The sequence below is a fragment of the Plastoroseomonas arctica genome, from assembly GCF_018128965.1.
Taxonomy (GTDB): domain Bacteria; phylum Pseudomonadota; class Alphaproteobacteria; order Acetobacterales; family Acetobacteraceae; genus Plastoroseomonas; species Plastoroseomonas arctica.
Genome location: NZ_JAAEDH010000018.1, coordinates 54,508 through 102,960 on the forward strand (window position 1 = coordinate 54,508; position 48,453 = coordinate 102,960).

Annotated in this window: 45 protein-coding genes and 2 tRNA genes (1 of these 47 only partly in view); 26 read left to right on the plus strand and 21 right to left on the minus strand. The window is 68.7% G+C overall.

The features are described from left to right. The 5 genes from GXW79_RS15310 to GXW79_RS15330 form a co-directional block, all read left to right on the plus strand. A protein-coding gene (locus GXW79_RS15310; RefSeq protein ID WP_211875294.1) for a class I SAM-dependent methyltransferase crosses the window boundary here: on the plus strand, positions 1–519 show its 3' portion. 516 nt of this gene lie to the left of the window's left edge; 519 of the gene's 1,035 nt are visible here — the last part of the coding sequence; the start codon falls outside the window, past its left edge; the stop codon is at positions 517–519. A 145-nt stretch (positions 520–664) separates the two neighbouring features. Beyond that, positions 665–1,219 (plus strand): TRAP transporter small permease, encoded by a 555-nt coding sequence (locus GXW79_RS15315; RefSeq protein WP_211875296.1) that lies wholly within the window; start codon positions 665–667, stop codon positions 1,217–1,219. Position 1,220: 1 nt separating this feature from the next. Then, positions 1,221–2,507 carry a TRAP transporter large permease gene (locus GXW79_RS15320; protein WP_211875297.1) on the plus strand — a complete coding sequence of 429 codons (1,287 nt, stop codon included), beginning with the start codon at positions 1,221–1,223 and terminating at the stop codon, positions 2,505–2,507. A gap of 3 nt (positions 2,508–2,510) precedes the next feature. After that, entirely contained in the window at positions 2,511–3,488 is a 978-nt protein-coding gene (locus GXW79_RS15325) for a TRAP transporter substrate-binding protein (RefSeq protein ID WP_211875299.1), read from the plus strand. Next, positions 3,488–4,375, plus strand: a complete 888-nt coding sequence (locus GXW79_RS15330; RefSeq protein WP_211875301.1) for a TauD/TfdA dioxygenase family protein — start codon at positions 3,488–3,490, stop codon at positions 4,373–4,375. The genes GXW79_RS15325 and GXW79_RS15330 overlap by 1 nt, the downstream gene beginning before the upstream one ends. Positions 4,376–4,380: 5 nt before the next feature. On the opposite strand, the gene GXW79_RS15335 is transcribed toward GXW79_RS15330, so the two are convergent. The 4 genes from GXW79_RS15335 to GXW79_RS15350 are packed head-to-tail and all read right to left on the minus strand — an operon-like array spanning position 4,381 to position 9,548. Then, positions 4,381–5,622, minus strand: a complete 1,242-nt coding sequence (locus GXW79_RS15335) for a class I SAM-dependent RNA methyltransferase (RefSeq protein ID WP_211875303.1) — start codon at positions 5,620–5,622, stop codon at positions 4,381–4,383. Positions 5,623–5,674: 52 nt separating this feature from the next. Next, positions 5,675–6,472, minus strand: a complete 798-nt coding sequence (locus GXW79_RS15340) for a class I SAM-dependent methyltransferase (protein ID WP_211875305.1) — start codon at positions 6,470–6,472, stop codon at positions 5,675–5,677. Positions 6,473–6,476: 4 nt separating this feature from the next. Further along, complete coding sequence (locus tag GXW79_RS15345) at positions 6,477–7,697, minus strand: acyl-CoA dehydrogenase (RefSeq protein ID WP_211875307.1); 1,221 nt, start codon at positions 7,695–7,697, stop codon at positions 6,477–6,479. 12 nt (positions 7,698–7,709) lie between these two features. Next, a complete protein-coding gene (locus tag GXW79_RS15350) occupies positions 7,710–9,548 on the minus strand; it encodes a DEAD/DEAH box helicase (RefSeq protein WP_211875348.1) in 1,839 nt (612 codons plus the stop codon). Between the two features lie 324 nt (positions 9,549–9,872). Here GXW79_RS15350 and GXW79_RS15355 point away from each other — a divergent pair, with 324 nt between their 5' ends. Genes GXW79_RS15355 through GXW79_RS15365 form a run of 3 tightly spaced genes read left to right on the plus strand, consistent with a single transcriptional unit; the run spans position 9,873 to position 12,026 of the window. Continuing rightward, the gene (locus GXW79_RS15355) at positions 9,873–10,601 is read left to right on the plus strand and encodes an alpha/beta fold hydrolase (protein ID WP_211875309.1); all 729 of its coding nucleotides are present in this window, start codon (positions 9,873–9,875) and stop codon (positions 10,599–10,601) included. A 47-nt stretch (positions 10,602–10,648) separates the two neighbouring features. Next, positions 10,649–11,107, plus strand: coding sequence for a PH domain-containing protein (locus tag GXW79_RS15360; RefSeq protein ID WP_211875311.1), 459 nt, complete (start codon positions 10,649–10,651; stop codon positions 11,105–11,107). 34 nt (positions 11,108–11,141) lie between these two features. Next, positions 11,142–12,026 (plus strand): DUF817 domain-containing protein, encoded by an 885-nt coding sequence (locus tag GXW79_RS15365; RefSeq protein WP_211875312.1) that lies wholly within the window; start codon positions 11,142–11,144, stop codon positions 12,024–12,026. Here GXW79_RS15365 and GXW79_RS15370 read toward each other — a convergent pair. The 4 genes from GXW79_RS15370 to fzlA form a co-directional block, all read right to left on the minus strand. Beyond that, entirely contained in the window at positions 11,998–12,510 is a 513-nt protein-coding gene (locus GXW79_RS15370; RefSeq protein WP_211875313.1) for a CinA family protein, read from the minus strand. The genes GXW79_RS15365 and GXW79_RS15370 overlap by 29 nt on opposite strands. A 98-nt stretch (positions 12,511–12,608) precedes the next feature. Continuing rightward, complete coding sequence (locus GXW79_RS15375; RefSeq protein WP_211875314.1) at positions 12,609–12,884, minus strand: acylphosphatase; 276 nt, start codon at positions 12,882–12,884, stop codon at positions 12,609–12,611. Then, entirely contained in the window at positions 12,884–13,594 is a 711-nt protein-coding gene (locus GXW79_RS15380) for an ATP12 family chaperone protein (protein WP_211875315.1), read from the minus strand. The genes GXW79_RS15375 and GXW79_RS15380 overlap by 1 nt, the downstream gene beginning before the upstream one ends. 7 nt (positions 13,595–13,601) lie before the next feature. Further along, positions 13,602–14,270: an FtsZ-binding protein FzlA gene (fzlA, locus tag GXW79_RS15385; protein WP_367614926.1), complete on the minus strand. Its 669-nt coding sequence runs from the start codon at positions 14,268–14,270 to the stop codon at positions 13,602–13,604. Positions 14,271–14,371: 101 nt separating this feature from the next. On the opposite strand from fzlA, the gene GXW79_RS15390 reads away from it, so the two are divergent. Beyond that, entirely contained in the window at positions 14,372–15,049 is a 678-nt protein-coding gene (locus GXW79_RS15390) for a hypothetical protein (protein ID WP_211875317.1), read from the plus strand. Between the two features lie 24 nt (positions 15,050–15,073). Here the strand turns inward: GXW79_RS15390 and gltB are convergent, their stop codons facing one another. From gltB to GXW79_RS15405, 3 genes are all read right to left on the minus strand, one after another. After that, a complete protein-coding gene (gltB, locus tag GXW79_RS15395; RefSeq protein WP_211875318.1) occupies positions 15,074–19,600 on the minus strand; it encodes a glutamate synthase large subunit in 4,527 nt (1,508 codons plus the stop codon). 5 nt (positions 19,601–19,605) lie between these two features. Further along, on the minus strand, positions 19,606–21,045 hold the full coding sequence (locus GXW79_RS15400; protein ID WP_211875319.1) for an NAD(P)-dependent oxidoreductase: 1,440 nt from the start codon (positions 21,043–21,045) through the stop codon (positions 19,606–19,608). A gap of 227 nt (positions 21,046–21,272) precedes the next feature. Then, the gene (locus GXW79_RS15405) at positions 21,273–22,217 is read right to left on the minus strand and encodes a complex I NDUFA9 subunit family protein (RefSeq protein WP_211875320.1); all 945 of its coding nucleotides are present in this window, start codon (positions 22,215–22,217) and stop codon (positions 21,273–21,275) included. Positions 22,218–22,326: 109 nt separating this feature from the next. Here GXW79_RS15405 and GXW79_RS15410 point away from each other — a divergent pair. The 8 genes from GXW79_RS15410 to hpf all read left to right on the plus strand — a co-directional run bounded on the left by GXW79_RS15410 (position 22,327) and on the right by hpf (position 28,834). Continuing rightward, positions 22,327–22,413 (plus strand) — tRNA-Leu (locus GXW79_RS15410). 18 nt (positions 22,414–22,431) lie between these two features. Then, a complete protein-coding gene (locus GXW79_RS15415; RefSeq protein WP_211875321.1) occupies positions 22,432–23,088 on the plus strand; it encodes a ribonuclease D in 657 nt (218 codons plus the stop codon). Between the two features lie 208 nt (positions 23,089–23,296). Then, positions 23,297–24,265 carry a KpsF/GutQ family sugar-phosphate isomerase gene (locus tag GXW79_RS15420; RefSeq protein ID WP_211875322.1) on the plus strand — a complete coding sequence of 323 codons (969 nt, stop codon included), beginning with the start codon at positions 23,297–23,299 and terminating at the stop codon, positions 24,263–24,265. Continuing rightward, positions 24,262–24,954: an LPS export ABC transporter periplasmic protein LptC gene (gene lptC / locus GXW79_RS15425; RefSeq protein WP_367614927.1), complete on the plus strand. Its 693-nt coding sequence runs from the start codon at positions 24,262–24,264 to the stop codon at positions 24,952–24,954. Before GXW79_RS15420 ends, lptC begins: the two co-directional genes overlap by 4 nt. After that, positions 24,951–25,931: an LptA/OstA family protein gene (locus GXW79_RS15430; protein ID WP_211875323.1), complete on the plus strand. Its 981-nt coding sequence runs from the start codon at positions 24,951–24,953 to the stop codon at positions 25,929–25,931. Before lptC ends, GXW79_RS15430 begins: the two co-directional genes overlap by 4 nt. Continuing rightward, on the plus strand, positions 25,928–26,692 hold the full coding sequence (lptB, locus tag GXW79_RS15435) for an LPS export ABC transporter ATP-binding protein (RefSeq protein WP_211875324.1): 765 nt from the start codon (positions 25,928–25,930) through the stop codon (positions 26,690–26,692). Before GXW79_RS15430 ends, lptB begins: the two co-directional genes overlap by 4 nt. 19 nt (positions 26,693–26,711) lie before the next feature. After that, positions 26,712–28,187, plus strand: coding sequence for an RNA polymerase factor sigma-54 (gene rpoN / locus GXW79_RS15440; protein ID WP_211875325.1), 1,476 nt, complete (start codon positions 26,712–26,714; stop codon positions 28,185–28,187). Between the two features lie 50 nt (positions 28,188–28,237). Beyond that, positions 28,238–28,834 carry a ribosome hibernation-promoting factor, HPF/YfiA family gene (gene hpf, locus GXW79_RS15445; RefSeq protein ID WP_211875326.1) on the plus strand — a complete coding sequence of 199 codons (597 nt, stop codon included), beginning with the start codon at positions 28,238–28,240 and terminating at the stop codon, positions 28,832–28,834. Between the two features lie 86 nt (positions 28,835–28,920). Here hpf and GXW79_RS15450 read toward each other — a convergent pair whose 3' ends face one another. The 7 genes from GXW79_RS15450 to GXW79_RS15480 all read right to left on the minus strand — a co-directional run bounded on the left by GXW79_RS15450 (position 28,921) and on the right by GXW79_RS15480 (position 36,217). Continuing rightward, positions 28,921–29,835, minus strand: coding sequence for a hypothetical protein (locus tag GXW79_RS15450; RefSeq protein WP_211875327.1), 915 nt, complete (start codon positions 29,833–29,835; stop codon positions 28,921–28,923). A 97-nt stretch (positions 29,836–29,932) separates the two neighbouring features. Then, positions 29,933–30,718, minus strand: a complete 786-nt coding sequence (locus GXW79_RS15455; protein ID WP_211875328.1) for a methyltransferase domain-containing protein — start codon at positions 30,716–30,718, stop codon at positions 29,933–29,935. A gap of 6 nt (positions 30,719–30,724) precedes the next feature. Further along, a complete protein-coding gene (locus GXW79_RS15460; protein ID WP_211875329.1) occupies positions 30,725–32,341 on the minus strand; it encodes a peptide chain release factor 3 in 1,617 nt (538 codons plus the stop codon). An 82-nt stretch (positions 32,342–32,423) separates the two neighbouring features. Next, positions 32,424–33,236 (minus strand): glycosyltransferase family 2 protein, encoded by an 813-nt coding sequence (locus GXW79_RS15465; RefSeq protein WP_211875330.1) that lies wholly within the window; start codon positions 33,234–33,236, stop codon positions 32,424–32,426. Positions 33,237–33,348: 112 nt separating this feature from the next. Beyond that, positions 33,349–33,861, minus strand: coding sequence for a VOC family protein (locus GXW79_RS15470; protein ID WP_211875331.1), 513 nt, complete (start codon positions 33,859–33,861; stop codon positions 33,349–33,351). A 198-nt stretch (positions 33,862–34,059) separates the two neighbouring features. After that, complete coding sequence (gene rpoH / locus GXW79_RS15475; protein ID WP_211875350.1) at positions 34,060–34,947, minus strand: RNA polymerase sigma factor RpoH; 888 nt, start codon at positions 34,945–34,947, stop codon at positions 34,060–34,062. 271 nt (positions 34,948–35,218) lie between these two features. Further along, the gene (locus tag GXW79_RS15480; RefSeq protein ID WP_246504036.1) at positions 35,219–36,217 is read right to left on the minus strand and encodes an RluA family pseudouridine synthase; all 999 of its coding nucleotides are present in this window, start codon (positions 36,215–36,217) and stop codon (positions 35,219–35,221) included. Between GXW79_RS15480 and GXW79_RS15485 the strand changes: the two genes are divergently transcribed. The 3 genes from GXW79_RS15485 (at position 36,204) to GXW79_RS15495 (ending at position 36,784) form a co-directional block, all read left to right on the plus strand. Further along, complete coding sequence (locus GXW79_RS15485; RefSeq protein ID WP_367614929.1) at positions 36,204–36,476, plus strand: DUF6476 family protein; 273 nt, start codon at positions 36,204–36,206, stop codon at positions 36,474–36,476. The genes GXW79_RS15480 and GXW79_RS15485 overlap by 14 nt on opposite strands. 3 nt (positions 36,477–36,479) lie before the next feature. Further along, positions 36,480–36,662 carry a DUF2256 domain-containing protein gene (locus GXW79_RS15490; RefSeq protein WP_211875333.1) on the plus strand — a complete coding sequence of 61 codons (183 nt, stop codon included), beginning with the start codon at positions 36,480–36,482 and terminating at the stop codon, positions 36,660–36,662. Between the two features lie 46 nt (positions 36,663–36,708). Beyond that, a tRNA-Phe gene (locus GXW79_RS15495) sits at positions 36,709–36,784 on the plus strand. A 46-nt stretch (positions 36,785–36,830) separates the two neighbouring features. On the opposite strand, the gene GXW79_RS15500 is transcribed toward GXW79_RS15495, so the two are convergent. Continuing rightward, positions 36,831–37,235, minus strand: a complete 405-nt coding sequence (locus tag GXW79_RS15500) for a host attachment family protein (RefSeq protein ID WP_211875334.1) — start codon at positions 37,233–37,235, stop codon at positions 36,831–36,833. A gap of 149 nt (positions 37,236–37,384) precedes the next feature. Between GXW79_RS15500 and GXW79_RS15505 the strand changes: the two genes are divergently transcribed. The 4 genes from GXW79_RS15505 to GXW79_RS15520 all read left to right on the plus strand — a co-directional run bounded on the left by GXW79_RS15505 (position 37,385) and on the right by GXW79_RS15520 (position 40,746). Next, positions 37,385–37,564, plus strand: a complete 180-nt coding sequence (locus GXW79_RS15505) for a CsbD family protein (RefSeq protein WP_211875335.1) — start codon at positions 37,385–37,387, stop codon at positions 37,562–37,564. A gap of 382 nt (positions 37,565–37,946) precedes the next feature. Further along, positions 37,947–38,948, plus strand: coding sequence for a TRAP transporter substrate-binding protein (locus tag GXW79_RS15510; protein ID WP_211875336.1), 1,002 nt, complete (start codon positions 37,947–37,949; stop codon positions 38,946–38,948). Beyond that, a complete protein-coding gene (locus tag GXW79_RS15515) occupies positions 38,949–39,464 on the plus strand; it encodes a TRAP transporter small permease (protein WP_211875337.1) in 516 nt (171 codons plus the stop codon). 1 nt (position 39,465) lies between these two features. Continuing rightward, positions 39,466–40,746: a TRAP transporter large permease gene (locus GXW79_RS15520; protein WP_211875338.1), complete on the plus strand. Its 1,281-nt coding sequence runs from the start codon at positions 39,466–39,468 to the stop codon at positions 40,744–40,746. An 18-nt stretch (positions 40,747–40,764) separates the two neighbouring features. Here GXW79_RS15520 and GXW79_RS15525 read toward each other — a convergent pair whose 3' ends face one another. Together GXW79_RS15525 and GXW79_RS15530 are read right to left on the minus strand one after the other, a co-directional pair. Further along, positions 40,765–41,784, minus strand: a complete 1,020-nt coding sequence (locus GXW79_RS15525; protein ID WP_211875339.1) for a glycosyltransferase family 2 protein — start codon at positions 41,782–41,784, stop codon at positions 40,765–40,767. A gap of 82 nt (positions 41,785–41,866) precedes the next feature. Beyond that, the gene (locus tag GXW79_RS15530) at positions 41,867–45,022 is read right to left on the minus strand and encodes an autotransporter family protein (protein ID WP_211875340.1); all 3,156 of its coding nucleotides are present in this window, start codon (positions 45,020–45,022) and stop codon (positions 41,867–41,869) included. Between the two features lie 580 nt (positions 45,023–45,602). Here GXW79_RS15530 and GXW79_RS15535 point away from each other — a divergent pair. Continuing rightward, complete coding sequence (locus tag GXW79_RS15535; protein WP_211875341.1) at positions 45,603–47,348, plus strand: ShlB/FhaC/HecB family hemolysin secretion/activation protein; 1,746 nt, start codon at positions 45,603–45,605, stop codon at positions 47,346–47,348. A 79-nt stretch (positions 47,349–47,427) separates the two neighbouring features. Next, positions 47,428–48,453 (plus strand): two-partner secretion domain-containing protein (locus GXW79_RS15540; protein WP_211875342.1); only part of this gene is annotated, 1,026 nt, incomplete at its 3' end.

Here is a 48,453-nt window from a genome sequence, read left to right on the forward strand (position 1 = left end):
CTGGCGCTGGAGCCCAACCCCTGGCTGCACTGGCTGTGCGGTCGGAACCTCGCCATCAACGGCAGCAGCCCACCGGCGACGCTGCAGCGCGCCGCGGCCGGCTTCCGCGCCGAGGCGGCGACGAAGCTGCGCGCCCGCATCACCGGGCCCTTCCATGGCCCCTTCGCAACCTGGTTCGAATATGGCGAAGGCGGCGCGACCGTGCAGGCGCCCTCGATGGCGCTGGACGAGCTGGAGCAGGGGCCTGTCGACCTCATCAAGATCAACACCGGCACTAATGCCGAGCTCATCTGGCTTGGTGCGCAGGCGCTGCTGGATCGCAGCCCGGACGTCCGCGTGCTGCTGCACTTCCAGGCCGATGCCTGCCATGATCCGCAGGGTTTCGTCGCCGCCATGGCGTCGCGCTTTCCGCTGCGCATCGTGGACACCGATAGCCGCGCGCGGCCGGTGACCGAGGAAGCCCTGCTCGGCGAATTGCGCGACTGCACCATCTTCCTCGCGCAGGGCGAGGCGCGCTAAGGGCGGCTCGGCTCGGGCTCTGCCGCCTACCCAGGCATGTTCCACACGAGAGTGCCGCGTGATTGAGCGGACGTGTCACGGAGCGCCACAAACGGACTCGTGAACGGCTTGTTGGCGCCCGAAGGCACGGCGCAGCATCATCGACATGTCCTCCGCATCGACATCGCAGCGAACGCCCTGGCCCCTGATGGGGCGGCTTGCGCGCGGCGCGCTCGCCGGGCTCCGCCGCGCCATCGACGTCACGTTGATCGGCCTGCTCGGGATCATGGTGGTGCTGATCTTCGCGCAGGTGGTCGCGCGCTACTTATTCAACAATTCCATCGCCGCGGCCGATGAGGCGGCGACCTTCGCGCAGATCTGGATGGTGCTGCTGGGCTCGGGCTACGCCATGCGCCAGCGGATGCATGTCAGCATCGAGCTGGTGATCGAACGCCTGCCGCTGTTTGCCGCGCGGCTGTTGCTGGTGCCCGTCGCGGGGCTGTGCCTGTGGTTCCTCTGGGTCGTGTTCGAGGGCGGGATGCTGCTGATGGAGGTGGGTGCCTGGCAGACCAGCCCCGGCCTCCAGGTGCCGATGAGCATCCCCTACGGCATGCTGCCGGTGGGGGCCGCCTATTTCGGGCTGGAGGCTGCGCTCGCCTTCGGCGCGGCCATCCTGGGGATCGAGCCGGTGGTCTCCGGCGGCGGCGTGCGCGTGGATTGAGATGGGCCTGACCTTCGGCTCCTTCACCCTGCTGCTGGTCGCCGGCGCGCCGATGGTCTTCGTGCTCGGCGTCGCTGCCGCGCTGACCTTGGCGATGGTGACCGAAGTGCCGATGGTTGTGGTGGCGCAGCGCCTCTACAACGGGCTCGACAGCTTCCCGCTGATGGCGATCCCGTTCTTCATCCTCTCCGGCCTCATCATGGAGCATGGCGGGCTGGCCAAGGCGATTGTGGGGCTGGCGGCGGCGCTGGTTGGCTGGGTGCGCGGGTCCCTGTTCATGGTGGCGACGCTGACCTCGACCTTCCTGTCGGGGATTTCGGGTTCGGGCAGCGCGGATACCGCCGCCGTCTCCTCCATCCTGCTGCCGGAGATGCGCAGGCGTGGCTACGACATCGACTATTCCGTGGCGGTGGTCGCGGCCGCCGGCGCGCTGGGGCCGATCATCCCGCCCTCGATCATCATGGTGGTCCTCGCCATGGTGTGCGACCTCTCGGTAGGCGCGATGTTTTTGGGCGGCATCATCCCCGGGCTGATCGCCTCGCTGGGGCTGATGGTGACGCACTACATCTACGCGAGCCGCGACAAGGCGCGTTATACGGACACCGAGCCCTTCTCCGTGCCGCGGCTGCGCGTGGCCTTCGTGAAGGCCATTCCCGCGCTGGTGCTCCCGGTCATCATCGTGGGCGGCATCGTCGGCGGCGTGGTCACGCCCACCGAGGCGGGGGTGCTGGCCGTGGCCGCCGGGCTCACCATCGACCTGCTGATCTACAAGGAGCTGAAGCTTTCCTCGCTGCCGCAGCTGATGCTGCGCACGGTGGGGATCTCGGCCGCGGTGATGATCATCGTCGGCACCTCCTCCATCTTCGCCTGGCTGGTCGCGATCCAGAACGTGCCGGCGATGATCACCGGCTGGTTCGACGCGGTGGGCGGCAACAAATACCTGTTCCTGCTGATGGTGAACCTGCTGATGCTGTTCGTCGGCATGTGCTTCGAGGAGATCTCGGCGCTGCTGATCCTGATGCCGGTGCTGATGCCGGTGGCGATCGGCCTCGGCATCGACCCGCTGCATTTCGGGCTGGTGATGTCGATCAACCTCTCGATCGGGTTGGTGGCACCGCCCTACGGGATATGCATGTTCGTGGCCTGCACGGTGGCCCGCCGCCCGGTGGGCGCGGTGGCGCGGGTGATCTGGATCCCGCTGATCCCGTTGGTCGCGGTGCTGATGCTGTGCACCTATGTGCCGGAGGTGGTCATGTGGCTGCCCCGGCTGGTTCTCGGAAGGGGGTAGTCGATGGGACATGTGACGAGGCGGATGCTCGGCGGCGGCCTGGCCGCGGCCTGGATCGCGCGGCCAGCGCTCGCGCAGACCATGGTGCTGCGCGCGGCGCACACCAACGCCATCGGCGAGGTCCAGGATGAGGGCCTGAAGTTCATGGACCGGCGCCTGCGGGAGATCACCTCCGGCCGGCTCGGGCTGCAGATCTACCCCAATGGGCAGTTGGGCAATGAGCTGCCGATGGTCGAGGGCGTGGCGCTGGGCACCATCGACCTGGCGGTGCCGTCTCACGCGGCGTTCGCGAATTTCGTGCGCGAGTACCAGCTGCTCGACATGCCCTTCCTGATCCGCGACTACGCGCATCTGGCCCGGGTCGCGGGCACGCCGGCGATCGGGCAATTGGCGACCGCGGCGCAGGCGCGGGGCTTCCGCGTGCTTGGCCTGTATTCCTCCGGCGTGCGGCACATCATGACGCGCGATCCGGTGAACACCATGGCGGACCTGCGCGGCAAGAAGATCCGCACCCAGCAGAACCCGGTGCATGTCGCCGCCTTCAACGCCTTTGGCGCCAACGCCACGCCGCTCGCCTATGGCGAGCTGTACAGCGCCATACAGGTTGGCGTCGTCGATGGCGCCGAGGCTGCCTACACCAATTTCGTCGCGCAGAAATTCTATGAGGTGGCGAAGTACTGGACCACCGTTGGCTGGCTCAGCCTAACGGCGCCGGTGGTGCTCAGCGAGCGCAAGTTCCAGTCCCTGGCCCCCGATCTCCGCGCCGCCCTGGTCCAGGCCGGCGAGGAGAGCGCGGTGTTCGAACGCCAGTTCGTCGTCGATGGCGAAGCCCAGCTTGCGCAACAGGTGCGCGGCTTCGGCGTGACCATCGTGGACCCGGACAAGGCGCCGTTCCAGGCCGCCGCGCGTCCGCTCTATGACCGCTTCCTGCAGACCGATGCGGACAAGGCGCGGCTGCGGATGGTGCAGGAGACCGCGTAATGGGCGCCGGCCTCATGCAATGGCGCGCGGCCGCCGCGCGCCGCGGCCTGACCCTGCGGGAGCTGGAGCCGTCGATCGGCATCGAGATCGGCGGCATCGACCTGATGGCGCCGGAGGATGCGGAGCTCACCGCCATCCTGCGTGGCGCCTGTGTCGAGCGGACGCTGCTGTTGATCCGCGGTCAGCAGCATCTGACGCCGGCAGGCTATGTGGATTTTGCACGCCGCTTCGGCGGCACGCTCGATCTCTCCAGCCGGCGCGACATGTGCCTGCGAGACCACCACGAGGTCTTTGTCGTCGGCAACGTGTTCGAGAATGGCAAGCCCGCTGGTGCCCCGAAGGTCGGGCTGAACTGGCACACGGATCACTACCACCTGGCGATCCCTGCGCTGTTCACCTTCCTCCACGCGATCCAGATCCCGCCCGCCGCCGGCGAGACGACCTACGCCAACGGCATCGCCGCCTGGGAAGCGCTGCCGTCCGAGATGCAGGCGCGCATCCGCGGCCTGCGCGTGTGCCACAGCCGCGCCAAGCTCTACCGCGCGCTGTTCCCCGACGCGACCGAGCAGCAATGCCTCGATGAGGCGGCGCGCTTCCCGGATGTGGTGCATCCGCTGGTCCGCACCCATCCGGAATCCGGGCGCCGCGGCCTCTACCTCGGTGGCGAATGGGGCTCGGAAATCGAAGGCGAGGACCCCGCGCTGTTCGGCGATTTGCTCGCGCACATGATCAAGCCCGACTTCACCCACAAGCACCGCTGGATGCCGGGCGACGTGCTGATGAGCGACAATCGCTGCTCGCTGCACCGCGCCTCGGAATGGGACCAGGGGCAGCACACGCGCCGACTGCACCGCATCATCCTGCTCGACGAGATGCGGCCCGAGTAGGCGGCCTACAGCGAGAAGACGGCCACCGCCTCGATCTGCGCGGACCAGAGGAACTGGTCAATGAGTTGCACCGAGACCAGGCGGTACCCGGCCTCGGCCAGCACCGCCGCGTCTCGGCCCAGCGCCACCGCATTGCAGGAGACGTAGATGATGCGTGGCACCTTCGCGCGCGCCAGGTGCGGGATCTGGTCGGGCGCGCCGGCAAACGGCGGGTCCAGCACCACGGCCGCAAGCCCGGCAAGGTCCGCCGCCAACAAGGGCTGCCGCGCGAGGTCGCGCCGCACCGCCTTCACCCGGGCGCCAACCGCGCGCACCCCGGCGTCCATGGCGGCGACGGCATCGGCCGCGCCTTCGTAACCCGTGACGATGCCGCGCGCCGAAAGCGGCAGGGAGAGCGTCCCGAGCCCGGCGAAGAGGTCCGCGATGCGCGCCTTGGCTGCCAGCTTGTCAGGCAGCCCCGCGAGTACCGCCGCGATGATCGCCGCCTCGCCCTCCGGGCTCGCCTGCAGGAAGGCGCCAGGCGGCGGGGCGACGGTGAGGCCGCCGACCTTGGTGCGCACCGGCGCGCGCTGCGCGGCCGTCTCCGGCGTGCCGTCCTTCAGCGCCCAGGCGATGCGCGGCAGGCCATGCGCCTCAGCGAAGGACGCGAGCGCCGCGCGGCCCTGCGCCTCGAGCGGGCCATCCGTGCGCAACAGCAGGTCCGGCCCGGTGTCGAGCAGGTTCAGCACCGCGGAACCCTCGCGCTTCAACGCCGGCAGCCGACGCAACGCCTCGCCCAGCGGCGCAAGCAGCGCGACCAAAGCGGGGTCCAGCACCGCGCAGGTGTCGATATCGACCAGGCTGCCCTCGACGCGCTTGTGGAAGCCCAGGCGAAGGGCAGGGCCCTCGCGGCGAATGGCGAGGTCGGCGCGCCGCCGACGTGCGGGGGGCGTCACGACGGGCGCGAGCATGGTGGGGTTCGCGAAGCCGGCGCGGGTGAGGGCGTCGGCCAGGCGCGCCTGCTTCCAGGCGATGGTCGGTGCCTCCGCCCAATGCTGCGTCGCGCAGCCGCCGCAGCCCTCGTCGAAATGCGGGCAGGGGGGGACGACGCGGTCGGGGCTCGGCACGACGATCACGTCGAATTCGGCGCGGTCGCGGCTGACGAGGGTGGCCGAGACGCGCTCGCCGGGAAGGGTGCGCGCGATGTAGAGCGGGCCCTCGGCGACGCCGTCGCCGGAGGCGCCCATGCGCAGGATGGTGGTTTCCATGAATAAGCGGCGGGGAAAGGAATTTCCCCGCACCCCTTTCTCTTATTTTTGGCTACTGGGGCGAGCCGGGAACGCGGCCGCGCACGGCGTTGGCGCGAGCCTGGCACTGGATGCGGCCGGAGGCGTCGATGGTCAGGGAGTCGCCGACCCGAGACTTGACCAGGTCGACATCACCGGGGGCCATCGCGGCCAGGGACGGATTCATGCCGCCCGAGCCGGTGCTGGATATCCAGAAATCCTCGAAATCATCGAAGCTGCGCCTGGCGATGATCTCGCGCGTCTCGACCTCTTCAAGGCCCGCTGCGGTCCACAGCGCATGCAAGGCCGGAAGGGTGCTCACGGCGGCGTTTGGGGGCAGGGCCGGGAAGCCGCCAAGAAGCCGCATCTCGCGCTGGATCGGATCGAAGGGGAAGCCGCCGCCCAGGATGTCCCAGGCATAGGCGGTGACCATACCGCCAGGGCGCGTGACGCGCACCATCTCGGCCACGCCCTTTGCCGGGTCGGGCACGAAGAAAATCACCAGCGCCATCACCGCGGCGTCGAAGCGGTGGTCGGGAAAGGGCAGCGCCATGGCGTCGCCCTGCTGGAAGACCGCGCCCTCCGCGCCCGCCCGCAGGCGGGCGAAGCTGATCTGGCCCTCGGAGGGATCGATCCCCTGCGCCTCGGACGGTGCGCATCGCTCCATCAGAAGCTCGGTGAAGGCCCCATTGCCGCAGCCGACATCGACCCAGGCGAGGCCCGCTTCGGGCGCGAGCCAATCGAGGAAGGTTTGCCCGGCGTCGCGGCTCCACACACCCATCGCGCGCTCGTAGACGGCGCCGTCATCGAAGCGGATGGTGGGTTGGCTCATGCCCTCAGCCGAAGGCGTTCAGGCCGGTCTGCGCGCGCCCCAGGATCAAGGCGTGCACGTCATGCGTGCCCTCATAGGTGTTGACCGTCTCAAGGTTCATGACGTGGCGGATGACGTGATACTCGTCGACGATGCCGTTGCCGCCATGCATGTCGCGCGCGACACGCGCGATGTCGAGCGACTTGCCGCAATTGTTGCGCTTGACGAGGCTGATCATCTCCGGCGCGACCTTGTGCTCGTCGAACAGCCGGCCCACGCGCAACACAGCCTGCAGGCCCAGCGTGATCTCGGTCTGCATGTCGGCGAGCTTCTTCTGCACCAGCTGGGTGGCCGCCAAGGGCTTGCCGAACATGATCCGGTTGAGCGTGTAGTCGCGCGCGGCGTGCCAGCAGAACTCGGCCGCACCAAGCGCGCCCCAGGCGATTCCGTAGCGCGCGCGGTTGAGGCAGGAGAAGGGGCCGGCCAGCGACTTCACGCCGGGCAGCCGGTTCTCCTCGGGGACGAAAACCTCATCCATCATGATCATCCCCGTCACCGACGCACGAAGGCTGAACTTGCCCTCGATCTTGGGGAAGGAGAGGCCCTTCATCCCGCGCTCTAGGATGAAGCCGCGCAGGACGCCCTCATCATCCTTGGCCCAGACCACGGCGAGATCGGCGATCGGCGAATTGGTGATCCAGGTCTTCGACCCGCTCACCAGGTAACCGCCATCGACCTTCTTCGCGCGCGTGCGCATCGAGGATGGGTCGGACCCCGCATCCGGTTCGGTCAGGCCGAAGCAGCCGACCCATTCGCCGGTGCGCAGCTTGGGAAGGAACTTGTCCTTCTGCGCGTCGGAGCCGAAGGCGTGGATCGGGAACATCACCAGCGAGGACTGCACCGAGAAGGCGGAGCGATAGCCGCTATCGACCCGCTCCACTTCGCGCGCCATCAACCCGTAGGCCACGTAGGACACGCCGGCGCAGCCATGGCTGTCCAGCGTGGCGCCCAAAAAGCCCATCTCGCCAAACTCGTTCATGATCTCGCGGTCGAACTTTTCATGGCGATTGGCCATGAGGATCCGCGGCATCAGCTTCTCCTGGCAGAACGCGTGCGCCGCGTCGCGGATCATGCGCTCGTCTTCGGTGAGCTGCTCATCGAGCAGAAGCGCATCGTCCCACTGGAAGGGCGACGTCGACGGCTTGTTGCCAGCGGCGCTCTGAGCGGGCGCGTTGATGACGTTCATGGGCGTTTCTCCTCAGGCGGCCTCGGCGGCGTCCGTCTCGGCTTCCGGCGCGACGTCGCGCTTGGGGCGGGGAATCGGGATGAGCATGAAGGCGGGAACGGCATCGCCAAAACCCTGGACCGAGGGGCCCAGATCCTCGCGGTCGCGTCGGCGGAATTCTTCGCGGCGGTGATCGTCGCGCCGCTCGGGGCGGGCGTAGTCGTCGCGCCGAGGGGCTTCCGCCTCGCGCAGCGTCTCGGCCTCGATGTCGCGACGCGGAGCCCGTTCCGCGGTCTCACGACGGGGCGCACGCTCGGCACCTTCGTCGCGGCGGGGCGCGCGCTCGGCGCCATCGCGTCGCGGTGCGCGATCGGGAGAGTCGCGGCGCGGTCCGCGCGACGCACGGTCGCCACGTGCCTCGCCCTCCCCACTTGGCGCTGCGGCACGCGGGGCCGCCGCGCGCGGCGCGCGCTCCTCGGATCCGGTGCGGCGGCCGCCCTTCGCGTCACCGCGGCCGCCACGGCCGCGCTTCGGCGCAGTGGCAGCCTCGACGAGCTCCTGCTCGGGGATCACGTCGAGACCGTCGATCGTGATGCGCGGGATCGGCCGGCCGGTCAGCTTCTCGATGGCGAGCACCGACTTCACGTCGTCGGTGGTGGCGATCGTGTAGGCGTGGCCCTCCCGCCCGGCGCGTCCGGTACGGCCGATGCGGTGGACGTAGTCTTCCGAATGGAAGGGCACGTCGAAATTGAACACATGGCTGAGCCCGCCGATATCGAGGCCGCGGGCCGCCACATCCGAGCACACCAGCAGCTGGATCTCATTCGCCTTGAAGGCGTTCAGCGTCGAGAAGCGCGCCGACTGCTCCATGTCGCCGTGCAGCGCGCCGGCCGAGAAGCCGTGCTTCTTGAGGCTCTTGTAGAGAATGTCGACCTCGACCTTCCGGTTGCAGAAGATCAGCGCGTTGCTGACCTGCTCGCGCTGGACCAGCTGGCGCAGCGCCTCGCGCTTCTGGTCGGGGCGCACATAGACCAGGCCTGCGGTGATCGTGGTCGCGACCGAGGCCGGGGCGGAGACGCTGATCTCCTTGGGGTTCTGGAGGAAGGCATCGGCGAGCCTGCGGATCTCGGGGGCCATGGTGGCGGAGAAGAACAGCGTCTGGCGCAGCTGCGGCAGCATCGAGACGATGCGCTCGACATCGGGGATGAAGCCCATGTCCAGCATGCGGTCGGCTTCGTCGATGACCAGCAGCTTGCAATCGGCGAGCAGGATGCGGCCGCGGTCAAACAGGTCGAGCAGGCGTCCTGGTGTGGCGATCAGCACGTCGACGCCCTTGTCGAGCACGCTGCGCTGGTCGTTCATGCTCTCGCCGCCGATGAGCAGCGCGTGCACCAGGTTGAGGTGGGCGCCGTACTTCACGAAATTCTCGGCGACCTGGAGGGCCAGTTCGCGCGTCGGCTCCAGGATCAGGCTGCGCGGCATGCGCGCCTTGGCCCGGCTGCCGGTGAGGATGTCGAGCATCGGCAGCACGAAGGAGGCCGTCTTGCCGGTGCCGGTCTGCGCGCAGCCGAGCACGTCGCGGCCCATCAGCACGATGGGGATCGCCTGTTCCTGGATCGGCGTCGGGTTGATGTAGCCGCTGTCGGTGACGGCCTGGATGATTTCGGGCGAGAGGCCGAGATCGGCGAAGGTGGCGCGGGCGGGCTCGACCTCGTCGGGCCAAGCATCGTCGGGCACGTCGTCCTCACCGTGATACTCGCCGGGGCCGTCGGTGTCCTCGGCCTCCCCTGCGGCGCGGTCCTCGCTCTGCTGCTCGGCATCCGCGGCGTCGTGCGGCGCGGCGTCATCAGAGCCCGGTGCGCTGGCGTCCATAGCCGGTGCGACCGGATCAGCGGATTCGCTCGCCGGGGCGGCGATATCGGGCTCGGCGACGGCGTCGGGCTCCCCGGGGCGCGCATCCGGCGCGGCGGCTGGGGTGGGCTCTACGGCGATGGTATCGGCCGCGGCTGCGGTCGCTTCGGGACGCTCGGTCAAGTTCGGTCTATTCCCACAAAACCCGCCCGAAGATTTCGGGCCATCACAAGGCTGTACGGCGACACGGGCATGGCAGGTCGCCGAGCCCCTTCGCGGGTGACGCTCACATGCGCTCTCCCGCCGGGAATTGCAAGAATGAGACGGACAGGGCAGGAACCCGTGATGGACATGCGCCCGACGCTGCTGCTGCTCCCCGGCCTGCTCTGCGACGAGCGGCTCTGGCGCGACCAGGTCGCGGGCCTTGCCGACGAGGCCGACATCGCGATCGCCGAGCTGACGCAGGACGACAGCATCGGCGGCATGGCGGCCCGCGCGATCGCCATGCTCGACGCCCGCGGTACCCAGGATTTCGCGGTCTGCGGCCTCTCCATGGGTGGCTATGTCGCGATCGAGGTTTGGCGCCAGGCGACGGCGCGCGTCACCCGGCTCGCTCTCCTCGACACCTCCGCCCGCGCCGACACGGAGGCGCAGACACGCCGTCGGCGCGGGTTGATGGCGCTGACGCGGACCGGGCAGTTCAAGGGCGTGACGCCGCGGCTGCTGCCCTCCCTGATCCATCCCGACCGGCTGGGCACGCCGCTTGCCGACGAGGTGCGCGCCATGGCCGAACGCATCGGGCGGGAGGCCTTCCTGCGCCAGCAGCAGGCGATCATGACCCGCGTCGACAGCCGGGGCGACCTCGCGCGCGTCGCGGTTCCGACCCTGGTGGGTGTGGGCGCGGAGGACATCCTGACGCCACCGGAACTCGCCGAGGAGATGGCTGCCCTTATCCCGGGTGCGACGCTCCGCCGCTTCACTGGGTCGGGCCACCTGCCGACGATGGAAGTGCCGGAGTTGGTGAACGCTGCGCTGCGGGATTGGCTCGCCCCGACCGGGCACGGGTTTCCGTAACCGCCGCTCATGGTTTAAACCGGGCTGGCAATGGTGGAGCATGCGGCATGAGCGGTGCGAATCTGGGCAATCCCATCCCCGGCGGGACCGGCCCTGCCGGCGCGCCGGGCGCGGGCCAGGCCGAAACCATGGTGCTGGAGGTGCGCGAAAGCCGGCGCTCCTTCGGCCTGCTCTGGCTCATTCTGGGCTTCCTGATGCTGGGCATTCCCTTCATCGGACGGCAGCGCGTTGCCATCAGCAACCAGCGCGTCCGGCTGGAGCAGGGCTTCTGGACCCGCGTGCGCGACGATATCGAGATCTTCCGCATCCGCGACGTGGTGGTGAAGCAGAACCTCTGGCACCGGCTGATGGGGGTTGGCGACATCGTCATCCGCAGCACCGAGGGCCGCACCGAGGAAACGCACGTGCTGCGCGGCCTGCCCGATCCGGACAAGGTCAGCGACACGCTGCGCTCGATCTGGAACTCCACCTCGCGTCCGCGCGGGCCGGCCACCTCGCTCGATTGAGGCACAGCCCGCGACACCGGGCGGGGCGGGGCTGATGCTGAACGTCCAGCCCTGGCCGCTCATCGCCCGTTTCGCGGCACGCGAGGCGGCATTCGCGACCCGCTTCACCGCCGGCAGCCGGGCGCGCCTCGTCCTTTATGAGTTCATCCGGTTCGGGGTGAAGCAGGGATGGGCCTGCCTGTTCGGCGCCCTGATGCTGGCGGCGATCCTCGGGACGCACCTGTTTTGGCCGCGGGGGGCGCCGCTTGCGCGCTATGACGCGCTGCTGCTGGCGGGCCTGGCCATCCAGGCTGGTCTTCTCGCCTTTCGTCTGGAAACACCGGGCGAGGCGAAAATCGTGCTCGTCTTCCATGCGGTCGGCACCGCAATGGAGGTGTTCAAGACCGCCATGGGCTCCTGGAGCTATCCCGAACCCAGCCTGCTGCGCCTCGGCGGCGTCCCGCTGTTCACCGGCTTCATGTACGCCGCCGTCGGCAGCTACATCGCGCGTGCATGGCGCCTGTTCGACTTCCGCTTCTCGCACCATCCGCCGGGGTGGGCGGTGTTGGGACTGGCGCTCGCGATCTACGCCAATTTCTTCAGCCATCACTACGCCCTGGACGCGCGCTGGCTCCTATTCGCGATCACCGCGCTGCTGTTTGGCCGTTGCTGGGTGCATTTCCGGGTGTGGCGACGGCACCGGCGCATGCCGCTGCTGCTTGGCTTCTTCCTCGTGGCGATCTTCATCTATGCGGCCGAGAATCTCGGCACCTTCGCCGGCGCCTGGCTCTACCCGGCGCAGCGAGGCGGATGGGTGCCGGTGGCGCCGGAGAAGTTCGGCTCCTGGTTCCTGCTCATGATCATCAGCTACGCCCTGGTCTTCGCGCTGCACCGCGCGGAAGGGCGGTTGGTCAGCGTGCCGCGCCTGCGTCGCGGTTGAGCGGCTGGTCAAGGGCGGCGAGCGCAAGGTCGAACAGCGCCAGCGCGAAAGTGCGCATGTTCACGACGCGGTCGGCGCTGCCGGTCTCAATCGTGGTGCTGTGCGTCGTGGCGCCGGCGATGGCGAGGCAGCTGTGGCCGGCGGCATCGCCATAGCGGTTGCCCGTCGGCCCGGTGGCGCCGGACTCGCCCAGCCCCCAATCCGCGCCGAGCCGCATACGCACGGTCTGCGCTAGCAGCACCGCATAGGGCTCGGTGGAAGCGCGCATGCCCGGATGCTGTGCGAGCTCGATCCCGAGCAGGCCGCTTCGCGCATGCTGCGTGTAGATGATGCCGCCGCCGCGCATAAAGGCGGAGGCGCCGGGCACCGCGAGCAGGGCCGCGGCGACGAGGCCGCCGGTCGAGGACTCCGCGACGGCGATGGTCTCGCCGCGCCGGATGAGGTGCTGTGCGAGGAGCGTCGCGTGGGGGATCAAGCTTTCCATAACGGCCTCATCGAGCCCTGCCATCTGAGCCCAATCAATGCGCCGCGTCCCGCGACCGGACAAGGTCCATGGTTGCCAAGCCGGGGTCGGAACGGCGATCAGAGCGTCGGCAGGCGCAGGAAACCGGGATGATCCGGCGGCTCGGCGAAATCCTCCTCGATGGCGGAGACGCTCGCACCTGGCGGCCCGGCCCGGCAGGCCGTCAGCAATTGCCCGAGCGACGGCTCGTCACCCGCCAGCAGCGCCTCGACGCTGCCGTCGCGGCGGTTGCGCACCCAGCCCGCGATGCCTAGGCGCTGCGCCTTGCCGACCATCCATTCACGAAACCCCACGCCCTGGACCCGCCCGGTGATGCGGATCAGGCGCGCGGCCATCAGCCCCGGTCCAGCAGCGACAACAGCCTCGCCGCGAGGGCGACATCACCGGCGCGGCGGGCGCGCGAGGCCTGCGCCTCCGCATCCGCGCCCCAGACCGCCTCCTGGTCGAGCTCGTCCAGGACAGAGAGTGTGAATGCGGTCTCCGCATCGAGGCGCCCATGCGCGAGTGCCAGCCCGAGCACCAGGCTGCCCAGCACGGGCACGGCAAGGCCAAGCGCGGCAAGCGCCAGCGGCGACAGCCCGCCCAGCGCCTGGCGCAGCGCCTTGAGCGACGCGGCCGGCTGAGGGACCGGCATGACGCCCTCGGTCACCACCAGCCGTGCGCCGAAGGCCCGCTCCGCCCAATCCAGCAGCGGCTGCCAGGCGGCCGTCTGCCGCTCGGCCAGCCGGGAGATGGTCGCGCGGTAGCAGAGCAGGTCGGTCTCGGCATAGCCGGCGAGGCCAGCGATGGTCGGCGCGGGATCGGGGGCGATGCGCGCGACGCCGGTCGCCGCGAGCCGGGTCAGCGGGATGTCCTCGGCGGTGAACTCGCCATCCCGCGCGCCACCAGCCGCCTGCCACTCGGCGGCGACGGCGTCGGCCAGCGCGCGGCCCGGCACCGCGAAGGCGGCCTCGCCCGGCAGGCGCATCGGGCGCCCGTCGAGCAGCACCGCGTGCAGGCCATCGCCTTGCGGTGCTGATTCGGCAATGTCCCAGAAGCGCTTCAAGCCGGCCTCAGAAGTCGAGGTCGGCGTAGTGCGGCGGCGGGGTGAGGCCGCTCACCCGGTCGGTCAGCAGCGGCCGGAAGGCGGGACGCGACTTCACCCGCGCATACCATTCGCGCGCCGCCTCGTTCACCGACCAGTCGACATCGCCGATATAGTCCAGCACCGAGAGCTGCGCCGCCGCGGCGAGGTCGGCGAGGCTGAGGTTCGGCCCGGCGAGCCAGGCGCGGCTTTCCGCCAGCCAGCCCAGGTATTCCATGTGCGGCTTGAGGTTCTGGTAGCCGGCGCGGATCGCCGCCGCGTCCGGATTGCCGCGCCCCATGAGCGATTTGAGGTGGCGTTCGTAGACCAGCAGGCGGGTGACCTCGGTGGAGAACTTGCCGTCGAACCAGCAGGCGAGGCGCCGCACCTCCGCGCGCTCGGCCAGCGTCCGGCCGATCAGCGTGACCTCGGGGTAGGCTTCGTCGAGATATTCGCAGATGGCCGCGCTGTCGGCGATCGCGAGGCCATTATCCTCGGTCAGCACCGGCACCGTGCAGGCGGGATTCATGGCGAGGTAGGCCTCGCGCCGTTCCCAGATGCGTTCGCTGCGCAGGTCGAAGGGGATGCGCTTCTCGCCCAGCGCCAGGCGCACCTTGCGGGAGTAGGGCGAGAGCGGAAGGTGATAGAGGATTCGCACCACGGGCTTATGCCACCGGCGCGGAAGGGCGGAAAGAGATTGACGCATTGCCGCGTCGGAATGATTTACTAGCACGTGCCGGCGGAAGAAGGGTTTTTGCGATGGCGCTGACGGCGAGCATGGCCGAGATCGCGGTCTACAACATGCTGCGCGATGCGCAGCACGCCGGCATCGGCCCGGGCGATCTCGCCTTTGCGGCGAAATCCGATATAGGCCCCTGGGACGTCGCCGCGCTGCGGGCCGGCACCGCACGGTTCAAGATGCTGCTGATCATGCGCTGCCCGAAGAAGCAGTCGGTTGGGTTCCAGGGCGTGTTCGTGCCCAAGCGGATGGACCACGCCCACCAGAAGGGCAGCAAGAACCCGGTCAAGACCGGCGAGGCCGGGCTCGCCGTGCACCCGGACAGTGGCGAGATCTTCGTCTCCGACTACGACCTGATGGGCGTGTGGGAGCGTTCCCCCACCGCCTACGCCCGGATCGATACCGGCACCAAGCCGCGCGGCGAGAACCCGGTGGTCGACAAGCTCAACACGCTGTTCTTCGACAATCGACCGGGCGAGAACAAGTCACCGTTCCAGCATGGCGGCCAGGATGATTTCAAGCCGAGCGGCGGCAAGTCGCACCCGAACCTGAAGATCACCGAGAACTGCGCCGCCTTCCGCGAGGGCGAGATGCGGCACCTCGTGGGGATCGACCGCATCCGTGCCTATTACTACCAGCACGAGCTGAATTTTCCCTACGACTCCTCTGGTATCTACAACGGCCCCAGCGGCGACTAGGCCGCCGGGCCCGCGTCTTGCACCCTATTCGGCGGCGAGTGCGACCTCCGTCATCGGCTGCGGCAGGTACTTGGCGTAGTCCTTCGGCACGATGTGCCAGAAGCTGCGCCGCGCATCCTCCCATTCATTGAGCAGGCGGGCGGCGAAGCGGCTGTTAGTCTCGCCCACGTGCCGCCCGATAAGGTCGCGCAGCACGCCCTCCCAATAGGCCGAACCGAGGCGTTGCCAGAGCAGCGTGTCCGGGTTGACTCGGAGTTCGAAGGTGTCGTCCGGGTCGTAGATGAAGGCTTGGCCGCCGGTGAAGCCCGCGCCGAAATTATCCCCCACCGGCCCCAGCACCACCACCGTGCCGCCGGTCATGTATTCGCAGCCATTCGCACCGCAGCCTTCGACCACCGTGATGGCGCCGGAGTTCCGCACGGCAAAGCGCTCGCCGGCCTGGCCGGCCGCGAAGAGCTCGCCGGTGGTCGCGCCGTATAGGCAGGTGTTGCCGATGATCGTGTTCTCGTTCCACACCAGCGAGGAGGAGGGCGCCGGGCGGACGATGATGGACGCGCCGGACAGCCCCTTGCCGACGTAGTCATTGGCGTCGCCGAACACCTCGAGCTTGAGGCCGCGCACGCCGAAGGCGCCGAGCGACTGGCCCGCGCTGCCGCGCAGCCGTACGGTCAGGTGGCCCGGCTGCAGCCCGGTCATTCCGAATTGCCGCACGATCTTGGAACTCACCTTGGTGCCGATGGCGCGGTGAGTGTTCCGGATGTTGTAGGCGAGCTGCATCTTCTCGCCGTGCTCGAACAGCGCGCGGGCATCGGTGATCATCTCGGCGTCCAGCGTCTCGGGCACCTCGTTGCGGCCGACCAGGGTGCAATAGGCGGCGTTGGGGCCGCCATCGGCCTTGACCAGCAGGGGGTTCAGGTCGAGGTCGTCAAGGTCGTCGGCGCCGCGGCTGACCTGTTGCAGCAGCTCGGTGCGCCCGATCACGTCGGTGAGTTTGCGGAAGCCCAGCGAGGCCAGGATCTCGCGCACTTCCTCGGCCACGAAGGAGAAGAGGTTGATGACCTTCTCCGGCGTGCCAGTGAATTTTTCGCGCAGCGCGTCATCCTGCGTGCAGACGCCGACGGGGCAGGTGTTGGAATGGCACTGCCGGACCATGATGCAGCCCATGGCGACGAGGGAGGCGGTGCCGATGCCGAATTCCTCGGCGCCGAGCATCGCGGCGATGACGACGTCGCGGCCGGTCTTCAGCCCGCCATCGGTGCGCAGCCGCACGCGGTGGCGCAGGCGGTTCAGCTGCAGCACCTGGTGGGTCTCGGACAGGCCCATCTCCCAGGGCAGGCCGGCATACTTGATGCTGGTTTGCGGGCTCGCACCCGTGCCGCCGGAATGTCCGGAGACGAGGATGGCATCCGCCATCGCCTTGGCCACGCCGGCGGCGATGGTGCCGATGCCCGAGCGGGAGACCAGCTTCACGCAGACGCTGGCTTCGGGGTTGATCTGCTTGAGGTCGTAGATGAGCTGCGCGAGGTCCTCGATCGAGTAGATGTCATGGTGAGGCGGCGGCGAGATCAGCATCACGCCGGGGGTGGAGTGGCGCAGCTTGGCGATCAGGCCTGTGACCTTGAAGCCGGGCAGCTGCCCGCCCTCGCCGGGCTTGGCACCCTGGGCGACCTTGATCTCGATCTCGCGGCAATTGTTCAGATACTCCGCGGTGACGCCGAAGCGGCCGGAGGCGATCTGCTTGATGGCGGAGTTCGCATTGTCGCCATTGGCGCGCGGCTTGGCGCGGGCGGGGTCCTCGCCGCCTTCGCCTGAGTCGCTGCGCGCGCCGATGCGGTTCATCGCGATCGAAAGCGTCTCATGCGCCTCGGGTGACAGGGCGCCGAGCGAGATGCCGGGCGCGATCAGGCGCTTGCGGATTTCGGTGATGCTCTCGACTTCCTCGATCGCGACGGGGGCGCGGCCCTCGCCGCGGAAGTCGAGCAGGTCGCGCAGTGCCACGGGCGGCTGCTTCCGCACCGCATCCGAGTAGCGCCGGAAGGTCTGGTAGCTGTCGGTCTCCACCGCCTTCTGCAGCATGTGGATGAGGCCACCATCGAAGGCATGCGCCTCACCTGACAAGCGGCGCTTGTACAGGCCGCCGACTGGGAGGGTGACCACCGCTTCGTCCCAGGCACGCTTGTGCAGGGCTAGGACGCGGCGAGCGATGCCGGACAGGCCGATACCGGAGATGCGCGACTGCACGCCGGGGAAGAACTCCGCGACGAGCGCGCGCGAGAGACCGATGGCCTCGAAGTTCATCCCGCCCCGATAGGAGCTGATGACGGAGATGCCGATCTTCGACATCGTCTTAAGCAGCCCCTTGTCGACCGCCTTCTTGTACTTGGCGACGCAATCCTTGAGCGAGGTGGCGCCAAAAAGTCCGCGGCGATGCCGGTCCGCAATGCTTTCTTGCGCCAGATAGGCGTTGATTGTGGTCGCGCCGGCGCCGACCAGCACGGCGAAGGTGTGCGTGTCCACGCATTCGGCGACACGCACGTTCAGACTCGTAAAAGTGCGGAGCGAGGTGCGCACCAGATGCGCGTGCACGCCGCCAACGGCCAGGATCATCGGGATCGGCGCGCGCGTCGGGCCCTGCGCCTCGTCGGAGAGGATGACGTGCGTGCGGCCGCTGCGCACGCCCTCTTCCGCCTCGCGCTTGATGCGCTCGATGGCGCGGCGCAGGCCCTGCTCGCCCTCATCGGTGGCGAAGGTGCAATCGACCGGGCAGACCGTCTCGCCCATGTAGCTGCACATCGCTTCGAACTCGGCATTGCTCAGCACCGGGCTGTCGAGCATCAGCATCTCGCACTGCGTCGGATCCTCGTCGAGGATGTTGCCGAGATTGCCCAGGCGGGTCTTGAGCGTCATCACCCGCGTCTCGCGCAGGCTGTCGATCGGCGGGTTCGTCACCTGCGCGAAGGTCTGGCGGAAGAAATGGTGCAGGCCGCGATATTGCGCGGAAAGCACCGCGATGGGCGTGTCGTCGCCCATGGAGCCGATCGCCTCGGCGCCGTCCTCAACCATCGGGTGCAGGATGGTCTCTAGCTCCTCGAGCGTGAAGCCGACCGCAAGCTGGCGACGCCGCAGCTCCTCAATGCCGAAATTCGGGCGCTCATCGGCGTCGCGCTTGACGATGCCGTCGATGCGCGTGGTGCGGTTGACCCAGCTGCCGAAGGGCTTGCGCGCGGAGAGCAGGTCCTTGAGCGCGGTGTCGCCGAAGAACTCGCCGCTGTCGAGATCCACACCCACGCACTGCCCAGGACCGACGCGGCCCTTCGCGGTCACGCGGTCCTCGGCGATCTTTACCATGCCGGTCTCTGAGCCCACCACCAGCAGCCCGTCCTGGGTGATGGTGTAGCGGAGCGGTCGGAGTCCGTTGCGGTCGAGCCCGGCCACCACCCAGCGGCCATCGGTCGCCGCGATGGCGGCCGGACCGTCCCAGGGCTCCATCACCGCGTTGCAGTAGAGGAAGAAGTCGCGGTGCGGCTCCGGCATGGTCGCGTTGTTGCCGAGGCTTTCGGGAATGAGCATGGCCTTCGCCATCGGCGCGTCGCGCCCGCCGCGGACCAGCAACTCGAAGACATTGTCGAGCGAGGCGGTGTCGCTGCCGCCGGCCTGCACCACGGGCTTCACGTCATCCATCACGGCGTCGAGCAGCGGATGCGCCAGGCGCGTCTCGTGGCTCTTCATCCAGTTGATGTTGCCGTGGACCGTGTTGATCTCGCCATTATGCGCGAGCATCCGGAACGGCTGCGCCAGGCGCCAGGTGGGGAAGGTGTTGGTCGAATAGCGCTGGTGGTAGATCGCAAAGCGGCTGACGAAGCGCTTGTCGAGCAGGTCCGGGTAGAATTCCGTCAGCGAGGCCGCGAGGAACATGCCCTTGTAGATGAGCGAGCGCGCCGAGAGCGAGCACAGGTACAGCTCCGGGATCTGCGCCGCGATCGCCTGCTTCTCGATCCGGCGACGGATCACGAACATGTCGCGTTCCACCGTCGCGCCGTCGCGCTGCTCGGGGTCCCAGATCAGGATCTGCTCGATCTCGGGGCGCGTCGCATTGGCCTTCTCGCCGATGCACTCGACGTTGATCGGCACCTGGCGCCAGCCATAGATCAGGTACCCGCCGGCGAGGATCTCCAGCTCGATGATCTGGCGGCAGCGCTCCTGCGCGCCGAGGTCCGTCTTGGGCAGGAAGGCCATGCCCACGGCGATGCGGCCGGGCTTGAGCTTGTCGCCGCCGCGCTGCACCGCATCGGCGAAGAAATCCTGGGGGATCTCGACATGGATGCCCGCACCGTCGCCGGTCTTGCCATCGGCATCGACGGCGCCGCGGTGCCAGACCGCCTTCAGTGCATCGATGCCGGCCTGCACCACCTCGCGCCGCGGCTTGCCGTCGAGCGAAGCGACGACGCCGACGCCGCAGGCATCGTGCTCGGTCATGTCGATATGGGCGTCGCGCGCGAGGGCGGCGGTGCCGGCGATGTGGCTGCGGACGAATTCGGAACCGGTTTCCATCTGCGTCACTCCGCCGCGATCGCGAGGCCTGCGCCCCGCGCTTCGATGAACTTGTGCATTTCGGCCGCCGCGTCGCGCCCGTCGCGGATACCCCAGACCACGAGCGAAGCGCCGCGCACGATGTCTCCGGCGGCGAACACGCCGGGTAGGGCGGTCATCATGGTGCGATGGTCGATCCTGAGCGTGCCCCAACGCGACACGCCGAGCGTGGGTTCGCCGAACATCGCCGGCAGATCCTCGGGGTCGAAGCCCAGCGCCTTGATGACCAGGTCCGCCTTGATGGTGAATCCGGAGCTGCTGATCGGCTCCACCTGCTGGCGCCCGGTCGCGTCGGGCAGGCCCAGATGCATGCGCACGGCGCGCACGCCGCTCACCTGACCATCGCCGAGGAAGGCCTCGGGGGCGGCGAGCCATTCGAAGCGCACGCCCTCCTCCTCGGCATTCTTCACCTCGCGCATCGAGCCGGGCATATTCGCCTTGTCGCGCCGATAGAGGCAGGTGACGGATTTCGCGCCCTGGCGCACGGCGGTGCGGACGCAGTCCATCGCCGTGTCGCCGCCGCCGATGACGACGACATCGCGCCCGGCGGCGTTGAGCGCCCCGCTTTCGAACTCGGGCACCGCATCACCGAGTCCCTGTCGGTTCGAGGTGGTGAGAAAGTCGAGGGCCGCGACCACCCCGCTCAGATGCGCGCCCGGCACGTCGATGTCGCGCGCCTTGTAGACGCCGGTGGCGATCAGCAGCGCCTCGTGACGCGCGCGCAGCTCGGTCAGCGTGATGTCCTGCCCGATGGCGCAGTTCAGCCGGAACTGGATCCCTCCGGCCTCGAACTGCGCATGGCGGCGCAGCACGACGTCTTTCTCCAGCTTGAAGGAGGGAATGCCGTAGATCATCAGCCCGCCCACGCGGTCGTAGCGATCATAGACGGTGACCTGGTAGCCCTGCAGGCGCAGGCGTTCCGCCGCCGCGAGCCCGGCCGGGCCCGCGCCGATGATCCCGACGGATTGCTCACGTTCACGCAAAGGCGTCGGCGGCTTGACCCAGCCCATCTCCCAGGCGGTGTCGGTGATGTATTTTTCTACCGCGCCGATGGTGACGCTCTCGAACCCCTTCTCGATGACGCAGTTGCCCTCGCACAGACGATCCTGCGGGCAGATGCGGCCGCAGATTTCGGGGAAGGTGTTGGTGGCGGAGGCGACCTCATAGGCCTCCTCCAGCCGACCTTCTGCGGTGAGCTTCAGCCAGTCGGGGATGTTGTTCTGCAGCGGGCAATGCACCGAGCAGAACGGGATGCCACACTGGCTGCAGCGGCTGGCCTGGTCGGCGGCATCGGTGGCCTTGAACTCGGTGTAGACCTCGTTCCAGTCGGCGGCGCGCGTGGTGGCATCGCGCTTTTCCGGCTGCCGCTGCTCCAGTCGCACAAATTGCAGCATGCGCTCGGCCATGGTCGGTTCCTTGATGGCTTTCCCGAGGTCGGGTGTCGGACGTGCAGGAAGCATGCCGGAGGAGGTAGACCGCAGCGCAATGCCTCGAGCGTCAGATACGACACGCCCGACCCGCTTGGCGAGTCCTTTTTCTCCTTCAGGACAGCATGGCTGACATGTTTAGCGCAGACGCAGGCGCTAGAAGGAAAGCTTCGCCTTACCAGGCATGGAAATAGGTCCGGATCGGCTCATGCGTAACCCGGACGCTTCGCGCCTCCGACCCGATACCGCGCCAGGTAGCCAGACACGATCGCCTCGACCGCCTTCGCCTCGATCCCGAGCGCCGCCAACCCCGGTGCGCCCTCGCTCGCCACATTGTCGTGCCGCAGCAGCAGCAACTGGTCTCGCGTTATCGGCGGGTTGGGGAGGTGCTGCAGGATCCCCGCCTGGAACTCCATCAGCCCCATCGGCGCGTCGACGAGCTTTCGCCGTCTCCCGGTGACGGCAAGAATGTAGGCCAGCACCTCGCGCATCGTCATGACCCGCGGCCCGCCGAGCTCATAGGTCACGCCCTGGGCTTCGGATCGGCCGATGGCTGCCAGCACGGCATCCGCGACATCCCCCACATAGACCGGCTGGAACCGGGTCGCGCCGGCCACGACCGGCATGATGAAAGGAAGGCTGGCCGCCATGGCGGCGAAGCGGTTGAAGAAGCCATCCTCGGGCCCGAACACGATGGACGGGCGGAGGATCGTGGCGCCCGGGAAGCCAGCGCGCACCAGGACCTCGCCCTCTGCCTTGCTCCTGGCATAGAGGCTCGGGCTCGCCGCATCCGCGCCGATGGCGCTCAGATGCACCATCTTTGCCACCCCCGCGGCGGCGGCGAGGCGGGCGATTCGCCCGGCGCCCTCCGCCTGCAGACGATGGAAGTCGCCCTGCCGTCGCTCGAACAGGATGCCCACGAGGTTCACCACCACCTCGGCGTCGGCGACCGCTCGGGTGACGCCGGCCTCATCGGTGATCGAGGCGCGCACCTGTACGAGTTGGCCGAGGCCGCCCTGGGTCTGCAGGCGGTTCGCACCGTCCGCACTGCGACCGGCGACCCGCACGATGAAGCCGGCGCGGGCGAGCCGCTGCACCACCTGGCGGCCAATGAAGCCTGCGCCGCCGAACACCACAGCCACGTGCCGCATGGAATGCCCCCGTATTTCGAGAAGTGCCGACCATAAGGGGATGAAACCGCCGGCGCCAAGCTTGACGCGGCCGCAGGCCACCCGTAGAAACCGCGCCTCCCGGACCTGTGCCCAGGTGGTGGAATTGGTAGACGCGCTGGCTTCAGGTGCCAGTGACCGCAAGGTCGTGAAGGTTCGAGTCCTTTCCTGGGCACCACCATAGGCGATTCCCCCCTTGGGCAGCACTCTGTTCCAGAGCAACGGCGCGTCCATCCGCTTGCACCGGCACGACTTGCCTGAGGGCATCGGTTTCGGGCCGGTCGTCGCGATCGACACCGAGACCATGGGCCTGCTGCCGCACCGGGACCGGTTATGTCTGGTGCAGCTTTCCGCCGGTGACGGACACGCCCATTGCGTCCAGATCATCCCCGAATCGCTGGGCGGCCGTGGCGCGGACTGTCCCAACCTGAAGCGCCTGCTGGCCGACGCCGCCACCATCAAGCTGTTCCATTTCGCCCGCTTCGACGTCGCGGTGCTGCGGCAGTCGCTCGGTGTGATCTGCGCGCCGGTGCGCTGCACCAAGGTCGCGGCGAAGCTGGTGCGCACCTTCACCGACCGGCATGGGCTGAAGGATCTCTGCAAGGAGCTGCTTGGCGTCGAGATTTCCAAGCAGCAGCAGACGTCGGATTGGGGTGCTGCCGAGCTCTCGGCAGAGCAGCTGACGTACGCCGCCTCAGATGTGCTCCATCTGCACGCTTTATGGGCGAAGTTGGAGACCCTGCTGATCCGAGAAGACCGACTGTCCTTGGCGCAGGCATGCTTCGATTTTCTGCCTGCGCGGGGCGAGCTCGATCTATTGGGATATGAAGATCCCGACATATTTCATCATTGATAAAGCTGCACGGCTGACTAGTCTGGCTTGACTTCAGCCGCTGTGCGCCGACAAGGCGTCCGGCCCAGGCGGAATCAGCGATTACTCTGGCGAATAGATTTTTACACGGGAAGCAGCTTTCGCGGCGTGTCGTTCGTCCATTGTCAAGGGTCTGGCACGATTTTTGTCCGTGATTGACCCACTGCGCCCGCGGTCCCATACAGATCACGTGAATGCGCACCCGGACCTGCTCGCCGCCCGCCGCGTCCTCGATACCGAGGCGGAGGCCCTGCATGCGCTCTCCGCCTCGCTCGACGAAGGGATCGTCCGCGCTGTCGAGATGCTCGCGGCCGTGACCGGGCGGGTCATCGTCTCCGGCATGGGGAAATCCGGCCATGTGGCGCGCAAGATTGCGGCGACGATGGCCTCCACCGGCACGCCCGCCCTGTTCGTCCACCCCGCCGAGGCGAGCCATGGCGACCTGGGCATGATCGTGCGCGGCGATGCGGTGCTGGCCCTGTCCAATTCCGGCGAGACGCCGGAGCTCTCCGACATCATCTCGCACTCGCGGCGCTTTGCCCTGCCGCTGGTCGCAATCACCGGCCGCGCCGGCTCTACCCTCGCGCGCGCTGCCGATGTCGCGCTGGTCTTGCCCAGCGTTGCCGAGGCCTGCCCGATGGGCCTGGCGCCGACCACCAGCACGACGATGCAGCTCGCACTCGGCGATGCGATCGCGGTGGCGCTGCTCACCCGGCACGGGTTCTCTGAAAGCGACTTCCGCGTCTTCCATCCCGGCGGCAAGCTCGGCGCGCGCCTGACGCGTGTGCGCGACCTGATGCATGCCGGGTCGGATGTGCCGCTCGCGCCGAAGACCATGCCAATGGACCGCGCCATCATTGCCATGACCGAGAAGCGCTTCGGCTGCCTCGGGATCACCGATTCGGAAGGCCGGCTGGCCGGCATCGTCACCGATGGCGATCTCCGCCGTGCGCTGGACGCCGAGGCGCCGTTGCTCGGCCGCACCGCGGGCGAGGTCATGACCCGCGCACCGCGCGCCGTGGCCCCCGAGACGCTTGCGGCCGAAGCGCTGCGCCTGATGAATGAGCGCTCGATCACCGTGCTGTTCGTCGTCGATGCGGCCGGTGCGCCGGTCGGCATCCTGCATATTCACGACCTGCTCCGCGCGGGTGTCGCGTGACCACCTCACCCGACCCCACCGCGCCCATCCCGCCGGCGCCCGTGCTCGTCTCCCGCCGCATGATCGAGCCCTCGCGGGCGCGGCGCACACCCACCACGGGCGAGATGACCCGGCGCCGCATCATGCTCGCCATCATCCGCCGCGCGCTGCCCGTCGCCGCGTGCCTGCTGCTGGCCGCCATCGTGCTGTGGCCGGAGCTCAACAGGACCGAGGAGCGGGTGCGCGTGCAGATCAGCCTCGCCGCCCAGGTCGCCCCGGAATCGATGCGGGTGGCGCAGCCGCGCTACCGCGGCCTCGACGAGCAGGGCCGGCCCTACAACGTCACCGCCGACACCGCGACCCAGGCCGGCGCGTCGCAGAACGTGCTCCACCTGGTGAACCCGCGCGCCGACCAGTTCCTGAGCGAGGGCGCCTGGGTCATTCTCGAATCGCAGAATGGCCGCTTCGACCGCGGCGCGAACCGGCTCGATCTCGCCGGTGATGTCACGCTGTGGCACGACAACGGCACCCGCATGCGCACCGAGCAGGCGATGATCCGGATGAACGCCGGCTATGCCGAGGGCGATGCGCCGGTTGCGGCCCAGGGCCCCTTCGGCACCCTGACCAGCGACGGGTTCCGCATCATCGACCGCGGCCAGGTGGTGATCTTCACCGGCCGTGCCCACACCGTCCTGGAGAGCGCCCCATGAGGCATTTCGCCCTTCTGGCGCTGCTGCTGCCGGGTCTGGCGCAGGCGCAGGGCCTCGACATGACCCGCGGCGGCCCGGTGGACGTCACCGCCGAGGACGGCATCGAGTGGCGCCAGCAGGAGCAGCTGGTGATCGCGCGGGGCAATGCGCGCGCGGTGCGCGACGGCGTCACCATCGAGGCCGACCGCCTGATCGCCCGCTACCGCCCGCGTGCGGCACCCGCGGGTGCCGCACCCGCCGCCGCCGCGCCGGCCGCGCGCACCGGCGACCCGACCTCGGGTGCCTCGGAGATCTGGCGCTTCGAGGCGGAAGGCAATGTCCGCATCCACACCGCGACCGACCGGGCGAACGGTGATCGCGCCGTCTATGACATCGACCAGGCCGTCATGGTGCTGACCGGGCGCGACCTGTGGCTGACCGCGACCGACAATCGCGTCACGGCGCGCGACACCCTCGAATACTGGCCGCAGCGGCGCATGGCCGTGGCGCGCGGCGGCGCGGTGGTCGACGCGCCGGAGAACCGCCGCATCCGTGGCGACACCCTGGTTGCGTTCTTCCTCGAGGAAGGGGCCGCCGGCGCGCCGCCGCGCCCGACCCCGACGCCGCCAACCCCGGGCACGCCCGGCCAGCCGCAGACCGGACGCATCGAGCGCGTCGAGGCCTATGGCAATGTCGAGGTCCGCACGATGGTCGAAGTCGTGCGCGGCGATCGGGCGGTCTACAGCCCGGTGACCAGCCTCGCGCGCGTACTTGGGAACGTCCGGATCACGCGAGGCGAGAACCAGTTGAACGGCAATGAGGCGATTGTGAATCTCGCAACCGGCGTGGCGCGGCTCGTCTCCACACCCGGTGCACGGGTGCAGGGGCTGATCGTGCCGCAGACCGAGGATGCGGCGACGCCTCCCGGAGGGACGCCCCCGCCCGGCGGCGCGCGGCCGCCGGCCAACCAGGCAAGACCACCGGAGCGTCGCCCATGAACGACCTTGATCTCCGCGTCATCGCCGGCAAGGATGCCGGACCCGGTCTGGTCGCGACCGGCCTGGGCAAGCGCTATCGCAAGCGGCCCGTTGCGCGCAACGTCTCCATCTCGCTCAAGCGCGGCGAGGCGGTCGGGCTGCTCGGACCCAACGGTGCGGGCAAGACGACGACCTTCTACATGATCACCGGCCTGGTGCAGCCCGACGAGGGCACGGTGACGATGGATGGCCACGACGTTACCCACCTGCCGATGTACCGCCGCGCGCGCTTGGGCCTCGGCTACCTGCCGCAGGAGGCGTCGATCTTCCGCGGCCTCAATGTCGAGGACAACATCCGCGCCGCCCTGGAAGTGGTCGAACCCATCCGCGACCGGCGCGAGCAGATGCTCGACAGTCTTTTGGCCGAATTCGGCATCTCGCATCTGCGCCGCGCGCCGGCCCTGGCCCTGTCCGGCGGCGAGCGGCGCCGTTGTGAAATTGCCCGCGCCTTGGCGACACACCCGAACTACGTGCTGCTCGATGAACCACTCGCCGGCATCGACCCCATCGCGGTCGGCGAGATCCGAGACCTGGTGAAGCACCTGAAGGATCGCGGCATCGGCGTGCTGATCACCGACCACAATGTGCGCGAGACGCTCGAGATCATCGACCGTGCGTATATCCTTCATGAAGGCCAGGTGATGATGGAGGGCACGCCGCGCGATATCGTCGCGCATGAGGGCGTCCGCCGCGTCTATCTCGGGGAACGCTTCAGCCTATGAATCGGACGCGAACTGTCTGATGTCGCTCGCGCCGCGCCTCGACCTCAGGCAGTCGCAATCGCTGGTGATGACGCCGCAGCTGCGGCAGGCGATCAAGCTTTTGCAGAGCTCCAACGTCGAGGTGACCGCCTTCGTCGAGGAGGAGCTGGAGCGCAACCCGCTGCTGGAGCGCGATGAGCGCGAGACGCCGGGCGTCGATGCCGGTCGCCGCGACGATCCGCTGCCCCCCGCGCCCGCCGCGCCGGACAGCCTCCAGGCGGCCGCGTCGGACGTGCTGCCGAACGAGCAATCCGCCCCCCTCGATGCCGATTGGTCCAACGTCTACGACACCGGCGAGGCCCCGATGGGCCGCGGCGGCCGGCCCGATTTCGAGGATGGGCTGGATGGGCTCGACGCCATGGCGGCGCCGGGCAAGTCGCTGCGCGAACATATCGCGGAACAGGTGCGCCTCAGCTTCGCCGACCCGACCGACCGGCTGATCGCGGCCGCATTCCAGGCGCTGGTTGACCCGGCCGGCCGCTGCGCGATGGCCGACGAGGAGCTGGCGCTGCGCCTGGGTTGCGAGGCGCCGCGGGTCACCGCCGTCCGCGCCCGGATGCAGCGTTTCGATCCGACCGGCATGTTCTGCCGTGACCTCGCCGAATGCCTCGAGGTGCAGCTGCGCGAGCGCAATCGCTTCGACCCGGCGATGGCCGCACTGCTAGCGAACCTGCCCCTGCTCGCGCGGCGCGAGCTGCGGCTACTGCAGGAGATCTGCGGCGTCGATGTCGCGGACCTTGCCGAGATGGTTGCGGAGATCCGCCGCCTCGACCCAAAGCCGGGCGCCGATTTCGGCGCGACGCCGCCGCCGGCGCTGATCCCGGACGTGCTGATGCGCCGTGCGCCGGATGGCGGCTGGCTGCTGGAACTGAACCCCGAAACCCTGCCGCGCGTGCTGGTCAACCGCGGCTTTCACGCCCGCGCCCTGGTTGGCGCCCGCAACCGCGAGGAAAAAGCCTACCTCGCCGAACGCTTCCAGACCGCAAGCTGGCTGGTCAAATCGCTTGAACAGCGCGCCAACACCATCATCAAGGTCGCCGCCGAGATCGTGCGCCGGCAGGAGCAGTTCTTTCTCCACGGCGTCGGGCACCTGCGCCCGCTGATCCTGCGCGACGTCGCGGAAGAAGTGGCCATGCACGAGAGCACCGTCTCCCGCGTCACCGCGAACAAATCCATCGCGACGCCGCGCGGCACCTTCGAGCTGAAGTATTTCTTCACCACCGCCATCGCCGGGACCCATGGCGGCGAAAGCCACTCCGCGGAGGCCGTGCGCCACCGCATCAAGGCGATGGTCGAGGCGGAGGGGCTGGAAGACGTCCTCTCGGATGACGCTATTGTTGCATCCTTGCGAAAGGAAGGCGTGGACATCGCACGCCGGACGGTGGCCAAATACCGCGAGGCGCTGCGCATCCCATCCTCCGTGCAGCGCAAACGGGAGAAGGCCGTCCCGGCCTGACACCCAACCGGGGCGAACCTCCTCCACACCGGGAAGGAAGGCTGACCTCCATGCACATCACCGTTGCCGGAAAACAGGTTGAGACCGGCGAAGCGCTGCAGACCCATGTCCGCGAACACCTTGCCATCATCTCGCACAAGTATTTCGACCATGCGCACGACGCGCACGTGACCTTCTCCAAATCCCGCGCCTTCTTCGTCTGCGACATCAACCTCAAGGCCGGCCGTGGCCTGCTGATGCGCGGGGAGGGGGAGGGTGTGGATGCGCATCGCGCCTTCGACGTCGCCGCCGAGCACCTGGCCAAGCGCCTGCGGCGGTACCGCCGTCGCGTGAACGAACATCACCGCAGCATGGCGCCCGGACGCGAGGCGACGCCCGAGGAGGCACCGTTGCCGGCCACCCAGTACATCCTCGCGGCCGAGGAGGGGGAGGAGGAGCCCGCCGCCAACGGTGCGGATCATGGGGGTGTGATCGTCGCCGAGAACCCGGCCCATATCGAGCGGCTGAGCGTTGGCGAGGCGGTCATGCGCATGGATCTCGCGCATGCGCCGGTGCTGATGTTCCGCAACAAGGGCAGCGGCGCGTTGAACGTCGTCTATCGTCGGCCGGACGGGAATGTCGGCTGGATCGACGCAGCCGGCGCCTGATACGCAAAGAGAACCCGGCGATCGGCTGATCGCCGGGTGATGCTGGTCATGGCCGCGCCTCTGGTCGAGGCGCGGCCGGTCTTGGTTCAGAGCGCGCCGGATGTCGCAAGGACGCGGCGCCGATAGATCCGCGAACGCGTGCCGCGGCGCGCACCGAGGATGGCGGCCAGGGCACCGATCAGCAGCGCTCCGAAGGCGGCGAAGGCACCGATCGTCGTTGCCTTCGCGGCCGCATTGGCTGCTTCGCGCGCGACGCGCTCGGCTTCGGCAAGAGCGCGGCGTGCCTCGGCTTCCGCCGCATCGACGCGACGGGTGGCTTCCTCGGGCGGAATTCCGGCCTCGGCGGCCACCAGCTCATTAAGACGCGCGCGATCCTGGCCCTCGAAGTTGCCGTTGGAAACGCGACGCCCGAGGATCGTGGCGATTTCGGCGGAGCGCTGCTCGGTCGTCATCGCCTGGGGGGGGCCACCGGCGCCGCGCAGGGTCTGCTGCGCCCGCTCGACCAGAGCGTTGGGCGAAACCTCAGGCGCCGCACGGCTGACCGCGCCCGTCACTGCGGAGGTCGCTCCACCGAGCGCCTGGGCCGCACCGGAGGCGGCGGACGAGGCCGCGCCGGCGACCGCGTTGCCGAGCAGCACCGCCGAGACCAGGAACGCCACCGCCCAGACCGCCAGGCCATGCAGAACGCCGTCGGTATCGCTTGTCGTGCCGGACAGACGTGCGGCGGTGTAGCCGCCGACTGCGAGGGCAAGCGTATTCGCGACCACGAGCCAGACGGCCGCGCTGATGCCGAGGCTCGACGCCGCCGGCGTCTCGCGCGCGACAGCGTCGACGCTCATCGCGCCGAAGCCGGCGCCGAGGATGTTGAGCGAGGCGGCGATCGCCGCGGCGACAACGCCGCCGGCGAGAACGGCGCCCCAGGAGATGCCGGGAACGGGGATGGCGTCATCGACGTCATCAGCCGCGAGAACCTCCCCAGACGAGGTGGATTTGTAGGACATCGGTGGAGACCCTCAAGTTGTGGAACAGCCACCGAACGCCTCGCCGTTACAACGGTTGAAGCGAACGCGCATACGTGATGATCGCGAGCCATGGCGCTCAGACGTGCGGCTCCAGCAGCAGCCACGGAGTCGGGCCGCTGCGCCATTCCCAGACCGCCAGCAACCGGTCGAGATGGCCCATCTGCGCGAGCCAGGGCGGCAACGCGACCGCTCCGATGGCGTGCTCGATGCGGGTCACGGCATGGCTCGCGGCGAAGCGGCCAGCCAGGCGTGCCGAGAGGCCAGGCAGCATCACGTCGTGGCACTCGACGAGAATGGTGAGCCCGGCCAAGGCGGGGTAGAGCGCGATGTCCAGCAAGGCGTCCTCGCTACCCTCGATGTCGAGAAGCACCAGCGTGTCGCCTGGCGGGAAGGCCGCGAAATCACGGCCCTCGAACAGGCCGCCGATGCTGACGCGCGCACTGACGGCATTGATCTCGGCGAGGGCACGGCAGGCGTTCCGGGCCGCCTCGTTCGAGTCGTAGGCGTGCACCATGGCGCCGGACATGCGCCGAGCCATCCCCACGGCGTAGTAGCCCTCGGCGCAGCCGATGTTCAGGACATGTGCGAAGCCACGGGCGATCAGGGATTCGATCACCGGCGCCAGTTCCTGCTCGTAGCAGCCGAGCAGGCGCGGTACCTCGCAGCCTTCGGCGCTGCGCACTGGGTAGCGCATGCCGGCGAAGGGGCCGGTCTGCACCGTGTCGCCGTCGCGCTGACGCAGCGTGTTGGCGATCAGCCCGTGCCGCCATTTCGCGAGCAGACGGAGCATCGCGTTCAGCTCATCCTGGCTGGGCTCCGGGTTCGCGGCCAGGCGCTCGGCGAGGATGCGGGCGATGCCCATGCGCGCTCAGCGCTTCATCTGCTCGAGCCCGTGCTGCTCGCGCACGGCGTGGAATTTGAGCATGGGGAATTCCTCCTCGGCGCGCTTGCGGCGCCAGTCGGAGCCGAACAGCGCGACGACCTCGCCGTCATGATCCTCGGCGGTGTCGCGGCGGTTGAGGTCGAGGAAGCGGTCGATGGCGGCGCGGTCGTCGCCGGTGATCCAGCGCATGATCTGCCACTGGCTGGCATCGAAGCCGGCGGGGACGCCGTATTCGACGCGCAGGCGGGATTGCAGGACGTCGAGCTGGAGCTGGCCGACCACGCCAACGATGGGTGGCGAGCCGTCGAAGGGACGGAAGAGCTGCACCACGCCTTCCTCGGCGAGCTGCGAGAGCGCGGTCTTGAGCTTCTTCGCGAGCATCGGGTCCTCAAGGCGCACCGAGCGCAGGATCTCGGGGGCAAAGCTGGGGACGCCGCGGAAGTTGAGCTGCTCGCCCTCCGTCAGCGTGTCGCCGATGCGCAGCGTGCCGTGGTTGGCCACACCCACCACGTCGCCGGGCCAGGCTTCTTCCGCCACCTGGCGGTCCTTGGCGAAGAAGAACAGCGGCGCGTTGACCGGCACCTGCTTGCCGGTGCGCACCTGCCTGAGGCGCATGCCCTTGGTGAGCTTGCCGGAACACAGGCGCACGAAGGCGACGCGGTCGCGATGGTTCGGGTCCATGTTGGCCTGGACCTTGAAGACGAAGCCGGTAAGCGCGGCCTCACCGGGTTCCACCATGCGGCTGTCCGAGGCCCGCGCGCGGGGTGGGGGCGCATAGCGGGCGAGGCCGTCGAGCAGGTGGCCGACGCCGAAATCGCGCAGTGCGGAGCCGAAGAACACCGGCGTGAGTGTGCCCTCGCGGAAGCGGTCGAGGTTGAATTCGGGGAAGCCGGCGAGTGCGAGTTCGGCTTCGTCGTGCAGCAGCTTCGCGCGCTCGGCGCCGACCATCTGCGCAAGGCGCGGGTCGTCGGGGCCGGTGAGGGTGACGGCGTCGGCATCGGTCGCGTCCACCGGGCGGAAGCGGCGTTCGTAGAGGTCATAGGTGCCGGCGAACTCGGTTGCCCGGCCGACCGGCCAGGCGATCGGGGCGACATCGAGGGCCAGGGTCTTCTCGATCTCGTCCATCAAGTCGAAGGGCTCGCGGGCTTCGCGGTCCATCTTGTTGATGAAGGTGACGATGGGGATGTCGCGCAGGCGGCAGACCTCGAACAGCTTGCGGGTCTGGGCCTCGATGCCCTTGGCGGCGTCGAGCACCATCACGGCTGCGTCGACGGCGGTCAGCGTGCGGTAGGTGTCCTCGGAGAAATCCTCGTGGCCTGGCGTGTCGAGCAGGTTGAAGACGATGTCGTCGCGCTCGAAGGTCATCACAGAGGTCGCGACGGAGATGCCGCGATCCTGCTCGATCTTCATCCAGTCCGATCGCGTGCGTCGTGCATTGCCTTTCGCGCGCACCGCACCCGCGAGCTGGATCGCGCCACCGCGCAGCAGCAGCTTCTCCGTCAGCGTCGTCTTGCCGGCGTCGGGGTGGGCGATGATCGCGAAGCTGCGGCGGCGGGCGGCTTCACGGGCGATTTCGGCGGTGTCGGAAGGAAGGACGTCCATCGGCGGTGTCTAGAGCAGATCGGCGTCCCGCAACATCGGGTCAGGGCCCCTCGGCGCGAAAAACCTTTCGGCTCGGCGCGGCCTACAGCTCCAGGATGCGGTCTGGTGCCATGCGCCGCCGCAGCAGGTCACGGAAGGCGATGAGGTTGCCGCGCAGGCGCCCGCGGCGATCGACCAGGGCGGGCGGCCTCAGGCTGCCCGCCATGTTGGCGGCGAGGTTGCGCAGCATCAGGCGCAGCGCCCAGCTGCGGTGCACGCTGCCCTTCCGCACCAGGTAGAGCGGGTTGGCGATCTGGGAATAGCCGAAGCGGATCCCGGAGGAGCGGCCGCGCTTGGAGCCGAGATGCACCCCCCGCAGCGCGGGGCTGCGGACGATTCGCCCGAGCGGGGCCAGCCGGCGGCAGAAATCGACATCCTCCTGCCATGCGTAGAGCGGCATGGCCTCGTCGAACCGCGTCGCGTTCGCGTCGATCGCGGCCATGCGGAACGCCATGTTGCAGCCATAGGCATTGTAGATTGCGGTCGGCGGCGCCTCGGCATCGCTGCCATCGTCACGCTCGAGAATGGCGCGCCCCTCGGCAACACTGAGGCCAGGGCCGTGGATGCCATCGACCAGGACCCTGCCGGTCGCGACCACGATGTCGGGCGCCTCGGCGAACAGGCGCTCACATTCGGCGAGGAAGGTGTTCGCCGGCAGGAAGTCATCATCGAAGAACACGACCAGATTGAATTCCGATGAGCGGTCGAGGATGGCGTTGCGTTGCGCGCAGGAGCCGGGGCGGCTGCGGATGGCGGTGATGGGCAGGCCGATCGAGGCAGCGGCACGCTCATCGAAATCGTCGGGGTGGGCGGGGCAGATGATGACTGCGTCAGCGGGACGGGTCTGCCCGGCCAAGTCCGCGAGCGTTTGCGAGAGGATGTCTCTACGACCCGCTGTAGCAATACCGACAACAATGCGCATGACATCCCATCTTGATCGCGTTCGCGGTCAAGAATGCCATTGCTTGTTACGCGTCTTCGAGCAGTTTCTGCACATCGAGGCGTCGCGTATACATTTCGATCTTCCCGCTCGTGTTCCGCGGCCAATCCGACGGCGCGCGATCACGGTAGAGTTCGACGCCGTTGCCGTCCGGGTCGTGCAGGTAGAGCGCCTCCGAAACCCCGTGGTCCGAGGCGCCGTCGAGCGCGATCCCATGTGCCATGAGCCGCTTCAAGGCGCGCGCGAGCGCCGGCCGATCGGGGTAGACCAGCGCCACATGGAACAGGCCCGTGGTGCCGCGGGCAGGGGGCTCGCCGCCCTTGCTGTCCCAGGTGTTAAGCGCGATGTGGTGGTGATAGCCGTCGACGCTCAGGAAGACCGCCTGGTCGCCGATCCGCGCCTGAACCTCGAGGCCGATGGCGTCGCGCCAGAAGCGCAACCCGCGCTCGATATCGGCGACCTTGAGGTGGACGTGGCCAATGCGCATGCCGGCTGGGTAAACGTCGGTATCGGTACGCGTATGGTTGATGGTGTCTGGCATGATGATGGCTCCTGTCTGGAGCGATCTTGCGCTCATGCGAAGCGCGGGGTCCAATGGGACCGCGTGATGACGCTCATCGGTCGTCGTCATCACCGTGGGTAAGGAATTCAGGCACCCTCAACCCGGACTCATCGCCAAGCCCTTGATAAAGAAAAGCGGCGCTTGCAGAAAACAAGCGCCGCTTACTTCCTTATCGCCTCAACCGACGAGTTCGAGGCGCTTCTCGGTGATCTGCTGCCTCATCGACTTCTGCAGCTTTTCGAAGGCGCGAACCTCGATCTGACGCACCCGCTCGCGGCTGATGTTATACTGCTGCGAGAGTTCCTCGAGCGTGGTGGGCTCTTCCTTGAGGCGCCGCTCGATCAGGATGTGGCGCTCCCGCTCGTTCAGCGTCTTGAGCGCCTCGCCGAGAAGTTCGCGGCGGTTGCCCATGTCTTCGCGCTCGGCAAGTTCCTGCTCCTGGTTCTCGCCTTCGTCGACCAACCAATCCTGCCACTCGCCCTCGCTGTCAGCGCGAACGGGCGCATTCAGCGACTGGTCGGAGGAGGCCAGGCGGCGGTTCATCGAGATGACGTCCTGCTCCGGCACGGCGAGCGTCTTGGCGATCTTCGCCACGTGCTCGGGCCGGAGGTCACCTTCCTCAAGCGCCGCCATCTGGCCCTTGAGCCGGCGGAGATTGAAGAAAAGCTTCTTCTGAGCGGCGGTCGTGCCCATCTTCACCAGCGACCAACTGTGCAGGATGTATTCCTGTATCGCGGCACGGATCCACCACATGGCGTACGTCGCCAGGCGGAAGCCGCGATCCGGGTCGAACCGACGCACTGCCTGCATCATGCCGACATTGCCTTCGGAGATCAGCTCGCCGACCGGCAGCCCGTAGCCGCGGTAGCCCATCGCGATCTTGGCGACGAGGCGAAGGTGGGAGGTGACGAGCTTGTGCGCCGCCTCGCTGTCCTCCTTGTCGCGCCACAGCTTGGCCAGGCGCAGCTCCTCCTCGGGAGCCAGCATCGGAAACTTGCGGATATCTTGAAGATAGCGGGAAAGATTGCCCTCTGGGGCCATCGGGGTGCTTGTAACGGACGCCATGATGCTCATCTGCCTCCGACGCCTGCGAACCTCCCCAAGATGGCGGGGTCCGGATCGGCGAGTGTACCGGGTATTACGCCCGGAAAGGGTGATCGGTTTCGTTGGCGCCTTCTCACGACGCCGCGGTCTCCGAGCCTTGACCCCATCAGGCCCAGCCGATCTCCCTGGAAATGGGCGGACCGGATTGTAGCGGCACCTGACATTGCCTCGACGTCATAAACCTAGCGGAGATTTCCGGCGCCCGCAAGAAAAACCGACCGCAACAGTCGGGTTACTGCCGGTCACCGTCGAGCAACATGACAAGCGATTGAAAATCCTCAGGAAGCGTTGTTTCGAACGCCATCTCCGCTCCCGTGATGGGGTGACGGAATCCGAGCGACGCCGCATGCAACGCCTGCCGCGGGAAAGCCAGCAGGGCGTTGCGCACCGGGCCCGATAATGACCGTGCCGCAGCGGGGATGCGCTTGAGGTAGGTCGGGTCGCCCACCAGCGGGTTGCCCTTGTGCGCCAGGTGGACGCGGATCTGATGGGTGCGCCCGGTCATCAGCTTGCAGCGGATCAGCGCACAGCCGGTGCCGTAACCACGCGTGGTGGCGTACCGGGTAATCGCCTGCTTGCCCCGCGCCGCCTCGCGGCCTTCGAGCACCGCCATGCGCTTGCGGTCCACAGGGTGGCGACCGATGACCGTGTCGATTTCGCCCTCGAGCGGCGATGGCAAGCCCCAGACGAGCGCGATGTAGCTGCGGTCCAAATCACGGTCCGCGAAGGTCTGCGACAGGATCTGCAGCGCGCGCTCGGTCTTGGCGACGACCATGACGCCGGAGGTTTCCTTGTCGAGCCGGTGGACGATGCCCGGCCGCTTCTCGCCACCGATGCCCGTGAGGTCGTCCCCCGCATGGGCGAGCAGGGCATTGACGAGGGTTCCGTCGAGATTGCCCGGCGCGGGGTGCACGACGAGGCCGGCCGGCTTGTCCAGCACGATCAGATGCGCATCCTCGAACAGGATGGACAACGGGATGTCCTGCGCCTCGGGCCGCGCCGGCGTGGGCGGTGGGATGGTGAGCGCGTAGAGCGCGCCCGCGCGGATCGGTTCGGAAGGATCGGTCAGCGGCGCGCCATCGCGAGTCGCGTGGCCGGCTTCCATCAGTGCCTTGACGCGGCTGCGCGACAGCCCGTCTATCGCGGCCGCGAGGAAGCGGTCCGCGCGGGTTCCGGCCTGGTCGGGTTCGGCGCGGATTTCGATGGGGGGTGTTTCGGTGCGCGGGCTCAAGATTTTGGTCGTGGTGATGGGGGTACTGATCGTCGCCGGCACCCTGGGCCTGGTGGTGGCGCTCGTCCAGAAGGTGGGCGGCGGGTCCCCGACCGCCGAGGGCATCGCCTTGCGCCAGCCGGCGGGAAGCGCGATCGAAGGGGTGAGCGCGGCCGAGGGGCTGGTGACCATCTGGGTGCGCCGGCCGGATGGCGATCGGGTGCTGCTGGTCGATTCCAAGCGCGGGCGCGTCTCGGGCGAGATCCGGCTGGGCGAGTGACGCGTGGCGCATCGCAAGCCGAACCTGCCGGAGAAGATCTGCGCCGCTTGCGGGCGCCCCTTCGCGTGGCGGAAGAAATGGGCGCGGGACTGGGAGCAGGTGCGGTTCTGCTCGGATGCCTGCCGCGAGGGGCGGCATCCGGCTGGTCAGCAGAAGGCGCGGGGAAAGCCGGGGAAGGGCGCTTGATCCCCGGGGCGCGAGGGGGTAGAGACGCGCCTCCCGAGTGCTACGGGCCCAGGTAGCTCAGTTGGTAGAGCATGCGACTGAAAATCGCAGTGTCGGTGGTTCGATTCCTCCCCTGGGCACCATTCCTCCTTCAATGCCCACGCATACCCGCTCGGCCAGTGGCCCTTCTCAGGCCTTCTCCAAGGCCGCCTCGATGTCGGCGATGGAATGCCCGGTGAGGTCCTTCGCCAGCTCGACGACCAACTTGGCCTCCAGCGCCTTGTGGTAATGCTTTCGCAGCTCGCCGAGCGACTTCGGCGCCGCGATCACCGCCAGCGCGTCGATGCCATGGCCTAGCGCCTGGGTGTTGAGCCAGCCGGCCACCGCCACTACGAAGCTGTCCTCCTCGAGCCGGCTGTCGTCCGGATTGCCGGCGCTGCTGCCGTGGCGTGCGCCCGAGCTCTTGTTGTCGCTGCCGAGCGCCGGCTCCTCCAGCGCGACTAGCTTGGTCTCGCCGACCTTTCCGGTGTTGCGGAAAAGCCGAAGCTTCTCCCCGTCGATGACAGCGATGGTCGCACCATGGGGCAGAAGCATTTGCGGCGTCCTCTTGTGATGGGTGGACAACGGCCAGTGCCCAAATCCGTTTCACGCGACGCCGAATGGCGCAACCAGGGCGCGGGATTTGCGTTTGGCTCGGTGTAGCCGCTCGCCATTCCGGTCGTGCGGGAAAAGGAGCCTGGACCATGGACAAGGATCGCATCGAAGGTACCGTCAAGCAGGCCAAGGGCGCCATCAAGGACGCCGCGGGCAAGGTGACGGGCGATGCCAAGCTGCAAGCCGAAGGCAAGGCCGACAAGGCCGCCGGCAAGGTGCAGAACGCCGTCGGCGGAGCCAAGGACGCCGTTCGCGACGCCAAGGAGTAAGGTGCCGCAACTGGTATGACCGGCGGGGCCACGTTCGAAAGGACGTGGCCTCCGGCCTACCACGCCAAGCGGAGGCGCGCAGCCTCTACTCCAAGCCGGACTTCAGTGTTCATCACGACCATACTCTTAGGTCGAGATCCAGATCACGGCCGACCGTGGCCCCAGCTGTCAGGGCGCAGCATTCGGGCTTAATAGACGATCCTAGCGGTTCCCGCCGACGAGCAATCCCACGCTCCGCGCCATCAGATATTCTGACCGCCTGGCGCCAATCCTCCCTCCTCACCTGAATTACCGTCCCCAGCGTCTGGCTGGTGGCCGCCCCTCCGCCCTGCTATTGCAGCGGTCGACAAACCCGCATCAGACGGGATCAAGGAGGCGTTCCATGACCAGCCCCGCGATTGCGCGCCGAACTCTGGTGCGCGCCTCGGCTCTTGCTCCGCTTGCCCTTCCATGGATAGGCGGGCGAGTCTCGGCGCAGACCATCACACTCCGCTCGGCCGACACCCACCCCGATGGCTACCCGACCGTCGAGGCCGTCAAGTTCATGGGCCGCCTGGTTGAGGAACGCTCGGCCGGCCGGCTACGCATCCAGCTGTTCCACTCTCGCCAGCTCGGCGAGGAGCGCGAGACGCTGGAACAGACGCGCTTCGGCGTCATCGACCTCAACCGGGTGAATTTCGGCCCGCTCAACAACCTGGTTCCAGAGACCGTCGTTCCCGGTCTGCCCTTCGTCTTCCGCGACGAGGCACATATGCGCCGCGTGATGGACGGCACGATCGGCGACGAGATCATCGCCGGCGCCGACCGTCACGGCTTCGTCGGGCTTTGCTACTACGACAGCGGGGCGCGCAGCTTCTACACGCGCGGCCGCGCCGCCCGGACGCCCGAGGACATGCGCGGCCTCAAGATCCGCGTGCAGCAATCCGACCTCTGGGTAGCGATCATGCGGGCCGTGGGCGCCAATGCCACGCCGCTGCCCTTCGGCGAGGTCTACTCCGCCCTGCAGACCGGCGTCGTCGACGGGGCCGAGAACAACTGGCCCTCCTACCACTCCACCCGGCATTTCGAGGTGGCGAAGCACTACTGCGTCACCGAGCACTCCATGTCGCCGGAGATCCTGGTCGCCTCCAAGCGCAGCTTCGACCGGCTGCCGCGCGACCTTCAGGGCATACTCCGCCAGGCGGCGAAGGAAAGCGTGGGCGAGATGCGCCGGCTCTGGGACGCGCAGACAGAGGCGTCCAAGCAGGCCGTCACCGCCGGCGGATCGCTGGTCAACGACGTCGACAAGGAAGCCTTCGCCCGCGCCATGGCGCCGGTCTACGACCAGTTCGCCCGCGACCCGCGCATGCGCGCGCTGGTCAACCGAATCCGTGAGGCCGCCTAGATGGGCGTGCTGTCCGCCGCCCTTGCCGTGGCCTGCCGCGCCGCGCTGGCGTTGGCCGGCGTCGCGCTGGTCGCCATGGTGGTGATCGTCGGCTGGGCGGTGTTCGGGCGCTTCGTGCTGAACGACACCCCCGCCTGGGCGGAGCAGGTGGCGATGCTGCTGCTCGGCTGGGTCATCCTCGGCGCGGCCGCGGCCGGCGTGCGGGAGGGCACGCATATGGGGTTCGACTCGCTCCGCGGTGCGATGCCGGCCCCGCTGGCAAAGGTCTGCGCGTTGCTCAGCGACCTCGTCATCGCGGCGTTCGGCTTCGGCATGGTGTGGTTCGGCGCCGAGCTCGCGGCCGGCGTCTGGGACGCGACGCTGCCGACCACGGGCCTGCCGAGCGGCGTTGAATACCTGCCGATCGTGCTCGGCGGCGCGTTGATCACCCTGTTCGGGCTGGAGCGCCTGGCCGCCGGCCTGCGCGGCGCCCCGGCCCCCGGCCAATCCGAGACGCTGCTCGTCAGCGACGCCTGAGATGGAAGTCACCATCCTGATGGGCGCCTTCAGCGTGCTGTTGCTGATCGGCACGCCGGTGGCCTTCGCACTCGGCGCGGCAGCACTGGTCACGGTGCTCTACATGGACCTGCCGGCGGTGGTGGTGTTCCAGCAGCTCTCCTCGGGCATGAACGTGTTCTCCATGCTGGCGATCCCTTTCTTCATCTTCGCCGGCGACCTGATGCTGCGCGGGCGCATCGCGGACCGGCTGGTGGGCCTGGCCGCGGCCATGGTCGGGCACATGCGCGGCGGGCTGGGGCAGGTGAACATCATCGCGGCCACGCTGTTCGGTGGCGTCTCCGGATCCGCCGTGGCGGATGCGAGCGCGGTGGGCGGGGTGATGATCCCGCAGATGGTCAAGCGCGGCTATGCGCGGGACTACGCCGTCAACGTCACCGCGAATGCCGCGCTGATCGACCTGTTGATCCCGCCCAGCCACAACATGATCCTCTATGTCATCGCCGCCGGCGGGGTGCTGAGCGTCGCGGACCTGTTCACCGCCGGCATCATCCCGGGCCTGCTGTTGATGGTCGCGCTCATGGTCGCGGCCTGGCTCGTCGCGGTGCGCCGCGGCTACCCGCGCGAGACCTTCCCGGGATGGTGGGTGCTGTGTCGCCTCGCCTTCGGCGCGCTGCCTGGGCTGATGCTCATCGTCATCATCTTCGCCGGCGTGCGCAGCGGCATCTTCACCGCGACGGAAAGCGCCTGCGTCGCGGTGCTCTATGCCCTGCTGGTGACGATCCTCGTCTATCGCAGCCTCGATGTCGCGGGCTTCCGCGACGCGGTGCTGGGCGCGGTGCGCACCACGGGGATGGTCATGCTGATCATCGGCACCGCGACGGCGTTCGGCTGGCTGATGGCGCTGCTGCAGGTGCCGGCGGCCACGGTGACGCTGATGCAGGGGATCACCGAGAACCCGATACTCACCCTGCTGCTGATCAACGTGATCCTGCTGCTGCTCGGCACCTTCATGGACATGGCGCCGCTGATCATGATCGGCACGCCGATCTTCCTGCCGGTGGTCAAGGCGCTCGGGATGGACCCGGTGCAGTTCGGCATTGTGATGATCCTCAACCTCGGCATCGGGCTGATCACGCCACCGGTCGGCCCGGTGCTGTTCGTCGCCTGCGCTGTGGGCAAGATCTCGATGTGGGAAGCGACGAAGACGAGCCTGCCCTTCTACCTGGCCGGCGTCGTGGTGCTGCTGCTGGTGACCTATGTGCCGGCGCTGTCACTGTGGCTGCCGCGGCTGTTCCACTAGCTGCAGGCGTGACGATGGCTACCGGTTCGGGGCCCCGTGGTCCGGCCGCCACAGGCCGCTCCGAAGACCACGCACATCGGCGACCATGCGCTCGAACCTGCGCACGCCGAGCAGGCGGGAGACCGGGCCCGACAACAGCGGCCGCGACGGGCGGAAGCGTGGGTGGTAGGCCAGCACATCGCGCAGGAAGCCATCGCCCGTCTGCCGATCGTGGCGATACATGAGGCGGACCTGCGACGTCAGCTGATCCTCGACTTCGGCGAGCACGGCGGCTGGCAGCGCCGCCTCGTCCGGTGCCGCACCGCGCAGGGCGAGCTTCACCGCGGCGAGGAAGCCATCCGCCACACGTCCGATCCGGTAGCGCGCATTCTCGCCTCCCCAACGCTGCTGTTCGGGATAGACGCGCCAGAAGAACGCCGGCTCGGCGGTGGGAACCCGGATGAAGCGGTGGCCGGCGAGGGCCATGCGGACCTTGATCTCGTCATCCTCCCACGGCACCGCGTCCTGCCGGAAGCCGCCAACAGCCTGCATCGCGGTGCGGCGCGTGAGCGTCGCCGACAGATGCACGAAGCTGTGGGCGAGCAGGAACGCCACAGGGTGAGCCTCCTCGACATCGGGGAAGAGCCAGGGATCGACCGGGGCGCTCTCGCCGCCCTTGATCGCGAAGGTCTGGAACGGCGAATAAACCGAGGCGGTCGCGTGCCCCGCGCTTGCCGCGACCGCGATCTGCGCGGCGATCTTCGTCGGCGCGATGCAATCATCGGAATCGAGGAACTGGATCCACTCGCCCCCGGCATGCGCGAGCCCGGTGTTGCGGGCGTGGCTGAGCCCGAGATTGCGGTCATGGCCGACGATGCGCGCGGGGACCCCCACCCCGCTCACCAGCTTTTCCGCAACCGCCCGCGTATGGTCCGTGGAACCGTCATCGACGATGATGAGCTCGATGTCCCGATGCGTCTGCGCGGCGATGGACCGCACGGGCGTGTGGAGCGTGCCGCCGCCGTTGAAGCTCGGGACGATGATGCTGACCAGGCTCATGGCGCCGCCTTGCTGCCTGCGCAGGGATCGGCACCGGCCGCGGGCGGTGCCGATCCCCCGGCCAAGGCCTTTCCCACGGGGTCTAGAAATTCACCCGGATGCCGACGGCGCCCTGTACCGCGGTCTGGCGGGTGCGCTCGCCATCCAGGCTCCAGCGGTAATCGGCATGCGCGTAGAAGCTGGTGGTGCGCGAGATGCGCGCGGTGACGCCGGCGCCGACTTCGAGCGCGGTGTCGCCGTAGCGATTCTCGATCGGCGCCGAGTTGCCGAGCGTCGCGCGGTCGGTGCCCGAGAAGGCGTGCCAGAGATTGACCTTGGCGTAGGGCTGCCAGAGCGTCGTCTCGTCCCGGCCGGTGTATTGCACACGCGCGCCGAGCCGCCCGGTCACCGCATCGCCCTCATCCCAGCTCACCGAGGAGAAGGCGTCGCGGCTGCGGTCGATCGAGACGCTCTGCCAGATCAGCTGCGCCTGCGGCTCCACCTGCCAGTTGGCGCCGAAGCGGATCGGGTAGCCACCCTCGAGCGAGGCGGTCAGGCCCGAGCCGTTGGTCGTCAGCCGCGAGCTGTAGTCGGAGCGCGCGGTCACGTCGAACCAATGCGCCTGGACCACGGCGTCGAGATACCAGCCGCTCGGCCCGAAATGCGTCCAGTAGGCGCCCGCCGCAGGCCCGCTGAGCGTGAGGCGGCCGACCCGCAGCCCCTGCTGGCCCAAAGCGAAGCCATTGGCCGAACCGTTGTAGTCGAGGTAGGCGGCATAGACGCCGACATGGTCGCGATGTCCGCTCGGCGCCTGGTAGCGCAGGATGTCGAAACCGGCCTGCAACCCGACGAGGTCGCCGGTGACGCGGGCATCCACGGTGCCGTCCCAGCGGGTCTCGCTGCGCTCGCCGATGGCGCGCGCCCAGCCGCCATTGGCGTAGGGGCGCGAGCCCTCGAGGTCACGGATGTTCTCCTCCTCGCCGACGCGCTCATGCAACGTGCCAAGCCCCACGAGGCCCATCTGGCGGCCGATCGCAGGGATCGGCGCATACAGCGCCGCCTCGGGCCGGTAGAGCGGCACCGTCGAGCCGGGCCTGCCCGGACCATCGTCGAGGAAGGAGCGCAGGAAGTAGTCGTCCGTGCTCGTGCTGCCGCCGCGGAACAGGCGATACTCGTAGGCGCCAGCGGTCACGCGCGTGTCCAGGCGGAAGGCGCCCGCCGCCGTGGTGCCGCCCTGGTTCGTCTCCACCACGCGGATGCCGTCGGCACGCGTCTGCGCGCCCGAGCCCCCGGCATTGACGATGCGCAGGCGCGTGTCGCCGGTGGCGGTGCCGCCGCGGATCACGAACCGGTCGGACGGCGCGCCGTCGCCGGCGAGCACCGTGTTCAGTGCGACCACGCCGCCCTGTCCGACATAATTGCCCGCGACCGTCAGCGTTGCACCCGGCGCGGCGCCGCGCAGCGTGACCAGCCCGGCATTGGTCAGGCCCGCGACGGTCTGGTTGAGCCCCGCGGTGTCGAGCGTCGCGCCGGCGGCGACGGCATAGGCGGAGGCGGGACTGAACGCATTGGTCGCGCCTGCGCGCAGGGTCCCGGCATTGACCGCCGTGGCGCCCGAATAGGTGCTGGCGCCGGTCAAGACCGTAGTGCCCGGGCCGGCCTGCTCGACGCCGCCGGTGCCCGAGACGACGCCGGCGAAGGTCAGCGTGTCGGCGCGGTTGAAGGCCAGCGTCCCGGCATTGGCGACATTGCCGAGGATGGCGCCGCTGCTGCCGCCATTGCCGAGCTGCAGCCGGGTGCCCGCGGCGATCGAGGTGCCGCCGGCATAGGTGCTGGCTCCAGTCAGCACCAGCCGCCCTCCGCCGGTCACCGCGAGGCCGCCCGCGCCGGTCACCCCCTGCGTGATGGTGGTGGCAAGGCCGTTGGTGTCGATGGTGCCGCCGGCAGCGGTGATCGAGACCGGGCGCGTCGCCGCCAGGTCGAAGGCCGCATTGTAGCGCAGCGTGCCGCCGTTGAAGACGACGGCCGCGGTCGGCGCGCCGATCGCGTTGTCCGCCGCGATGGCCAGCACGCCGCCGGTGAGGATCGTGCTGCCGGTATAGGTGTTCCCGCCCACCGCCGAGGGTGCGAGGGTGAGCACGCCCGCGCCGGTCTTCTCGACCGAGCCTGTGCCGGTGATCAGCCCGGCATAGGTGCCGGCATCGGGCTGGGCGAAGCGCACCAGGCCATTGTCGGTGATCACCGCCGGCAGCACTTGCGCGCGGCCCTGCAGGGTGCCGGCGGCGTCGACGGTCAGCGTGCCGGCATAGGCGGAATTGTCCCCGGTGAGGATCAGCGTGCCGGCCTGGATGGTGACGGAGGTGGGGCCGGTGATGGGACCGGTGATGGTCCAGGTGCCGGCGTCGTTCTTGATCAGCGTCTCGAAATCCGGGGCGAGGCCGGTGAAGCTGCCCGGGGCCGTCCCGCTCAGATAGATGGTGTCGTTGCCGAGCCCGCCGGACAGGTTGCCGCTGATTGTCTGGCCGGCGTAGAGGCGGAGGATGTCGTCGCCGCTGCCGAAGATCAGATTGCCGATGACGGCGCCACGATTGGTGAAGTCGAGCGTGGACATGCCGACGGTGCCGAGGCCGTCACCGAAGCCGATGACGCTGGGCACCGCCGTCGCCTGGATGACGCCGGTCGCGTTGTTGATGACCGTATTGCGGCCGACGAAGGTTTCGAACCAGAGGGCCGCGGCGTTGTCGGCGCGGATCAGCCCGCTGTTGATGATGATGTTGCCGGTGCCCTGGGGATTGATCGCCTCGCCTTGCAGGATGGTGCCGGTGGCGAGGACCTGGGCGCCCTGTTCGATGGTGAGGGTGGTGTTGTTGCGGAACTCGATGGTGTTGGGGCCCGCATTGTAGGGGCCGACATCGGTGACCCCGACGCTCTGCGCCGAGCCGCCGCTCTGCACCGTGATGGTCCCGCCATCGCGGAGGCTGATCGCGGCGACGTTGCCGGTGAGGATGCTGGCACCGTTTGTGATGATGACCGTGCGGCCATCGTCGGCGGGCACCGGCCCATCGCCCACACGTGTGGGGAAGGGGTTCGGTGCGGAGGTGTTGCAGGTCGTGGTCAGGCCCACGGTCACGCAGTCCGCCGCGGCGGGAAGCGGTGCCAGGGCAAGCAGAAGGGGCGAGGCGGACAGCGCCACGCGGAGCGCGGTGGCGAGGCGGTCGCCACGGCGGTTCGATTCCAGGTCCGCATGAAGTCTTGGCATGGTGTGTCTCTCTTCGGACGTGGCGATCGCCGTGACGCGCTGTTTTGTCGTTTTTTCTCGAAAATTAGTGATTTCGAAAGCGGCGCATCCGTATGCCATCGCGCGCCCCGTCGCTAGGGCGGAACGATCATTTCAAAATTCACAATTGCTTGAAAAATGTGATCACGCGTAAGTTAAACTGAAGCGAGAAACTCTTTTTTAACCTATGATACAGGCGGTATGCTGTTCAGCCATTCGGCGGCTTGATGTGCGCTGGGACGCAGACGGGCGCGGTGCCGTGCACGCGGCAGGGTTACGTTCGACCGGGTTGTGTCCCAGTGGCGGGTCTTGATGGCGGTTCCGGGCTGCTGCGCGTGGCACCGTCCGCGTCCAAGCAAGCCGGGTCCACACCCGCCGATCCGCGCTGCCCGCAGAGGCGGGCGCAAGGACCGGCTGTTGCATCACCGATCCGTTACTTTCTCCACCTTGCCGCTTCTTTCGATCCGGCGTCACATGGATTTCCGTGGGGGCGCGGGCCTGGGCGAATCGCTGCAGTATTCGATACAAGGCGATGCCGGTGTTGCTTGTGAGGGGGATGGCGTTGAACCGATCGACTGGTACGCGCGTCGCCATGGCGGCCGGGTTTGCTGCCGTCCTCGCCGGCGGCGCCGTTGGCCAGTCGGCCATGGCGCAGACGGCCCCCATCGTGCCGCAAGGCTCGCCCATCCCCCGCGTGGCACCCGTTGAGCCGCCCCGCGTCGGCCCCGGCATCGCGCCCGCCCCCACGCCAGGCCTGTCCACCGCGGGGCAGTCGGGCAACGTCACCGTCCGCAGCGTGCGGGTCGAGGGCGCCACCGCCTTCCCCGAGGCGCGCCTGCTGGGCGAGGCCGGCGGCCCTCTCGTCGGCCCGGCCGTGCCGGTCGCCAATCTTGAGGCGGCGCGCGCCGCAATCCTCGCGCTGTACCGCAACGAGGGCTACGTCTTCTCGACCGTGGATGCGGTGCTCGCGCCCAATGGCGTGCTGCGCCTGGTGGTCGGCGAGGGCCAGATCACCGAGGTCCAACTCGATGGCGACATCGGTCCCGCCGCCACCCAGCTGCTGCGCTTCCTCGACCGCCTTAAGGAGGCGCGGCCGCTCGACATCGCGACGCTGGAGCGCTGGCTGCTGCTCGCCCAGGAGATCCCCGGCGTCACGCTGCGCACCGTTCTGCGCCCGGCGGGCACGGCGCCGGGTTCGCTGGTGCTGGTGGCCCGGGTCAGCCGCGCGCCGGTCAGCGGGTTCGTCACGGCCGACAACCGCGCCTTCCGGCTGACCGGGCCGGAGCAAGCACTCGGCGTCGTCCAACTCAACAGTTTTACGCAATTCGCCGAGCGGACAGAGGTCTCGCTGCTGTATGGCGCGCAATCCACCCAGCTGTTCGGCCAGATCGCGAGCGAGTTTTACCTCGGCGGCTCCGGCCTGCGCATGCGCCTGTATGGCGGGCGAGGCGAGGCGCGGCCCTCGGGCGTGCTCAACGCCATCGGCTATGAGGGGACGACGACGGTCGCCGGTGTCTCGCTCAACTACCCGGTGCTACGGCGGCGCGCCTATAGCCTGAACATCGTGGCCGGCTTTGATCTACTCGACAGCGAGATCACCATCGGCAGCGGCAATGGCGGCGATGTGCGCCTCAGCCGCGACCAGCTGCGCATCCTCCGCCTCGGCGCCGAGGGCGCGATCTACGACCTACTGCTGGGTGCCTCGCGCCCGGCGTCGAACACGTTGCAACTGCGGCTCAGCCGTGGGCTGGATGCCTTCGGCGCGACCGGCAGCAATGACCGCGACGCCGGCCGCCAGGGCTTCGAGCCCGCCTTCACCGCCGTAGCCTTCGATGCGACGCGCGTGCAGACGCTGTTCTCGCCCTGGGATGGCGCGACCGTCGCGCTGCAGGGCACGGTCGCCGGGCAATGGAGCGACGACATCCTGCCCCTCGCCGAGAAATTCTTCCTCGGCGGTTCCCGGCTCGGCCGTGGCTTCTACGCCGGCGAGGTGACCGGCGACCGCGCCTTGGCGGGTTCGGTGGAATTGCAGCTCGGCTTCGGCTTCGACCAGACGGTGTTCGGCCGCTCGGTGCGCCTCGCGCCGCTGTTCTACGTGTTCCATGATCGCGGCCGCACCTGGGAGAACCGCTCGGTCGACCCCGACCGGCGCATCGCCTCGTCCGGGGCCGGCATCCGCCTCGGCATCGACGAGGTGGCCGAGCTGCAGATCGAGGGCGTGCGCCGCGAGACGCGCCGGCCGAACGGCAATGCCACTCCCGCGCTGCACGAGGATGCGATCTACTGGCGCGTGCTCGCGCGCTTCTGATGGCGTCGCCGACCAGGAAGAACAGCACAAGGGCGCGGAGGGGACGGCTCGCTTCCCCCGCTCCAGGAGACCACCGGCCATGACCCCGATGCCGCTCTTGCTCCGCGCGCTCCTGCTCTCCTCCACCGCGCTCGCCGCGTGGCCGGCCCTGGCCCAGGCGCCGGATGCGCGCCCGACCGGTGGGCGGGTGACGGCGGGGGCGGCATCCATCGCGCAGACGCCTGGCCGCACGACGGTGACCCAGGGAAGCGACCGCGCGATCATCGACTGGCGCGGCTTCGATGTCGGCCGCGACCAGTCCGTGCGCTTCGACCAGCCGAGCGCTCGGGCCCTCACGCTGAACCGGGTTGGCAGCGGCGAGCCGTCGCGCATCGCGGGCGGGATCAGCGCCAATGGCGGCGTCATCATCATCAACCAGGCCGGCGTGGTGTTCACCGGCACCGCGCGGGTGGATGCAGCCTCCGTCATCGCGTCGACCGCCGACATCGCCAATGAGCGCTTCATGGCCGGCGGCCGGATGGTGTTCGACCGGCCCGGCCGCGCCGATGCGCGCATCGTCAACGATGGCAGCATCACCGTGCGCGAGGCCGGCATCGCCGCGTTGGTCGCACCCGAGGTCGCCAATCGTGGCACCATCAGCGCGCGCCTCGGGTCCGTCGTGCTGGCGGGGGCGGAGACCCACACACTCGACCTGCATGGCGATGGGCTGTTCGCCTTCGACGTGACCGGGGCGGTGCGGCGCGCGCCCTCAGGCGGCGGCGCGCTGGTCACCAACACCGGCGTGATCGAAGCGCAGGGCGGGCGCTTGCTGCTGACCGCGCGCGCGGCCGATGGCGTGGTGACCGAGCTGGTGCGCGCCGGCGGGCGCATCTCCGCCAACACCGATGCCGCGACCGGGCGGCGCGGCGACGTGGTCATCAACGGCACCGGCGGCGCGGTGGTGATCGAAGGCGTGGTCGAGGCGCGCGGCGTGGCGCCGGGCACCCGCGGCGGCGTGGTGGAGGTGGTCGCCGATCGCGGCGCCTTCGCGCTGCCGGGTGCGCGCATCGACGCCTCCGGCGCCGGGGGCGGCGGTGAGATCGCCTTCGGGCAGACCCGTGCGGGC

Bases quoted from the DNA above. Each gene is read 5' to 3' on its own strand.
- GXW79_RS15315 (WP_211875296.1), top strand. From the start codon at position 665: ATGTCCTCCGCATCGACATCGCAGCGAACGCCCTGGCCCCTGATGGGG.
- GXW79_RS15320 (WP_211875297.1), top strand. From the start codon at position 1,221: ATGGGCCTGACCTTCGGCTCCTTCACCCTGCTGCTGGTCGCCGGCGCG.
- GXW79_RS15325 (WP_211875299.1), top strand. From the start codon at position 2,511: ATGGGACATGTGACGAGGCGGATGCTCGGCGGCGGCCTGGCCGCGGCC.
- GXW79_RS15330 (WP_211875301.1), top strand. From the start codon at position 3,488: ATGGGCGCCGGCCTCATGCAATGGCGCGCGGCCGCCGCGCGCCGCGGC.
- GXW79_RS15335 (WP_211875303.1), bottom strand. From the start codon at position 5,622: ATGGAAACCACCATCCTGCGCATGGGCGCCTCCGGCGACGGCGTCGCC.
- GXW79_RS15340 (WP_211875305.1), bottom strand. From the start codon at position 6,472: ATGAGCCAACCCACCATCCGCTTCGATGACGGCGCCGTCTACGAGCGC.
- GXW79_RS15345 (WP_211875307.1), bottom strand. From the start codon at position 7,697: ATGAACGTCATCAACGCGCCCGCTCAGAGCGCCGCTGGCAACAAGCCG.
- GXW79_RS15350 (WP_211875348.1), bottom strand. From the start codon at position 9,548: ATGGACGCCAGCGCACCGGGCTCTGATGACGCCGCGCCGCACGACGCC.
- GXW79_RS15355 (WP_211875309.1), top strand. From the start codon at position 9,873: ATGGACATGCGCCCGACGCTGCTGCTGCTCCCCGGCCTGCTCTGCGAC.
- GXW79_RS15360 (WP_211875311.1), top strand. From the start codon at position 10,649: ATGAGCGGTGCGAATCTGGGCAATCCCATCCCCGGCGGGACCGGCCCT.
- GXW79_RS15365 (WP_211875312.1), top strand. From the start codon at position 11,142: ATGCTGAACGTCCAGCCCTGGCCGCTCATCGCCCGTTTCGCGGCACGC.
- GXW79_RS15370 (WP_211875313.1), bottom strand. From the start codon at position 12,510: ATGGAAAGCTTGATCCCCCACGCGACGCTCCTCGCACAGCACCTCATC.
- GXW79_RS15375 (WP_211875314.1), bottom strand. From the start codon at position 12,884: ATGGCCGCGCGCCTGATCCGCATCACCGGGCGGGTCCAGGGCGTGGGG.
- GXW79_RS15390 (WP_211875317.1), top strand. From the start codon at position 14,372: ATGGCGCTGACGGCGAGCATGGCCGAGATCGCGGTCTACAACATGCTG.
- gltB (WP_211875318.1), bottom strand. From the start codon at position 19,600: ATGGAAACCGGTTCCGAATTCGTCCGCAGCCACATCGCCGGCACCGCC.
- GXW79_RS15400 (WP_211875319.1), bottom strand. From the start codon at position 21,045: ATGGCCGAGCGCATGCTGCAATTTGTGCGACTGGAGCAGCGGCAGCCG.
- GXW79_RS15405 (WP_211875320.1), bottom strand. From the start codon at position 22,217: ATGCGGCACGTGGCTGTGGTGTTCGGCGGCGCAGGCTTCATTGGCCGC.
- GXW79_RS15430 (WP_211875323.1), top strand. From the start codon at position 24,951: ATGAGGCATTTCGCCCTTCTGGCGCTGCTGCTGCCGGGTCTGGCGCAG.
- lptB (WP_211875324.1), top strand. From the start codon at position 25,928: ATGAACGACCTTGATCTCCGCGTCATCGCCGGCAAGGATGCCGGACCC.
- rpoN (WP_211875325.1), top strand. From the start codon at position 26,712: ATGTCGCTCGCGCCGCGCCTCGACCTCAGGCAGTCGCAATCGCTGGTG.
- hpf (WP_211875326.1), top strand. From the start codon at position 28,238: ATGCACATCACCGTTGCCGGAAAACAGGTTGAGACCGGCGAAGCGCTG.
- GXW79_RS15450 (WP_211875327.1), bottom strand. From the start codon at position 29,835: ATGTCCTACAAATCCACCTCGTCTGGGGAGGTTCTCGCGGCTGATGAC.
- GXW79_RS15455 (WP_211875328.1), bottom strand. From the start codon at position 30,718: ATGGGCATCGCCCGCATCCTCGCCGAGCGCCTGGCCGCGAACCCGGAG.
- GXW79_RS15460 (WP_211875329.1), bottom strand. From the start codon at position 32,341: ATGGACGTCCTTCCTTCCGACACCGCCGAAATCGCCCGTGAAGCCGCC.
- GXW79_RS15470 (WP_211875331.1), bottom strand. From the start codon at position 33,861: ATGCCAGACACCATCAACCATACGCGTACCGATACCGACGTTTACCCA.
- rpoH (WP_211875350.1), bottom strand. From the start codon at position 34,947: ATGGCGTCCGTTACAAGCACCCCGATGGCCCCAGAGGGCAATCTTTCC.
- GXW79_RS15500 (WP_211875334.1), bottom strand. From the start codon at position 37,235: ATGCTTCTGCCCCATGGTGCGACCATCGCTGTCATCGACGGGGAGAAG.
- GXW79_RS15505 (WP_211875335.1), top strand. From the start codon at position 37,385: ATGGACAAGGATCGCATCGAAGGTACCGTCAAGCAGGCCAAGGGCGCC.
- GXW79_RS15510 (WP_211875336.1), top strand. From the start codon at position 37,947: ATGACCAGCCCCGCGATTGCGCGCCGAACTCTGGTGCGCGCCTCGGCT.
- GXW79_RS15515 (WP_211875337.1), top strand. From the start codon at position 38,949: ATGGGCGTGCTGTCCGCCGCCCTTGCCGTGGCCTGCCGCGCCGCGCTG.
- GXW79_RS15520 (WP_211875338.1), top strand. From the start codon at position 39,466: ATGGAAGTCACCATCCTGATGGGCGCCTTCAGCGTGCTGTTGCTGATC.
- GXW79_RS15525 (WP_211875339.1), bottom strand. From the start codon at position 41,784: ATGAGCCTGGTCAGCATCATCGTCCCGAGCTTCAACGGCGGCGGCACG.
- GXW79_RS15530 (WP_211875340.1), bottom strand. From the start codon at position 45,022: ATGCCAAGACTTCATGCGGACCTGGAATCGAACCGCCGTGGCGACCGC.